The organism is Aquamicrobium lusatiense, assembly GCF_014201615.1.
In the GTDB taxonomy this organism is placed as follows: Bacteria; Pseudomonadota; Alphaproteobacteria; order Rhizobiales; family Rhizobiaceae; genus Mesorhizobium; species Mesorhizobium lusatiense.
Genome location: NZ_JACHEU010000002.1, coordinates 1 through 54,890, shown reverse-complemented (window position 1 = coordinate 54,890; position 54,890 = coordinate 1). Strand labels below are relative to the sequence as shown.

At 58.3% G+C, this 54,890-nt stretch carries 64 protein-coding genes, 1 tRNA gene and 1 pseudogene (1 of these 66 running past the window's edge); 36 read left to right on the top strand and 30 right to left on the bottom strand.

All coding sequences use genetic code 11. The features are described from left to right. From HNR59_RS14280 to HNR59_RS14210, 15 genes and pseudogenes are all read left to right on the top strand, one after another. Nucleotides 1–1,361, top strand: partial view of a phage major capsid protein gene (locus tag HNR59_RS14280; protein WP_183831703.1) — the 3' portion only. It extends 637 nt beyond the left edge of the window; the window shows 1,361 of its 1,998 coding nt (coding positions 638–1,998); its start codon lies off the left edge, out of view; it ends in the stop codon at nt 1,359–1,361. Nucleotides 1,362–1,429: 68 nt separating this feature from the next. After that, nucleotides 1,430–1,600, top strand: a complete 171-nt coding sequence (locus tag HNR59_RS14275) for a hypothetical protein (protein ID WP_183831702.1) — start codon at nt 1,430–1,432, stop codon at nt 1,598–1,600. Next, nucleotides 1,597–2,952, top strand: a complete 1,356-nt coding sequence (locus HNR59_RS14270; protein WP_183831701.1) for a phage portal protein — start codon at nt 1,597–1,599, stop codon at nt 2,950–2,952. Before HNR59_RS14275 ends, HNR59_RS14270 begins: the two co-directional genes overlap by 4 nt. Beyond that, entirely contained in the window at nt 2,945–3,760 is an 816-nt protein-coding gene (locus HNR59_RS14265) for a hypothetical protein (protein WP_210307365.1), read from the top strand. Before HNR59_RS14270 ends, HNR59_RS14265 begins: the two co-directional genes overlap by 8 nt. Then, nucleotides 3,760–4,086: a head-tail connector protein gene (locus tag HNR59_RS14260; protein WP_183831699.1), complete on the top strand. Its 327-nt coding sequence runs from the start codon at nt 3,760–3,762 to the stop codon at nt 4,084–4,086. Before HNR59_RS14265 ends, HNR59_RS14260 begins: the two co-directional genes overlap by 1 nt. Nucleotides 4,087–4,104: 18 nt before the next feature. Next, nucleotides 4,105–5,565 carry a glycosyltransferase family 2 protein gene (locus HNR59_RS14255; protein WP_183831698.1) on the top strand — a complete coding sequence of 487 codons (1,461 nt, stop codon included), beginning with the start codon at nt 4,105–4,107 and terminating at the stop codon, nt 5,563–5,565. Beyond that, nucleotides 5,547–6,227: a class I SAM-dependent methyltransferase gene (locus HNR59_RS14250; protein WP_183831697.1), complete on the top strand. Its 681-nt coding sequence runs from the start codon at nt 5,547–5,549 to the stop codon at nt 6,225–6,227. The genes HNR59_RS14255 and HNR59_RS14250 overlap by 19 nt, the downstream gene beginning before the upstream one ends. Further along, nucleotides 6,224–6,790, top strand: a complete 567-nt coding sequence (locus tag HNR59_RS14245; protein ID WP_183831696.1) for a hypothetical protein — start codon at nt 6,224–6,226, stop codon at nt 6,788–6,790. The genes HNR59_RS14250 and HNR59_RS14245 overlap by 4 nt, the downstream gene beginning before the upstream one ends. Further along, nucleotides 6,790–6,963, top strand: a complete 174-nt coding sequence (locus tag HNR59_RS14240) for a hypothetical protein (RefSeq protein WP_183831695.1) — start codon at nt 6,790–6,792, stop codon at nt 6,961–6,963. The genes HNR59_RS14245 and HNR59_RS14240 overlap by 1 nt, the downstream gene beginning before the upstream one ends. Further along, on the top strand, nt 6,947–7,303 hold the full coding sequence (locus HNR59_RS14235; protein WP_183831694.1) for a phage head closure protein: 357 nt from the start codon (nt 6,947–6,949) through the stop codon (nt 7,301–7,303). The genes HNR59_RS14240 and HNR59_RS14235 overlap by 17 nt, the downstream gene beginning before the upstream one ends. Nucleotides 7,304–7,344: 41 nt before the next feature. Then, nucleotides 7,345–7,785: an HK97 gp10 family phage protein gene (locus tag HNR59_RS14230; protein ID WP_246374717.1), complete on the top strand. Its 441-nt coding sequence runs from the start codon at nt 7,345–7,347 to the stop codon at nt 7,783–7,785. Between the two features lie 31 nt (nt 7,786–7,816). Further along, entirely contained in the window at nt 7,817–8,224 is a 408-nt protein-coding gene (locus HNR59_RS14225) for a DUF3168 domain-containing protein (protein ID WP_183831693.1), read from the top strand. An 89-nt stretch (nt 8,225–8,313) separates the two neighbouring features. Continuing rightward, nucleotides 8,314–8,742 (top strand): phage tail tube protein, encoded by a 429-nt coding sequence (locus HNR59_RS14220; protein WP_183831692.1) that lies wholly within the window; start codon nt 8,314–8,316, stop codon nt 8,740–8,742. Continuing rightward, nucleotides 8,742–9,080, top strand: coding sequence for a hypothetical protein (locus HNR59_RS14215; RefSeq protein ID WP_183831691.1), 339 nt, complete (start codon nt 8,742–8,744; stop codon nt 9,078–9,080). The genes HNR59_RS14220 and HNR59_RS14215 overlap by 1 nt, the downstream gene beginning before the upstream one ends. 14 nt (nt 9,081–9,094) lie before the next feature. Next, nucleotides 9,095–9,271: pseudogene (locus HNR59_RS14210) on the top strand (phage tail assembly chaperone); the annotation flags it as partial. Between the two features lie 96 nt (nt 9,272–9,367). Here the strand turns inward: HNR59_RS14210 and HNR59_RS14205 are convergent. Both HNR59_RS14205 and HNR59_RS14200 read right to left on the bottom strand, forming a co-directional pair. Beyond that, nucleotides 9,368–9,853, bottom strand: a complete 486-nt coding sequence (locus HNR59_RS14205) for a hypothetical protein (RefSeq protein ID WP_183831689.1) — start codon at nt 9,851–9,853, stop codon at nt 9,368–9,370. A gap of 17 nt (nt 9,854–9,870) precedes the next feature. Beyond that, a complete protein-coding gene (locus tag HNR59_RS14200) occupies nt 9,871–10,029 on the bottom strand; it encodes a hypothetical protein (protein ID WP_183831688.1) in 159 nt (52 codons plus the stop codon). A 428-nt stretch (nt 10,030–10,457) separates the two neighbouring features. Here HNR59_RS14200 and HNR59_RS14195 point away from each other — a divergent pair, with 428 nt between their 5' ends. From HNR59_RS14195 to HNR59_RS14170, 6 genes are all read left to right on the top strand, one after another. Then, on the top strand, nt 10,458–12,926 hold the full coding sequence (locus tag HNR59_RS14195; protein ID WP_183831687.1) for a phage tail length tape measure family protein: 2,469 nt from the start codon (nt 10,458–10,460) through the stop codon (nt 12,924–12,926). Between the two features lie 8 nt (nt 12,927–12,934). Beyond that, nucleotides 12,935–13,603, top strand: a complete 669-nt coding sequence (locus HNR59_RS14190) for a hypothetical protein (RefSeq protein WP_183831686.1) — start codon at nt 12,935–12,937, stop codon at nt 13,601–13,603. Next, a complete protein-coding gene (locus HNR59_RS14185; protein ID WP_183831685.1) occupies nt 13,603–14,205 on the top strand; it encodes a hypothetical protein in 603 nt (200 codons plus the stop codon). The genes HNR59_RS14190 and HNR59_RS14185 overlap by 1 nt, the downstream gene beginning before the upstream one ends. A 12-nt stretch (nt 14,206–14,217) precedes the next feature. After that, entirely contained in the window at nt 14,218–14,625 is a 408-nt protein-coding gene (locus HNR59_RS14180) for a hypothetical protein (protein ID WP_183831684.1), read from the top strand. After that, complete coding sequence (locus HNR59_RS14175) at nt 14,622–16,760, top strand: phage tail protein (RefSeq protein ID WP_183831683.1); 2,139 nt, start codon at nt 14,622–14,624, stop codon at nt 16,758–16,760. Before HNR59_RS14180 ends, HNR59_RS14175 begins: the two co-directional genes overlap by 4 nt. A 79-nt stretch (nt 16,761–16,839) precedes the next feature. Next, nucleotides 16,840–19,371, top strand: a complete 2,532-nt coding sequence (locus HNR59_RS14170; RefSeq protein WP_183831682.1) for a hypothetical protein — start codon at nt 16,840–16,842, stop codon at nt 19,369–19,371. 46 nt (nt 19,372–19,417) lie between these two features. On the opposite strand, the gene HNR59_RS14165 is transcribed toward HNR59_RS14170, so the two are convergent. Then, on the bottom strand, nt 19,418–20,209 hold the full coding sequence (locus tag HNR59_RS14165; RefSeq protein WP_183831681.1) for a hypothetical protein: 792 nt from the start codon (nt 20,207–20,209) through the stop codon (nt 19,418–19,420). 789 nt (nt 20,210–20,998) lie between these two features. Here HNR59_RS14165 and HNR59_RS14160 point away from each other — a divergent pair. From HNR59_RS14160 to HNR59_RS14150, 3 genes are all read left to right on the top strand, one after another. Continuing rightward, nucleotides 20,999–21,790, top strand: a complete 792-nt coding sequence (locus HNR59_RS14160) for a hypothetical protein (RefSeq protein ID WP_183831680.1) — start codon at nt 20,999–21,001, stop codon at nt 21,788–21,790. Further along, on the top strand, nt 21,790–22,026 hold the full coding sequence (locus tag HNR59_RS14155) for a hypothetical protein (protein ID WP_183831679.1): 237 nt from the start codon (nt 21,790–21,792) through the stop codon (nt 22,024–22,026). Before HNR59_RS14160 ends, HNR59_RS14155 begins: the two co-directional genes overlap by 1 nt. A gap of 200 nt (nt 22,027–22,226) precedes the next feature. Then, nucleotides 22,227–22,508, top strand: a complete 282-nt coding sequence (locus HNR59_RS14150; RefSeq protein ID WP_183831678.1) for a hypothetical protein — start codon at nt 22,227–22,229, stop codon at nt 22,506–22,508. A 664-nt stretch (nt 22,509–23,172) separates the two neighbouring features. Here the strand turns inward: HNR59_RS14150 and HNR59_RS14145 are convergent. From HNR59_RS14145 to HNR59_RS20935, 3 genes are all read right to left on the bottom strand, one after another. After that, nucleotides 23,173–23,346, bottom strand: a complete 174-nt coding sequence (locus HNR59_RS14145) for a DUF1508 domain-containing protein (protein WP_183831677.1) — start codon at nt 23,344–23,346, stop codon at nt 23,173–23,175. Nucleotides 23,347–23,349: 3 nt separating this feature from the next. Then, nucleotides 23,350–23,637: a hypothetical protein gene (locus tag HNR59_RS14140; protein WP_183831676.1), complete on the bottom strand. Its 288-nt coding sequence runs from the start codon at nt 23,635–23,637 to the stop codon at nt 23,350–23,352. 163 nt (nt 23,638–23,800) lie between these two features. Beyond that, nucleotides 23,801–23,935, bottom strand: coding sequence for a hypothetical protein (locus HNR59_RS20935; protein ID WP_281379475.1), 135 nt, complete (start codon nt 23,933–23,935; stop codon nt 23,801–23,803). A gap of 179 nt (nt 23,936–24,114) precedes the next feature. On the opposite strand from HNR59_RS20935, the gene HNR59_RS14135 reads away from it, so the two are divergent. Continuing rightward, nucleotides 24,115–24,288 (top strand): hypothetical protein, encoded by a 174-nt coding sequence (locus HNR59_RS14135; protein ID WP_183831675.1) that lies wholly within the window; start codon nt 24,115–24,117, stop codon nt 24,286–24,288. Between the two features lie 201 nt (nt 24,289–24,489). Here the strand turns inward: HNR59_RS14135 and HNR59_RS20985 are convergent, their stop codons facing one another. Both HNR59_RS20985 and HNR59_RS14125 read right to left on the bottom strand, forming a co-directional pair. Beyond that, nucleotides 24,490–24,732: a helix-turn-helix domain-containing protein gene (locus tag HNR59_RS20985; protein WP_183831674.1), complete on the bottom strand. Its 243-nt coding sequence runs from the start codon at nt 24,730–24,732 to the stop codon at nt 24,490–24,492. 162 nt (nt 24,733–24,894) lie between these two features. Next, nucleotides 24,895–25,827: a hypothetical protein gene (locus tag HNR59_RS14125; protein WP_183831673.1), complete on the bottom strand. Its 933-nt coding sequence runs from the start codon at nt 25,825–25,827 to the stop codon at nt 24,895–24,897. A 253-nt stretch (nt 25,828–26,080) separates the two neighbouring features. Here HNR59_RS14125 and HNR59_RS14120 point away from each other — a divergent pair, with 253 nt between their 5' ends. Beyond that, a complete protein-coding gene (locus tag HNR59_RS14120; RefSeq protein ID WP_183831672.1) occupies nt 26,081–26,464 on the top strand; it encodes a type 2 periplasmic-binding domain-containing protein in 384 nt (127 codons plus the stop codon). Between the two features lie 94 nt (nt 26,465–26,558). Here HNR59_RS14120 and HNR59_RS14115 read toward each other — a convergent pair whose 3' ends face one another. From HNR59_RS14115 to HNR59_RS14105, 3 genes are all read right to left on the bottom strand, one after another. Beyond that, nucleotides 26,559–27,845 carry a hypothetical protein gene (locus HNR59_RS14115; RefSeq protein WP_183831671.1) on the bottom strand — a complete coding sequence of 429 codons (1,287 nt, stop codon included), beginning with the start codon at nt 27,843–27,845 and terminating at the stop codon, nt 26,559–26,561. 369 nt (nt 27,846–28,214) lie between these two features. Then, complete coding sequence (locus tag HNR59_RS14110) at nt 28,215–28,688, bottom strand: hypothetical protein (protein WP_183831670.1); 474 nt, start codon at nt 28,686–28,688, stop codon at nt 28,215–28,217. 10 nt (nt 28,689–28,698) lie between these two features. Beyond that, nucleotides 28,699–28,902 (bottom strand): helix-turn-helix domain-containing protein, encoded by a 204-nt coding sequence (locus tag HNR59_RS14105; RefSeq protein ID WP_183831960.1) that lies wholly within the window; start codon nt 28,900–28,902, stop codon nt 28,699–28,701. A gap of 114 nt (nt 28,903–29,016) precedes the next feature. Here HNR59_RS14105 and HNR59_RS14100 point away from each other — a divergent pair, with 114 nt between their 5' ends. Genes HNR59_RS14100 through HNR59_RS14090 form a run of 3 tightly spaced genes read left to right on the top strand, consistent with a single transcriptional unit; the run spans nt 29,017 to nt 29,824 of the window. Further along, complete coding sequence (locus HNR59_RS14100) at nt 29,017–29,265, top strand: hypothetical protein (protein ID WP_183831669.1); 249 nt, start codon at nt 29,017–29,019, stop codon at nt 29,263–29,265. Continuing rightward, nucleotides 29,262–29,468, top strand: a complete 207-nt coding sequence (locus HNR59_RS14095) for a hypothetical protein (protein ID WP_183831668.1) — start codon at nt 29,262–29,264, stop codon at nt 29,466–29,468. Before HNR59_RS14100 ends, HNR59_RS14095 begins: the two co-directional genes overlap by 4 nt. After that, entirely contained in the window at nt 29,429–29,824 is a 396-nt protein-coding gene (locus tag HNR59_RS14090) for a DUF551 domain-containing protein (protein ID WP_183831667.1), read from the top strand. Before HNR59_RS14095 ends, HNR59_RS14090 begins: the two co-directional genes overlap by 40 nt. A 348-nt stretch (nt 29,825–30,172) precedes the next feature. On the opposite strand, the gene HNR59_RS14085 is transcribed toward HNR59_RS14090, so the two are convergent. After that, nucleotides 30,173–30,249, bottom strand: a tRNA-Met gene (locus tag HNR59_RS14085). A 226-nt stretch (nt 30,250–30,475) separates the two neighbouring features. Between HNR59_RS14085 and HNR59_RS14080 the strand changes: the two genes are divergently transcribed. Beyond that, the gene (locus HNR59_RS14080) at nt 30,476–31,438 is read left to right on the top strand and encodes a Gfo/Idh/MocA family protein (RefSeq protein WP_183831666.1); all 963 of its coding nucleotides are present in this window, start codon (nt 30,476–30,478) and stop codon (nt 31,436–31,438) included. 79 nt (nt 31,439–31,517) lie between these two features. Here HNR59_RS14080 and mnmA read toward each other — a convergent pair whose 3' ends face one another. After that, nucleotides 31,518–32,705: a tRNA 2-thiouridine(34) synthase MnmA gene (gene mnmA / locus HNR59_RS14075; RefSeq protein ID WP_183831665.1), complete on the bottom strand. Its 1,188-nt coding sequence runs from the start codon at nt 32,703–32,705 to the stop codon at nt 31,518–31,520. A 291-nt stretch (nt 32,706–32,996) separates the two neighbouring features. Between mnmA and sciP the strand changes: the two genes are divergently transcribed. Then, entirely contained in the window at nt 32,997–33,272 is a 276-nt protein-coding gene (gene sciP / locus HNR59_RS14070; RefSeq protein WP_183831664.1) for a CtrA inhibitor SciP, read from the top strand. A 343-nt stretch (nt 33,273–33,615) separates the two neighbouring features. Here the strand turns inward: sciP and HNR59_RS14065 are convergent, their stop codons facing one another. After that, nucleotides 33,616–33,996: a flagellar export protein FliJ gene (locus HNR59_RS14065; RefSeq protein ID WP_183831663.1), complete on the bottom strand. Its 381-nt coding sequence runs from the start codon at nt 33,994–33,996 to the stop codon at nt 33,616–33,618. Between the two features lie 443 nt (nt 33,997–34,439). Between HNR59_RS14065 and ctrA the strand changes: the two genes are divergently transcribed. Further along, nucleotides 34,440–35,135 (top strand): response regulator transcription factor CtrA, encoded by a 696-nt coding sequence (gene ctrA / locus HNR59_RS14060; protein ID WP_183831662.1) that lies wholly within the window; start codon nt 34,440–34,442, stop codon nt 35,133–35,135. Between the two features lie 78 nt (nt 35,136–35,213). Here ctrA and HNR59_RS14055 read toward each other — a convergent pair whose 3' ends face one another. Continuing rightward, a complete protein-coding gene (locus HNR59_RS14055) occupies nt 35,214–35,585 on the bottom strand; it encodes a response regulator (RefSeq protein ID WP_183831661.1) in 372 nt (123 codons plus the stop codon). 182 nt (nt 35,586–35,767) lie between these two features. Beyond that, complete coding sequence (gene chpT, locus HNR59_RS14050; RefSeq protein WP_183831660.1) at nt 35,768–36,397, bottom strand: histidine phosphotransferase ChpT; 630 nt, start codon at nt 36,395–36,397, stop codon at nt 35,768–35,770. 299 nt (nt 36,398–36,696) lie between these two features. On the opposite strand from chpT, the gene HNR59_RS14045 reads away from it, so the two are divergent. Next, entirely contained in the window at nt 36,697–37,278 is a 582-nt protein-coding gene (locus HNR59_RS14045; protein ID WP_425488665.1) for a DUF1134 domain-containing protein, read from the top strand. A 206-nt stretch (nt 37,279–37,484) separates the two neighbouring features. Then, complete coding sequence (locus HNR59_RS14040) at nt 37,485–38,588, top strand: coiled-coil domain-containing protein (protein WP_183831659.1); 1,104 nt, start codon at nt 37,485–37,487, stop codon at nt 38,586–38,588. Nucleotides 38,589–38,631: 43 nt separating this feature from the next. Here the strand turns inward: HNR59_RS14040 and HNR59_RS14035 are convergent, their stop codons facing one another. From HNR59_RS14035 to HNR59_RS14015, 5 genes are all read right to left on the bottom strand, one after another. Next, nucleotides 38,632–39,435 carry a TrmH family RNA methyltransferase gene (locus HNR59_RS14035; RefSeq protein WP_183831658.1) on the bottom strand — a complete coding sequence of 268 codons (804 nt, stop codon included), beginning with the start codon at nt 39,433–39,435 and terminating at the stop codon, nt 38,632–38,634. Nucleotides 39,436–39,574: 139 nt separating this feature from the next. After that, nucleotides 39,575–39,898, bottom strand: a complete 324-nt coding sequence (locus tag HNR59_RS14030; RefSeq protein ID WP_183831657.1) for an ArsR/SmtB family transcription factor — start codon at nt 39,896–39,898, stop codon at nt 39,575–39,577. A 151-nt stretch (nt 39,899–40,049) separates the two neighbouring features. Then, nucleotides 40,050–40,811, bottom strand: a complete 762-nt coding sequence (locus tag HNR59_RS14025; RefSeq protein WP_183831656.1) for a HugZ family pyridoxamine 5'-phosphate oxidase — start codon at nt 40,809–40,811, stop codon at nt 40,050–40,052. Nucleotides 40,812–40,947: 136 nt separating this feature from the next. After that, complete coding sequence (locus tag HNR59_RS14020; protein ID WP_183831655.1) at nt 40,948–41,709, bottom strand: SDR family NAD(P)-dependent oxidoreductase; 762 nt, start codon at nt 41,707–41,709, stop codon at nt 40,948–40,950. A gap of 78 nt (nt 41,710–41,787) precedes the next feature. After that, the gene (locus tag HNR59_RS14015; RefSeq protein ID WP_183831654.1) at nt 41,788–42,300 is read right to left on the bottom strand and encodes a GNAT family N-acetyltransferase; all 513 of its coding nucleotides are present in this window, start codon (nt 42,298–42,300) and stop codon (nt 41,788–41,790) included. A gap of 262 nt (nt 42,301–42,562) precedes the next feature. Here HNR59_RS14015 and HNR59_RS14010 point away from each other — a divergent pair, with 262 nt between their 5' ends. Further along, nucleotides 42,563–43,558 (top strand): glutathione S-transferase family protein, encoded by a 996-nt coding sequence (locus HNR59_RS14010; protein ID WP_183831653.1) that lies wholly within the window; start codon nt 42,563–42,565, stop codon nt 43,556–43,558. Here the strand turns inward: HNR59_RS14010 and HNR59_RS14005 are convergent. Beyond that, nucleotides 43,549–44,049 carry an NUDIX domain-containing protein gene (locus tag HNR59_RS14005; protein WP_246374714.1) on the bottom strand — a complete coding sequence of 167 codons (501 nt, stop codon included), beginning with the start codon at nt 44,047–44,049 and terminating at the stop codon, nt 43,549–43,551. The genes HNR59_RS14010 and HNR59_RS14005 overlap by 10 nt on opposite strands. A 78-nt stretch (nt 44,050–44,127) precedes the next feature. Between HNR59_RS14005 and HNR59_RS14000 the strand changes: the two genes are divergently transcribed. Next, complete coding sequence (locus HNR59_RS14000; protein ID WP_183831650.1) at nt 44,128–45,093, top strand: metallophosphoesterase family protein; 966 nt, start codon at nt 44,128–44,130, stop codon at nt 45,091–45,093. Here the strand turns inward: HNR59_RS14000 and HNR59_RS13995 are convergent. From HNR59_RS13995 to HNR59_RS13960, 8 genes are all read right to left on the bottom strand, one after another. Next, entirely contained in the window at nt 45,068–45,688 is a 621-nt protein-coding gene (locus HNR59_RS13995) for a hypothetical protein (RefSeq protein ID WP_183831648.1), read from the bottom strand. The genes HNR59_RS14000 and HNR59_RS13995 overlap by 26 nt on opposite strands. A 127-nt stretch (nt 45,689–45,815) precedes the next feature. After that, nucleotides 45,816–47,510, bottom strand: coding sequence for a tetratricopeptide repeat protein (locus HNR59_RS13990; protein WP_183831646.1), 1,695 nt, complete (start codon nt 47,508–47,510; stop codon nt 45,816–45,818). 133 nt (nt 47,511–47,643) lie between these two features. Further along, the gene (gene leuA, locus HNR59_RS13985; protein ID WP_425488664.1) at nt 47,644–49,365 is read right to left on the bottom strand and encodes a 2-isopropylmalate synthase; all 1,722 of its coding nucleotides are present in this window, start codon (nt 49,363–49,365) and stop codon (nt 47,644–47,646) included. Nucleotides 49,366–49,737: 372 nt separating this feature from the next. Further along, a complete protein-coding gene (locus HNR59_RS13980; protein ID WP_183831642.1) occupies nt 49,738–50,835 on the bottom strand; it encodes an AbrB family transcriptional regulator in 1,098 nt (365 codons plus the stop codon). A gap of 152 nt (nt 50,836–50,987) precedes the next feature. Further along, entirely contained in the window at nt 50,988–51,281 is a 294-nt protein-coding gene (locus HNR59_RS13975) for a putative quinol monooxygenase (protein ID WP_183831640.1), read from the bottom strand. 121 nt (nt 51,282–51,402) lie between these two features. After that, nucleotides 51,403–52,326, bottom strand: a complete 924-nt coding sequence (locus tag HNR59_RS13970; RefSeq protein ID WP_183831638.1) for a cation diffusion facilitator family transporter — start codon at nt 52,324–52,326, stop codon at nt 51,403–51,405. 20 nt (nt 52,327–52,346) lie between these two features. Next, nucleotides 52,347–54,536 carry an anthranilate synthase gene (locus HNR59_RS13965; RefSeq protein WP_183831636.1) on the bottom strand — a complete coding sequence of 730 codons (2,190 nt, stop codon included), beginning with the start codon at nt 54,534–54,536 and terminating at the stop codon, nt 52,347–52,349. A 262-nt stretch (nt 54,537–54,798) separates the two neighbouring features. Further along, nucleotides 54,799–54,890, bottom strand: a 92-nt coding sequence (locus HNR59_RS13960; RefSeq protein WP_183831634.1) for a formate--tetrahydrofolate ligase, incomplete at its 5' end; no start/stop codon positions are given.

Here is a 54,890-nt window from a genome sequence, read left to right as displayed (position 1 = left end):
CTATTGCGGAGCAGATCGCTGCGCTTGAGGCCAAGCGCGCCGCGAATGCGGCCCGCATGGAAGAAATTCTGGAGAAGGGCATCGAAGAGGGCCGATCCACCGAAGCCGAAGAGCAGGTTGAGTTCGATGAACTCGAATCCGAACTCAAGACCATCGACGGTGACATCGTTCGCCTGAAGAAGGTCGAGGCGCTGAAGCAGGCGACTGCCAAGGCCGTTGGGGAGCCCAAGAACGAAGACGAGGCTGGCAAGGTGCGCGCTGGTGTTCCCGTTCGTTCCTTGAAGGATGAAGAGCCGGGCATTGGTTTTGCCAAGTTCGCTCTTGCCATGTACGCAGGCAAGGGGGACGTTTCGAGCGCCAAGGCGTTTGCTGAGCACGCTTACGGCGACGACACCCGTATTCAGAGCGTGATGAAAGCCGCCGTTGCGGCGGGCACCACGACCAGCCCGACATGGGCTGGAAATCTGGTTGATTACCAGAATATGTCCAGTGAATTTCTGGAGTTTCTGCGGCCGCGTACACTGATTGGTCAGTTCGGCGTTGGTGGCGTTCCGTCGCTTCGTCGCATTCCGTTCAATGTCCGCATTCCGGGCAAGACGACTGCTGGACGCGCTCAGTGGGTGGGTGAAGGTTATCGCAAGCCGGTTACTGCATCCGGTTACGACGCCGCTGAACTTAAATGGGCCAAGATTGCGGCCATCTCGGTTGTGACCGAAGAGCTTGAGCGCTTCTCCGATCCGTCGATTGTTCGACTGGTTCGCGACGATCTGGCTGAGGCTGTCGTTGAGCGGGCCGATGAAGACTTCATTGACCCGACGAAAGCTGCGGGTACTGGCGCGTCCCTGTCGCCGGCTTCGATTCTGAACGGTGTTACGCCCATCCCGGCGACGTCCGATCCGGAGGCCGACATCAATGCCCTATGGGCCGTTGCCGACACGATCAATCTGCCTACCGGTTCGGCAGTTTACATCACCGACACCGCAACGGCCCGTGCGCTCGCTTCCCGTAAGGGACCGCTTGGCGCGCGAGACTTCCCCGGCGTCACTGTTACTGGCGGTAACATCGACGGCGTTCCGCTGCTTGTTTCAAACTACGTTCCGGCTGGTACATTCGTCCTTGCTTTCGCAAGTGAAATCTACCTTGCGGACGACGGGCAGGTTAACATCGCGCTTAGCCGCGAAGCAACGATCATCATGGATGACGACGCGACCGCTACGCCGACAGTTGCCCAGATTGCCAGCATGTTCCAGGAGAACAAACTGGCCATTCGCGCCGAACGTTTCATCAACTGGCAGAAGCGCCGACCGCAGGCCGCCGCTTTCCTCAACGGCGTGAACTGGGGGCCTACTCCCGGTTCGTAATAGCCGCGGCGCGCTGAGCACATAGAGGGCGGGGCTTCGGCCCCGTCCTTGATTTCATTGGAGATGACATGCCGACGTACATGACGCGTGCCCTGCGCGCCAACGACTGGCGGTATGCGGCTGTGCTGCGGCTGCTTGGGTACGCCGCCGAGGCGGAGCCGGAGCCGGAAACAGAAGATGATGAAGCCCCAAAGCCGCGCACGCGCAAGGCTAAAGCGGTAAAAGAGGCGTGTGAATGAAAATATTTGGCCTTCCAGTGCCTTTCACCGGTGAGCGGAAGGCTGCAACGCTGTCGTCGGTTAATGACAACCGTGGCTGGCACAAGATATTTGAAGCCAACACAGGCAACTGGCAGCGCAACATAGTTGTCAAGCGTGACTCCGTTCTGGCTTATCATGCCGTTTACGCCTGCATGACTCTCATTGCGTCCGATATTGCGAAGCTCCGCGTAAAGCTGGTTCAGGAGCACAGCAGCGGTGTGTGGGAAGAGGTTTCTAACCCCGCCTATACCCCAGTCTTACGGAAGCCGAACCATTACCAGACCCGCATTCAATTCTATGAGAATTGGGTGCTGTCCAAGCTTATGCGCGGCAACACCTATGTCCTTAAGGAGAGGGACAATCGCGGTGTTGTGACTGCGCTTTATGTGCTGGATCCGAACCTCGTCACCGTCATGGTGACGGACGATGGCGAGGTTTTCTACCAGCTCGCCGCAGATAATCTGCCGAACGTTCAGGAGGACATTCTTGTCCCCGCGTCGGAAATCATTCACGATCGATTCAACTGCCTGTTTCACCCGCTGGTCGGTACGTCGCCCATCTTTGCGAACGGCGTTGCCGCCATGCAGGGCGTCCACATCCAGAACAATTCAGCGACATTCTTCGGCAACAAGTCGCAGCCGGGCGGCATCCTGACTGCTCCGGGGAATATTAGCGACGAGACGGCGGCGCGTCTTAAGGCTTACTGGGAAACTGAGTTTTCGGGTAAGAACGCTGGCAAGGTCGCGGTTGTTGGTGATGGGCTGCAATATCAGCAACTCATGATCAGCGCGCACGAGTCGCAGTTGATTGAACAGTTGCGCTGGACCGCCGAGGTTATCTGTTCGACGTTCCATGTCCCGCCGTACAAAATCGGCGTGGGGCAGCTTCCTTCGTACAACAATGTGCAGGCGCTGAACGTCGAATACTATTCGCAGTGCCTTCAGCGTCATATCGAGGACATTGAAATTTGCCTCGATGAAGGGCTTAGCTTGATGCAGCCCGGCAAGTCGTCAATGGGTGTCGAGTTTGATTTGGATAACCTGTTGCGCATGGATGCCGTCACGCAGATGGACGTGCTGGAGAAGTCCAAGGGCAAACTGACTGTTAACGAGCAGCGCCTGCGGCTCAACGTCAAACCTGTTGCGGGTGGCGATACCGTTTACCTGCAAGAGCAGGACCATAGCCTTGAAGCTCTGGCGAAGCGTGACGCTGGTCCCGATCCATTTGGGAGGGGCGCGCCAGAACATGCTGAGGCCGCCGAGGAAGAACCGGAAACCGATCTAGATGACGAAGCAAACGAAGATGTCGAGCGGGCGTGGGCCAGTGCTTGACACCAAGCGGTTGGCTGACACGCTGGTTTCCGGCGCGAAGGCGTATATCGACAAGGCTCTTGCTGGCATCACGTCGCGCATTGATGCCCTTGAAAAACGCCTGCCCGAGAAGGGCGAGAAAGGCGATCGAGGCGAACGCGGGGATGCCGGCAAAGACGGCCAGAACGGCGTCGGGCTCGCCGCAGCCCTGATCGACAAGAACGGTGAGCTGGTTGTCACTCTTTCCGACGGCGGCGTCCAGAAGCTGGGCGTAGTCGTAGGTGCTGACGGGAAGGATGGCGAAAAAGGCGAGCGCGGCGAAAAAGGTGAGGCGGGCGAGCGCGGCGCAGATGGTGCCGATGGCCGAGACGGCAAGGACGGCGTTGATGCAGTAGAGTTCTTCAAGAGCGACGCCGGACATCTGATCGTCACCATGTCCAACGGTGCAACTCGCGACCTTGGGCCGATTGTCGGTAAGGATGGGGCGCCCGGCCGGGACGGTTTTTCGTTGAAGGACTTCGACGCGGAATTGATGCCGGATGGCCGTTCCATTCTGCTGAAGTTTGCCGATGAAACCGACACGTCGTTTGCCGTGGAATTAGGCATACCGACGATGATTTACCGCGGAGCCTATAAGCACGATCAGACCTACAGCAGGGGCGACACTGTGACGTGGAACGGCTCGCTGTGGCACTGCAACGTTGACGGCAACGGAGACAGGCCGGGCGACCGTGATTCTGGTTGGTCTCTCGCTGCTAAGGCAGGCCGAGACGGCAAGGATTATTCTCCGCAGGAGCCAAAGGCGCACGAGCCAGTCAGGTTGAAGTAATGGTTCAGCTTGTTGATCTTGCCGAAACCAAGGCGACGCTTCGTATTTTCCACGACGATGACGACAGCGTTCTCACGATGTTCATCGAGGCGGCGTCGGAGGCGGTTATTGCCTATCTGAAGGCCGGAGCCAGCATCTTCGTGGATGGCTCCGGCAACATTGATCCTTCCAAGGTTCCGCAGCGCGTCAAGTGGGCCACGATATTCCTCGTTGGCAACATGAATGAAAATCGCGATGCGGACCTCGATGGCGTCTACGAGCTTGGCTATCTACCAAAGCCGGTGATTTCGTTGCTCTACCAACTGCGCGACCCGGCACTCGCATAATCTTCCCGAGGAGAGCTGATGCGCGTCGTAATCGACGGCGTTGAGTATGCGCCTGCCTGTAAACGGTCGTCGAATATCGGCATTGCCATTACGACGCACGACAGAAACGACATACTCGCCAAAACGCTGGAGCAGCACAAGAAGCACCTGCCTTCGGGGGCATTTGTTGCGGTGATCGATGACGGTTCTTCTGACCCGGTATCGGTGCCCGACTGGGTGCATCTGGTCCGACACGAGAAGTCAAAGGGCATTGTGGCGTCCAAGAACGCCAGTTTGCGCGTACTGATCGATGCCGGATGCACCGAGTTGTTCCTGTGGGATGACGATGCGTATCCGGTAGCGGACGGCTGGCACGAACCTTATATCGACAGCCCTGAGCCACACCTTGCCTATCAGTTTCTGGATTTGATAGGCCCGACGAAGCTGAACGATATATGCGTGATGCACGCTGACAAGCGACATGTGGCTTATTCGGGTCAGCGCGGCGTCATGCTGTACTATAACAAGTCGGCAATTGACGCAGTTGGTGGTTTCGACTGGATATATGGCCGGGGGATGTACGAGCATTCCGATCTGGCCATCCGGATCCACCATACCGGCCTGACGACGTGGCCATTTGCTGACGTCGCGGGCAGCAACAAATTGATTCACAGCCTGGATGAGCACAACGCGGTAAAACGCAGTGTGCCTAAAGCTGACCGTGAAGCGCTGGTTCGGAAGAATGCAGCGGTCCACAACGAGCGCCGAGATAGTGGCTATACCGCATATGTGGACTTCCGGGAGAAAAGAAACGTCGCCTTGACGTTCCTTCTGACTACTGCGTCAGATCCGCAGCGCGGAACGAAGATGAAGCCGGCGGCCAGCCTGCTTGAGGCGTGGTCGGCTTCCGTGAGTGACGCCGATCGCATCGTTCTGGCTGATGAGTTATCCGTAGCGCCGAAAGGGGCCGAGATCGTGCCCGTCGAGGGTCTGGACAGCAATCCTTATTTCCTTCGGTGGATGCACATCTACCAATGGCTGCGGGCCAACAAGGACGTTGGGCTGGTCTGGTGCACGGACGGCACAGATGTCGTCATGTTGCGCGAGCCTTGGGGAGAGATGGACCCTGACAAGCTTTATGTCGGGTCTGAGCCTAAGACGCTGGCTGACGAGTGGATCATCAAGAACCATGACGCGCCGCACCTTCGTGAGTTCGTGAAGGCGAACGCCTCAAAGCCGATGCTGAATGCTGGACTGGTTGGCGGGACACGCGAGACCGTCATGAAGTTCGCACACGACATCGTGTCGGACACCCATTGGCTGGGCGCGCGAAGGTTCTGGAAGGCCGTGCCGCATGGCCGGGAAATAGGTGACATGGCCACGTTTAACTACGTGGCCTACACGAAATGGGCCGATCGCATTGTGACGGGTCCGCAGGTGCACACGGTGTTCCGCAGCAACGGGACCGGCAAGGAGTATGCATGGTGGCAACACAAGTAAGCCTGCGCGATCTAGGACTGCTACACGGCACCGATAAGGCCGGCCATCACGACTATGTCCGATGGTATGCTCAATGGTTCGATGATCTTCGCGACCAACCCGTCACGCTGCTTGAGTTGGGATACGGCGGCCACGAAGACCCGGAGAAGGGCGGCGCGTCCGCCCTTATGTGGCGGGATTATTTCCGCAACGGCAAGATTGTCGTGGTCGACGTCGAAGAAAAGACGCTGACGGAAAAACACACCGGCATCAACTTCCGGCGCGGGTCTCAGGACGATCCCGAATTTTTGTCTGCGCTGCATGCCGAGTTTGGCGATTTCGACATCATCATTGATGACGCGTCACACCTGTCAAGCCTCACCATCCGGTCGTTGGAACTGCTTTGGCCCATGCTGAAGCGAGGCGGCATTTATGCCGTCGAAGACACGCATATGGCCTACCATTCCCATTATTACGGGGCGAATGAGGCCAACGAAAACCCGGACCTTCCGACCGCTACCGGCGCACCTACTGCGATGCAGTATCTGCGCCGAATGGCTGATGATGTGAATTTCAAAGGTCGTGGTCGACTTGATCTGTTCCCGCAGGAGTTCTGGCGCGGTTATGCGCTGGACTGGGTGCATTTCTCGTTCAACCTTGCCGCCATGCGGAAGGCACCGTGAAGATTGTCGTGGTGGCGCACCATAGCCGCTTGGGGCGCGCCAAGAGACTTCCCGCCGATCACATTGTGATAGACGACGCCGACCGTGGTGCATTGTGGGGCCACACGCGGGCGCTGGAGTGGTGCGCGGTGCAGGGTGGCAGATGTGTCGTCATGGAGGACGACGCGCTTCCTGTGCCGGACTTTCGGGCGCGGGCAGCACAATGGCTTGCCCATTGTCCGAACGACTTGGTTTCGCTCTATCTGGGCACGGGCCGACCGCCGCAATATCAGGCGGAAATCAAGCGCCAGTTGGCGAGTGGAAACTACGTCGTTCGCCTGCCTCAACTGATCCACGGCGTTTGCTACAGCGTCCCGGCATGGGGCGTTTGTGACGTTCTGCGGGCCATTCATAAAGGGCCGGCGGACTTTGCAATCGGCAAGGCTTGGCGCTCTGTGACGGGAAGAGACGTGGTTTATCCTGCGGAATCGCTGGTGGACCACGATGACCTTCCGAGCGTCGAGAAGCATCCAGATGGCAGGCCACGGATAGAGCGCCGTAGGGCGTGGAAACTGGCGACCTAATGGCGTGGATCAGAGTTATTTCCGTGTGGAAGTGGAAGCCGACATCGGCCAGTTGCGTGGTTTATCAGCCCGGCGACTACAACGTACCGCGGCGTGCGGCAGAACTGGCCGTGACGGCGGGTAAGGCCGTCATGATCGAGAGGAAAGGCAACCGCGATGGCAAAGCCGCGTAGACAAGGCGCCGGTTCTCTATCGGGAAAAATTGCCTTCCTTGAACCCGACAACATCGACGACGGCTACGGCGGGATTACCACCGGCTACGTTGAGCGCTTTCAGGACGCGGCTCGGTTGCAGCCCCGCATGGGGTCAGAGCCCGTCATAGCTTCCCGCCTAGCGGGCATCCAGCCTTATACCATGACAGTGCGCAGCAGCACCGCAACGCGCTCTGTGACCCCCGCGTGGCGGGTGCGGAATGTGCGGACTGGCCGCGAATACAACATCAAGGCTGTCGTAAATATCGATGAGCGGGATGCGTATCTCGAATTCCTGATCGTAGAAGGGGAGGCGGGGTAGGGGTGGCGCTTAAGGCAAAGATGATGGGCCGAGCCGCACTTATGCGCCGCCTGAACGAGCTTGCGCCGATGGCCGAAGAGTACGCTGCCGAGGCCAAGCTTGAAGTTGTTAAAGAGGCCGCGAACCTGATTTCGGCTGCTGCGCCATTCGATACGGGCGATTACATGTCGGAAATCAAGGGCGAGAGACAGGCAGACAACCCGAACCATGCTCCTGTTGTCGGGCAAAAGTCGAAAGACCCGGACGCGACGGCGGTCTATGCGCCGTTCATATGGCGGTTTCTGGAGTTTGGTACGAAGCCCCACAGCCTGGCAAGAAATGCCCGCCGCGATGCGGGCCGCCGTCAGACACAGGGCGGACAACATCCCGGTACCATGGCGCAGCCCCACGTATTCCCGACGTGGAACGAGTTCAAGCCTCGCGCCAAAAGGACGATTAACGCCGCCATCAATCGGGCTGTGCGGGAAGTGCGGGGCGGGTAGCCACGAACAGGTAGCCTAGACGGGATCCAGAATGGCATCGCCAGACCTTGAGCTTCAGGGAGCGATAGTTGCGCACCTGAAAAACTATGCGCCGCTGACCGCGCTTGTTGGTCAGAAAATATACGACAGGCCGCCCGCCACGGCTCAAGAGCCGTATGTCGACATAGGAGAGGCGCAATGTTTGCGCGCCGATGCTGAGTGCGTCGACGGTCAGGAAGTCTACCTGACCCTTCACGCGTGGTCGACCTATGCGGGCGGATTCATGGAGGTCAAGCAGGTGGCTGACGCTGTTGTCCAGGCACTACACCAATACCCGTTGGTCCTACCTACTAACCGGCTGGTGTCCATCAACCACCGAAACACGATGACGTTCCGTGACCCGGACGGCATCACAAGCCATGCAGCAATTCGCTTCATCGCATTCACCGAACGGCTTTAGCGCGCCTTAGTCGCCCCTGCCGCCAACCACATCACCATAACATCGGGCCGCCGCGAGCGGCCCTTTCTTTGCGCGAAAGGTAACAATCCATGCCGCAGCACAAAGGCCGCCTCCTGCTGATCAAAATCGGCAACGGTCAATCCCCGGAAGTCTTCCAGAACGTTTGCGGGATTCAGACCCGTAGTTTCAATCTGTCCGCATCGGAAATCGACACCACCATTCCCGATTGTGAAAACCCCGGCAATGCCGTTGTCCGCACTGCGGAACCGGGCATCGTCAATCGAACCTTCAATGGCTCCGGCAAGTGGGTGTCGGGGGCGAATTCTTCGCTTCTGCTCGACCACGTAACCAATGCCACGACCTTCAGCGCGCAGGTCGTTGTTCCCGGTCTCGGTGAATATGAAGGCGAGTGGATGGTGTCGGAGTTTGAATTCTCAGGCGAGATGGAAGGCAATATGGACTTCAGCGCCACTTTCGTCGCCGCCGGCCCGCTTGAGTTCACCGCGGAGGGCAGCTAATGGCGCTTGAAGTCAACGGCGCCCGTGGCGAGGTCGCCCTGAGGATTGGCGACGTCGACCTCGTGATCGCCGCCACGATGAAGGGTCTTGCCGCCGTTTCGACGCGCCTTGGCTGCCAGTCCTTGTCGGAATTGTTCCTCCGCCTGTCTGGCACGGAGGTGGCAGCCACTATGGCGGCTATCTCGCTTCTGACCGTCCGCGGAGACGCCGAAAAGGCGCTGGATGTAATCAAGCTCAAGGATTATCCGGCTTGTGCCGATGCGTTCGCGAAGGCGCTGTCTCACCACTTCGAGGGTGAGGAAAAAAACGACGCAGCCGCCAAGGTGACGACGACCTAGAGTTCCCTTGGCGGGATTGGATGAGGGGAGCTTTTGGTTTCCTGAAGTGGACGCCTGACGTGTTTTGGGCCTCCACACTTACCGAATACTTCATGGCGATCGAGGGTCACAACGAGGCCAACGGCGGCAAGAAGAAAGTCGACGGGCCGAGCGACGACGAGATGGCGAAGATGCTGGCGAAGTATGGGTGATGGCGATTAGTCTAGAGAATTTTCGCCGGATTTTTCCGCCCGTCGAACTTGGAGAGGGAAATATTCCTCTTGATGTTGTAATAGCTCGGGCGCAGATCAAATTTCGTCCTGGCTACCGACCATCTGGGCGCGTTCCCCTGATTGCTGAGAGTGCACAGATGGCGAGACAAAGCCCTGCCAATCCTTCTTATATTTTCTCGCGAATTTTCGCAGGCATTCGAAGGTATCTGGTTCCTGTATCGCTCTTTTTACGCATGCGAGCATTTTAGGATTATTTTCCAGCATCCTTAAAATGTCTTTTATAAATGACACCGAGAGCTTTCCTGTTCTGCCGCCAAACTGCCCATCGAAATAAATGGCACAGGAAAGTTCCAATTCATTTAGTAAGTCGCATGTGGCGGCATAAAGGGATCGCTCGTTGATCTGATTGGACACGTCTTCAATACGTGACCTTATATTTGAAAGAATATGGGCAGATGTTGTCGCAGACGCAGCCATGCGCGCCTGTCTGAGTTGATACCCGGCATAGAAAAGGCCGCCTATAGTGGCGACGCTAGCCACTCCGGCAAGGACGTCAAGCATTCCGACGTCAGACATTATTAGCTATTTTTATTATCATCCGGGGGAGGGCTAGTGTCTGCCGTGCCTGGGTTCGGCAGTTTTTCTTCCAGATGAGTGGTTGTGTATTTTTTCTCAATCCGCTCATCATTAAGCGGGCGGTCTACAGTGTCGGATTTGAACTTGTCGAATTCAGTCATTCTGCAACCCTCCAATCTCACTGCCCACTTACACCATGCTTCGGCTAACACGTGCTGGTCAAGGGGTGGCGAGCGGTTGGCTATTGGCGCGGGCAGGCTTTTGACAGCATTGCTCAAATACTTAGAGGGGCGCTGATATGCTGGTATGCGTTAGTGGGCGTACGCCGAACAGCGGTCGAACTTTTCAATTAGCATTCTTCTGGTCTCGGGGCCGAGTTTGGCGCCATCATTTAAGAGGCGAGCGGCTTCGTTGCACTCATCCTCAACGGATCTCTTAAGGTATTCAACCCGCGCTTTGTCGTGAGCCTTAGCCTCAGAGTGCTCATTCCAAAAATAATATCCGACCGCCGCAAGTAGCGCGACGCAAGTTGCTGCAATTAGCGCTTTCATGACGCCTCCCCACTGGCGTTTATCTATCAGGAAATCCCATGGCTGATAAGACCGACGATCTTGTAATCGGCGTAAGCACAGACTTGTCGTCGGTGCAGCGCGCAATCAAGAAACTTGACGGCGACATTGCTCGCGCAGGTAGTCAGATTGAGCAGCGCTTCGCTGCCGTCGGCAAGAGCATCGACAAGGCGATCCCTACCGGGATGCAGGACCGCATCAACAAGATGGTTGGTGTGCAGGTTGCTGCGACCAAGGAATGGACAGGGGCGCTTGCCAATCAGGGCAAGGAGATGGAGAAGCTTCGGGCGAAATTCAGCCCGATGTTCTCAACCATCACGAGCTACAAAACTGCCGTAAATGAGATTCGTGCCGCTCATCGTCTCGGGGCAATAAGTGCCGATGAAATGGCCACGGCTATTCAGCGGGAGCGACAGGCTGCGCTTTCGAGTATTGCGGCAATCAAGCAGAGAAATGCAGCACTGTCGGATACCCCGCTTCGTGGCGGAAACAACCGCTTCAACACGGCAAACATTGCTGCGCAATTCCAGGATATTGGCGTCACTACCGCTATGGGCATGAACCCATTGACGATCGCCCTCCAGCAGGGGACGCAATTGTCTGCCGTCTTTGAATCGATGAAAGGAACCGGCCAGTCAGCAGGCCAAGCTATTGGCGAGGCATTCAAGAGCATCATCAGCCCAATGTCGCTGGTCACCATTGGTGTGATCGCAGCCGGTACTGCAATAGTTCAATACGCTATGAGTGGGGGCAAAGAAGTCGAGAAATTCGACGAAATGCTCAAGCGACATAAGGCCACTATTGATAGCCTTGGGCCGGCGTATAAGGGCGCCCTTGTTAATGCGCGTGAGTATATGGCGGACCCGGCCGTGGCAAATGCGCTGCGAAGCCACAATGAGAAGGAACTCGCTCAGCGCATTGCTAAAGAGACGGCGGCTGCTGCGAAAGCTATAGATGCTGCCGTTCAATCGGCAATCCAGACGTCTCTTGGAACGACGACTGCTCAAACGCTGCAAGAAGCTGAAGCTCAGTCGATGTTTCGCCCCTTTATGGAGGCGATCGAGAGGCTCAAGTCTGGGGCGTCGGATGCTCGCCAGTTTCGGGATGAAATTGTCCTTATTGGAGCCTCGGGGGAGGGGCTGACTGAGGCAGTAACTAAGCTTCGAGGGATGATCGATCCGGTTGTCGAGATGATGCAGGCGCTTGACGATGCGGAAAGAAAATTTGATGCAGTGCAAGTGGCGGTTAATGCTCTAGCAGCAGAGATCAATCAAATCTCCTCCGCCAAGGCCAGAGAAGAGCTAAACGGCCTTCTTGAGAAGGCGCGCGAAGGCGAAATCTCGGTCAAAGACCTGCTGGCCGAACTGTCTCGCATTTCAGGCTATGCGCCGGACGTATCGACGATCATCTCCGCCTTCCGTGCCGTTGCTGAGGCTGCTGCCGCGGCAAGACAGGCGTCTGCCGGTATTGTCGGCAAGGAATCTCAAGGTGGTCGCGTTCGATACAATACGACCGGGTACATGCAGCTTCCGGATAGTGTCGGAATAACGCCAACAAGCCGACCACTGATTGAGTTTGAGGCGCCGCCTAAACCGCGTGGCGGTGGTGGAGCCAGAGCGCCCAAAAAGACCTCTGGCGACCGCTTCTTTGAAGACATTGAGGCAATCAAGCAGCGCACAATTGCGCTGGCAGAAGAGCGCGCGCAGTTGGGTCTGTCGTACGAGGCACAGCAGAAGCGAAAGGTTGCTTTCGACCTTGAGCAGAAAGCCCTGAAGGACGCCCGCGAAGCGGCTCGACAGAAGGGCGATCAGGATTGGCAGAATGCACAGCTAACGCCCAAACAAATACAGCAGATTGACGAGGCATCTGCGGCGTATGCTCGGCAGGCAGAGGAGCTAAGACGGGCGCAAAACGAAATGGCGGTTCAGCGCGACATTGTGCAAGGCATTATGTCGGACGTTCGATCGGCCCTTGAAGACGGAAAGATCACCACTGAAGAATGGGGCAACATCTTTCTGGGCGTTATCGACAAGATAGTCGACAAGCTACAGAATGACCTGCTGGACGCGCTCTTCGAGGCTGGATCTGCGTCGAAGGGAATTGGAGGCGGAGGAGGGAGTATATTAAGCTTCATTCCTAAGCTTTTTGGCTTCGCATCAGGAACCGCAAATACCGGCGGAAGGCGCGGAGAGCCCCGAGGTGTAGTTCATGGACAGGAAGCCGTAATCCCCCTGCCGAGTGGTGGAAAGGTTCCTGTGCAGATTCAAGCGCCGGTTGCGCCATCCTACGTCAATCGTTCAGGCCCCGCCTCCACCGAAACCATCCGCGTCGTGCTTCAGGACGACAGCGGCAGAATGGCCGATATTGCCGACCAGCAAATCAGAACTCGCTCCGGGGCACTTGTGCAACTGTCTGTGCAGCAGAGCGTGAAGTCGGTGCGCGGGCAGATGTCGGGCATGATTGCCGAAACGCAGGCTCGCAAGCTTTAGGGTAACCCATGACAATTCGCTGGCCTGTAGGCGTTCTGCCCCCGCAGAACGTGGCATTTGATATCGCCCCGCGAACGTTAGCGGGGCCGTCGTCTGTGAGTGGCAAGACGCAGGTGGTTTCCAGTGATGCCGGCATCTGGAAGGCGACCTTTTCTAATGTGCTTGTCCGCAATCGCAATAGCATTCTGGCTCATCGATCGATTTCGACACTACTGGAAGGTCGACTAAATCCGATCCTTGTGCCGCTCTGTCGAGGGTATCAGCCGGCCCTCGCAGAGGCTGATGAATACGAACTTTATGATCGCGTTCCGCATAGCGACGAAACTCCCTTCAGCGACACATCGCTGTATCAGGGCGGGGTGATTTCAGTCATCGCCAGAGAGGCGGCACCAGTTCGCGCCGTTTCCATGCTGGTTGATGTGGAAGTCGCCGGCGATATCCAGCCGGGGCAGCATTTCTCAGTCGAGGAACGGCTGTATCGCGTGCGCAGTTTTGACTCGGATAGCGGCGAGCTCACTTTCCGCCCCCCGTTGCGGGAAGCCGTCGAGGATGGTGCCCGTCTCAACTTCGATGATCCAGTGTGCCGCATGCGGCTTGCCAGCGATAGCGAGTTGGATCTGGAGCTTGCCATGCGCAAGTGGGGAAGCCCGACCGTCAATTTCATCGAGGATGTGTGATGGAAGAAGACTTCTTCACGCCCGAGCAGATCGAGCACCTATCGCAGACGGAAGTGCGTTGCGACTTCCTCGTAAAGTTCGATTTCCTCAGCGGCCCGTACTGTGCGTGGAACGGCAACACGGACCTGCCGGCGCTGGACGGCAACACCTATCGCCCAATGTATGGGTTCGGCCAGATCGACGGATTGGGGCTTGCTGGGCCGGGAACGACTTCTGAAGCCATCACCCTCGGGCTCGACGGTCTTCCCGACATGCCTCTCGATTTCCTCGGGAAGGCATTGGCAGAAACCAAGGAAGTTGATCAGCGCATGGTGACCGTCTCGCTGCAACTGTTCGATCCAGATTGGCAGTGTGTTTCGGTGCCGATCCCCTTGTTTTTCGGATTCATGCAGCCGCCAAAGGTTTCCCGCTCGGAAATGCAGGGGGTAGAGGGCGCGGTGCAGAGCGTGTCGCTGACTGCCGAGAACGTCTTCTTCGGTCGCTCTCGGCCGCCCCATGGCCGCAATACGGATCGCGACCAGCAGGCCAGATCGCCCGGCGATAAGTTCTTTGGCTTCGTGGCCAGCCTGCTCAACAAGAAGATCACGTATCCTTCCTACTGAGGAAAACGCCTCGTGGATATCGAAATTGCACTGGCGGATTTCCTTCGCCGGGAAGCCTCCTTGCGGCCCTATCCCGGCGCGTGTGGGCGCATGGCAGATAAGTGGGTTGCTCTCGTGCGTGGCTTTTCGCCCATCGCTCGCTATGGCCGGGACTTTGAGACAGATGACGATGTGCAGGCGTGGCTCACAGAGCCGGGCGGCATCGCAGTGGCCGTGAACCGCATTATGCGGTCTGTCGGTCTGGAGAAGACCGCGGACCCGCAATTCGGTGATGTTGGCCTGGTCATCCACGGGGATCGGATCAACGAAAAAATCCCGATCAGTGTTGCGATACGCGGCCGCCATGGATGGCATTCGCGCAATTCATCGGGGCTGATGCTGTTCCCGGCTGACACATATTGGAAGGCTTGGGCGATATGAAGTGGGGGCGCATCAATTTTGCGGGCGATAATTCGCTCGGCTTGCATGGAGTCGTGCGAACCGGCTTTATTGAGGGCGCAATCTTTGCTGCCCTTATATCGAGTTCGGCTACAATCGGCCTTGCTGGCTCCGCGGCGTTTATCGCCGGACTGACCACCGCAGCGACAATTGGCCTTTCGGTGGGTTTATCCTATCTGTCATCGCGCCTGTTTGCGCCGAGGCAGCCGAAACCGGAGGATGTCCAAACTTCCATCAAAAATCCGACCGCAGCTCGTCAGCGGCATTATGGACGCGTAAAGACCTCTGGGCCGTGGGCTTTTGGTGAAAGCAAAGAAGGAAGCTTTCACAAAGTCATCGTCACGGGAACAGGCGAACTCGACGCGATAGAAGAAATCTGGGTCGATGACGCGCCAGTGACGCTGGATATCAATGGTTACGTGCAGGAACACCCTTGGAACTATGATGGCAAGTGGAAGCACCTGCGTATTCAGTACCGCATGGGCCTGCCGACAGAAACCCACTATAGCGATCTCGGCGCTGTCTTCCCTGAATGGGATGCATCGCACCGCGGCGACGGTGTTTCATCACTCTACGCGTTTCAGGGGGCGTCAGGCGCCGAAACCTTTGCGCAGATCTTCCCCAACGTCACCAACACGCTCTATCGCGTCGTCGCGCGGGGGTCGAAGGTCTGGAATCCGGTCACCGAGACAGTTGCCTGGTCCGACAATGCTGCTGCGATTGTCCGAGATTACATGGGGCACGCCGATGGCATGCGACTGCCGGATTCTCTGTTCAGTACTCCTATCGCAGCAGAGGGCTGGAAGCGTGCGTTCAACCGCGCGGCGGCTCCTGTAGCCCTAAAGGCAGGCGGAACAGAGCCGGCGTGGCGGCTGTGGGGCAGCTACCGTTTTGACGAACGGCCAGCCGATGTGCTGGGCCGCATGCTGCCGTGCTGCGATGGCTGGCTGGTGCCGACTCCTGATGGCGGTGTGACGCTCGACATCAACGAGTGGCAGGAGCCAACCGTCATCCTCGATGACGATGCGATCGTCGGGTTCTCGGATGTCTCTCGTGGTCGGGATATCATGACCACGGCCAACATTATTGCAGCGACCTTCTTGTCGCCGGATCACGACTACCAGGCGACGGATGCGGAAGCATGGGTTGATTCCGATGATGTGGATGAGCGCGGGGAGATCATATCTCCGGCTGAATTCAACATGGCACCGTCTCACGGCCAGTGCCGGCGGCTGATGAAGCGGGCCTATTACCGCGCAAACCCGAAATGGGTTGGGCAGTTCCGGTGCAATCTTCGCGGTCTGGCGGCGTTCGGTAAACGGCGGGTGCGCATCCGTTATCCGCTGTTCGGAATTGATGACGCGTTCGAGGTGCAGGATTTCCGGTTCAACCTCGGGGAGGGCGGCATACTTCTGGGTTGCACTCTTCAGGTGGCATCCATGCCGGCCGAGGCTTTTTCGTGGGATGCAGCGGCAGAGGAGGGCGAGGCTCCTATTGCCGAGGAAACGAATGTCGAAAGCACCATTCCGGTGCCCGCGGACCTGTCTTTTGGCGTTACCCGAATCACTGTCGGAAATCAGCAGGTGCCGCTTGGTGTCATCACGTTCGCGCGGCCAGCAAATAGATCTCTGAAGGTAGATGGGCGCTACAAGCAGGTGTCTGCTTCGGACTGGACCGTCATCCCTATAGGCGACGATGCAACAGAAGCCCAAACCGGTGCTCTTTCCGATGGCGTCCAGTATGAAGCGCAGATCCGATATTCGCAGGCGAACGGTCGGCAGGGCGAATGGTCAGCGTCGGAATACGTGACACCGGTTGCCGATCCGACTGCGCCTGCCATTGTCGAAGGTGTCGATGCCGTTGGCGGGACTGGAGCCGTCAGTGTGTCGTGGACGGCGCCTAACAGCCCGAACTATGTCGCGGCGCATATCAGGCGCAACACGAGCAACGTCGAATCCGGGGCTCCTGTCCGCGTAGAATATGGTCCGCCGTCTCTGGCTGATAGCTGGAGCGATACCGGCCTTGCCGCTGGCGATTACTACTACTGGATCCGCGCGGCCAACGCATCAGGCGTCGAAAGTGTCCCTGTGGCCGTAGGTCCGATCACCGTCACCTGACCCGCCCCGACAACTGATCACTTCGAAAATTTGAGTCTCAGACCCTGCCGCGGCGGGGCGCTTTCGTATGGAGAAAAGCATGGCTTTCCCCGATTTCGATCCCGTTCAGGTTTTCCGGGATTTTGTCACTGACAAGGTTCCATCCAGCGGTAAGTGGAATCCGCGCAAGCCTGAAATCCGTCGCCTGCTCAAGAGCTACGAGAGCGCCATTCTCGCTCTGATCGCGGGGCAGGGCGGCGATATCGAGCTCGCGCGCGGAGTAATCTCGTTTGCGGTTACCGGCGGCACGGCTAACGACATTGTAGCTGAGCCCGATTCTGAACTGCCCGACAATCCCGGATCTGCGGTCTATATTCTTGGTGGCGTACTCGAGCCCAACACCGGCAACGTCACCATCAATGGCAAGCCTCTCCTGACCAACAGCGGCAATCAGATTGCATCTGGCGGTCTGGTTGCCGATGGCATCTATCTGTTTCTGGATGACGGCGCGAATTACCGACTGCTATCCGATTATGCCAGCGCGGCGATTGTTGCGGCGGCAGAAGCGCAGGCTGAAAGGGCTGAGACTGCCGCCACCGAGGCCGCCCTCTATGATCCGACGTTTCGATACAAATCTATTCCAGATCTACTTTCCAGCATGCGGGCTCCGGGCGGAGCAGGCACAGTATGGCAGGCCGGTGAATTCCTGTACGAGGAGGCATCCACGGGCGCTACCGATCATCACGTCGAGACGGCGGCCGGCGTCAAGCTGTATGTGCTGCCAGATCAGCAAGGCGCTTACGCAGCGACTGCATTTGGTGTGTCGTCGGCTGTCGCTGACAACACCACGATCTACAACAGGATCATCGCAGGCCTGCCGGCCAATTCCAAAATCGTATGGCCAGACAAGCAGACGCTTCTGGGTCATTTCCTTTCCCCCGGCAAGGTGTTCGACCTCGATCTAAACGGATCGACGCTCGTAAACACGTTGGACAATCAGTCAATCGTCCAGATGGGCCACAGCCCGCGAACCGCCTATGATGTGACTGAAGTGGTGCTTCAGCGCGGAGCGCGCTCATTCACCGTTGTCGGCGCATCGTCCCTTTTTGCCAGTGGTCACATTGGCTACTTGTGGGATAGCGCGGTGCGGCCCGGTGGCACTCAGGGGGTCAACTACGAGGTGATCAAAATCGATCGCGTCGAGGGGAATACCGTCTACCTGCAATGGCCCCTCTACTCATACAAAGGCGCTGGTGCGCTCAAGTTCTACTACTCTCCGGTGCAGCATAAAAATGCATCAATTCGCAACGGCAAAGCCCATCCTACCAACACGCATATCGGCATGGGCTTTTCCGTCTGGAATTGTGATGGGGTGGACTTTGATCGCCATCGCTCGGAAAACACGTCTGGCAGGGCATTTGATTGCCGTTACTCCATCAATTTTTCCAGCAATGACACCATCTGTGATCGGCCGCGCTCTAGCGGATCGGGGGAAGGCTACGGCCTTGCCCTGTATGCCGTGACCGGCGTTCGGGTGCGGAAGGCTCACGGCTACCGATGCCGCCATGCGTATGATCAGGACAGCGTTTATGACTTCGATGTGAGTGACGTTTACGACCCCGAGGACCAATCTTCGTGCTGCGCGCTGGCGCACAACGGCTTTGCCAGTGATGGGTATCTGGAAAATGTCAGGTCCGAAACCAGCGTCACCAGTGGTGTGTATGCAGTGGTGCTGTCAGCTCAGGGATATGGGCGTGGAGCAAATGAGGCCAAGGCCGAAAATCATTGCTTTTACAATGTGTACATCGACGGCGTGCAGTACGACGCCAGGCTGCCATTGCTCGCGACCGCTGCCAGAATGGGCGTTTACGCTCAAAACTCCATATCCGGCAGGATCGCGAATGTCAGGCTGGATCATGAGGACACCACCAATCCCACCAGCGTCAACGCCAATGGCGTTCGCATCAACGGTGTGCCTTGTGGCGATCTGGAGCTTTCTCAGATTGGAGGCAAAAGGCTGGGCGCTCCGATCTTCCTCGAAGAGGTCGAGTATGGCCCGGCCGGGAAGTACGTCGCTCGAATTCGGGGGATTACAGTCGATGAGGCTTGCTGGGTTGCAATCTTCAGTCGTGGCTCTTGGTCTTGGTCGGTAGACGGGATCAACCTCAACGCTGTTCTCGGACCCGGCGTAATCCAGTCCGGCACGCACTTCAGTCACCTTCCGGTCCGGTATGATATCGGTTCGAGCCTGTCTTATTCGGGTGCTGATGTACCCATTATCAGCCATGGCGGCGGCGCGGCGCGGCCCACTGGGTCAAAGGCTCTTTCCCCTCGGTCAATTTCTTCTGCTGTAGCCGTTGTTGACGGGGCAAGCATCTCTACCGCGCAGCTCGAAAACAGGGATATGCGGCTGGTCTTGTCGTCTCCCTCAGGGGCTGGCTCGATAACTCTGTCTGCGACAACCGCGCTTCCTCAGCCCGCCGTCAATGGCGCGCAGGCTTATGTCAGCGTGCCTGCCGGTCTCAATGACGTGGTGTTCCCGGCCGGCAACAATATCCATGCAGGGTTTACGATCGCAGCTGGATCAGCGGTGCGGCTGGTATCGTACAGCAACAAGTGGGCGTTGGCGTAGTGGTGGCAAACTGGGCTCTTAAGTCAAGTAATCCTGTCTTGTTACCTTACTCAGAAGAATCACCTTGCAGCTCGATTGCCTTGATTTTAAGAGCCTTTGTGAATTGTTCGGACTTTTCCGCAAAAGCGTGAAAGGCGGCGGTGACGGGTACATTCCGAAGAGGCCCGGCCTCATCAAGAGCTACCTGGAATGCAATCTCGTAGTTGTTCTTGAATCTCCAATCGCCCTGATACCGGGCTATAATCAACTCGTTTTTTTCCGAATTCCACTGAGGGAACGGCAGCGAGAATGGTCCCCCACCGAGAGGGCCACTTCTGGCATCAGGGTATCTGACGCCGCTAACCATTCCGACCACCTTGAGGCCGATAGTGTGTTTCCCATTCGCTATCTTGGCAAGTTCTCGAATAATGTCATCGCCTCCGGGGTACCGTTCACTAGCGGGGTATGGATGCTCCCCGCGTATGATATCCCAAAATTCGGAGGGGATTACATCGTTGTGTCTGGAGAGCTTCCCCTCAAGGTCGGAGGGAGTAGTAGACCAAGGGAAATGGATATCCTTCTTGGGTCGCCGCTTGACTGCAACACAGCCCGCATAAAGCCCTTGGTCGAAGGAATGCCTAATATTGTTAAGGGCTTCAGTCGCCTTTCTGGCCAAGCCAGTCGGGAGGTCGCGGATGAGTTTAAATTTGAGGACACTGTCGCCCGTCTCTGCATCGAGATCTGTGACTTCGCCATAAGGCTTACTGTCAAAGAACTCGCGCAATGTCGACTCGAACTCATTGATTGCTTCCCTTGCCCATTGGATAGTTTCAAAGGGTCTATAAAACGGGTCAGACATGTAAATCTCCAATGAGGTTTTTTTGGATAAGTTCTTTATACCGCCTTATTGATTAATTCCCCATCCTGGATGATCAGCGCCCGCTATTCTTCCTTATAGCGCGGGCGGGTAGCAGTTGACGCCACCCCAGCGGCCTTAAAACCGTAGCACCGGCCCTTTCCGGCCCGATCTTGCTCGCTCGCACATCAAAAAAGAGCCGGCGCTCCGTATGGTCCTTGGGGGAGAGAGCACCGGCTCTGCGACCCGGGCGGGGGCCGCGAAAAACATCTGAGCGGCAAACGCCCTAATGTCAATCTTAATGGATGACGCTGATCGTTAGAGGGTGAGCCGGCGCTCCGCGATAGTTGATTGGGGCAACAAGGGGTGCGCCGGCTCTGCGACCTGTTGGGAGGCCGCAAGTCGAATATAGCCAAGGTCTTTGGTGGCGCAAGGTACGCTGGCGCACCGTCAAGTTCCCTGCCGGATAGCGCACCAGCCCTGCGGCTAATGGAAGAAAGCCGCAGGCGACCATAGTCCGGCAATTATTTCTGACAACCCGAAAGCCCAAATCCATGCCTCATCCCCGAGCGCGACTTGTCCGCGCCCTCGGCAACCTTTCGCGCGCCATTAATTCTGCGTTCCATGGCCAGCCCGGCGAAACGCTGTGTGGGCGCATGGCTCGCTCGCGCGGCCATGACTGCCTGTTCTGCCGTGTGGTCGGCGCGGTGCTACGGGACCGAGATCATTGCTGGCGCATGCGCATGGCGGAACTTTGCCGCAGGTAGCCAGCCGAAAAAATAGGACATCGCTATGAAAAACATTGACCGCTGGAACGCGGCCAAATTCACGCGCTCGACTCAAATAGAGGCGCGGGCCGCGAAGATACGCGCCAATAAAGCGCGCTATGAAGCCGTTGCCTCGAAGACCGGCGTTCCGTGGGACGTCATCGCGGTGATCCATTACCGCGAGTCTTCGGGCTCGTTTGCGGGGGTGCTGCACAACGGCCAGAAGATCATCGGCACAGGCAGAAAGACGACGCTAGTGCCGAAAGGGCGCGGCCCGTTTGCGTCGTGGGAGCATGCGGCAATCGACGCCCTGATGAACTGCCACCCCTATGCAGGCAAGAATAAGGACTGGTCGCTCGCTGCGACGCTGGACTTGCTGGAGCGCTACAACGGCCTCGGCTACCGAAACAAGGGCCTGCCGTCGCCGTACCTCTGGGCCGGCACCAACCAGTATGTTAAAGGCAAGTACGTCGCGGACGGCAAGTACGATCCGAACCACGTCGACCAACAGTTGGGAGTTGCGGCGCTGCTGATTGCGCTGCGGGGGCAGGGGGCAGAGAAGCCGCTCGACCCTGTGACCGTCCCGGAACCCAAACCAGACCCAGCCGCAACTCCAGCAGAACCCAAAGACGAAAGCCTCCTGACCAGCAAGCGCCTTTGGACGTGGCTGACAACGGGTGGCATCGGCACGGTGTTCGCTGGCATCGGCGCGCTTGATCCGATGTTGCAACTACTGCTGGGCGCGGCTCTGGTCGGTCTGTCCATTTATGCAATCGTTGCCATGCCGCAGGTGCGGCGCAAGCTGGGGTTGGGGTGATGCTGGCCGGGTTATGGACCGCCCTGACCAGCCGCATAGGCCGCTATCTGGCGGCCATTGGCGCAGCGCTGGCCATCCTGTTCGCGGCGTATGCCAAGGGCCGCAAGGACAATGCTGCCCGCGCCACAGAGACCAGACTCAACGAAATCAACAAAGCAAGGAAAGTCGAGCATGAAGTCGACGGCCTGGATAGCGGCGCTGTGTCTGAGCGCCTTGGTCGCTGGATGCGCGACTAGCGGGGGATCATATTGCGACATAGCAAAACCCATTCGGCCCAGTGTGACGGACACACTGACGGAAGGCACGGCTCGGCAGATACTGGCCGAGAACGAAAAGCTGGCGCGCCTATGTGGCTTGCGCCCGTAGTGGCGGGGGTGTCGGCGTGGGCCTATGTGCAGGCGCTGTCGCTGGTCGTAGGGTTGCGGGGGCTGGCTGGATGACTATCGAAATCGGCGTAGCCTTCCTCGTCCTTGGCGCGATCACGGGTGCATTCTGGCGCATGTGGGCGCTCATTGATAAGGCAGGCGAAGAGGGGCGGATTGCGCAGCGCGAGCTTGCAAAGTTCCAAACTCACGTTGCCGAGAACTTTGCCACGAAAGACGGCATGCAGCGGCAGACTGACCAATTGCTGCGGGCGATGGAATCCATCGGCACGCGAATCGATGCCCTGACCAGCCGCATTGACAACATGATCAAGCCGCGCACGACCCGGCAGTAGCAGCCATTAGATCGCGGATAGTACCGTTTGGCTTCTGCTACAGATGTTGAGCATGAAGCGTGATGTCCTAGCGGCATGTTGCTTGACGGCCAGTAGGTGCATCCAAGAACGTGAACCTCATGGTCCTCGTTCGGCTGAACGGCGTGGTTGACGCAGTAGTAGCTTATGATCCTCCCATAAACCCAATGTTGATGTTGGCATGGACGGGAGGGGAGTCAAGAACCACACGTAAGGTGAACTTCACATTTGCTGTGATCTAAATTTTGCGGCGTTGCCTGCCGCGCAAAGGTTTGTAATATAATTTTGGCGTCCGAACGGGAGGTGGCTGCTACCACCTCCCGAACGCGGGTGCGCCAGCTAACGTCGGGAGCGCAGCACTTAGGTCTTTGTCAGAGACACTGCGCTTCCGATCAGCACTATTTTTGATATACATACGACCAATTGACGCAATATCTGGTGATCTCTTTCCCCAGTTGGTTTTGGCTGGCCGGCTTGCAGCCACATTAAGCAAGTAGCCAAGAGATAGCTTTCAAGGAAAAGGCCTACTCTTTCTTTTCCTTCCGCTTCTCCCCCACCCGCTTCTTTTTCTCCTGCTCCGCTTCCCACTGCTCGAACGGGTCCAACTCCGGTCTATCGTTCGGCCCAGCGCCGAGCTCTTCTTGAATCAGCTATTATCCTCAACCGGTGCGGCTGGCCCGTTCTTCTTGATCGAGTCAATGGCATTCTGCGCACTGGCTTTGGAAGAGTAGCCTTCGGTCGAGAACATGATCTCGCTGTTGTATTTGAAGCGGACGCGGAACTCGCCAGCTTTGTCGCGATAGATTTCGAATTTATGCACGGATCAAGCCTTCTTGATAACCTTGTTGATGATCAACCCGATAACGATCTGCACAACGGCACCCGCCACGCCGCCGCCGACAAGCTGACCAGCAATAGCTGCGATATCCAGCCCGCCCGCCGCTGCGCCCCCAGCACCAAGCAGTGAACCAAGTAGCGAGCCGCCTCCGACGCCGCCTATGGCTCCAGCGATCAGGTTGCCGATGTTGCCCAGGTCAGAGTCTTTGACAACCTTGCCACCAGCAGCGCCACCAGCGAGGCCTCCTACGAGTTGTGCGAGAATAGCTTCCATGATTGTCCCCGGTAAGCTGTTGTGTACCGGGAGCACTATATGGATGCTTCAATGAACGCTAAGGGGCAAACCGCAAACTTCAACAACTTTTGGTTGGGCTGACGCACCGTCTGGTTCCCTGCCGGATAGCGCAATCATGAAGAAGGTTAATCGAGGGCAGCAATCAGCGCTTGTGCCGGTCGAACCAGCTATCGTCGAGATCGGCAGTTTCCTCGGAAGGCAGACGAAACAAAGCTATGCACGCCCAGATAGCCAGAGCGATAGGAATGAGCGGCAGGGCGATATCAATGATAAGCATGGATCAAACCGGCAGAAACGCGGCGACGAGCAGGATAATCCCGATTCCTATCAAGCTGCCGGTTATACTTCGCTTAAAGAATCGAGCTCGTGCGGTCTCATCTCCAGTCCAGTCGATCCGGCGTTTAGGTGTGTCTTCCTGCATGGTACCCTCTCGCCCTTACGATGCGTAAAGGCGAGGTGAAGTCAAGTTTTGTCGGCTTTGCGATTGGCCTGAAACCCCGTGAAGTCGACCAGATGACCCCGTGGGAGTTCGCGCAGTGTGTCAAAGGCTGGGCCATGCTGCATGGCGAGCAGAAGGACGAGGCGCCGGGGCAGGATGAGTTGGCCGAGCTGATGGCGAGGTATGGTTAGGGGTATGGGTGGTATCTTCCTTGATCGCGCAGGGGGTGCCCAAAACTGGGCACCCCCCTTTCGCCCGCCGGCGGGAGGGGATTCAATGGGATGTCCCTTGTTCCTAAATTTTTAGGAGCTACGACTGACTAGAAGCGGATAGTCATTCGCTGAAAGCAAAATCGTATTAGCCCCTCCAGACATTGGCTATACCATTTAAAATTAACTCGCATGGGCTTTCCTCAGCCATCTCTCAAATGGATCTTCCTCCTGCGTTGAGATAGGCCGCGACAACCCGGAAGCCTTATCCAAGCAGTCGTCTATCGCCTTCTTGTCCCATCGGCGCGAACCAAATAGTGGCCGCGGAATGTGGCCCGCGGCCACCCACCCTGAGAATGTGGAAACGCTCACTCCACAATAGGCGGCTGCCTCCTGCCGTGACAGAAGGCGTTGGTTGTCGCTCATGTCGGATCCATCAACTGCACACCCGGCCCGTTTTGATTGCTGTTTATGAACATGACGCATGCGGCCTCTTGCAAGCCATCAAGGGCTCGTCCTACGCAGTGAGTTTGTCAGGAAGCACTGATACTGAAGCGCGGCGGTCTCTTGTCGTGGTATTCCTCTCAACTACAAGCGGCCGCCTGGTTTTCGGGAAAATCGCTCTTTAGGTGGATCAGTCACTGTCCAATCTGTAATTGCGTCTAACAACGTACCTTGTGGGTTTGGTGTCCTGAGTCGGCGCATGAATTCTAGGAGCGACTTTTCAAGAAGTTTGGGATTTCCTGCATTCAATGTAATGATCGCATTCATAAAGTCCCGCAAACTTACTCCCGCTGCCTCGGTGCGAAGTTTTTGCAGCGTCTGTTTTAGCGTTGGCGGATCAATCGGCTTTTCCGGAACACCATCATCATCTATCGATGGTGGGTTTATCTCCGTGATGAGCAACCGCAATAGAAATAGAAGCTCTTTCTCAGATAGGTCTATCAATGCGATGTTTTCGTCAACGACCTTGCCAAGAGGTCGCGTGATTACTGGAGGCTTTTCAGGCTTTTCACCTCGCTCAACTGATGGTGGCGGTGGCCCATGCATGTCGCCAGAGGTTGGAGCGGGCGTTTGTGTTGGCTTGGATCGAGCGGTTCGATCTGTCCTCCCTTGCAGCGAGTCTATGACTGCATGAGTTCGGATATCAAATGCGGTCCCATATTCTGTATTGGTGTACGCAGGACGTCCACGTTGTCGATCGTTGCCACCTGGTTTTCGAAACATATCGGCTACCAATCCCAACTTCTCATCGAGAGTTCCATCCTGGAGGCCGATTTCAAATCCTACATTGTTGTTATGAATGTCGTTCAGTCGGCTATCAAGCGTTCGGTTCGGCTGATGCCTCTCTAATAAGTTGACCAACCCGACAATTGCCCTTCCTCCGACCCCGAAATAGTGACCAACGATGACCCCGCCCAGTATGTGACGGTATGCATCCTGGGGGCCTTCTGCGCTCCCGGGCAACCCGGATTCTCTAGCTGCGACGCTTATATCGTTAGTGCTGGTAGGTAACGCCATAGCGGGTCCATTACTCCCTGTGCAGCAGCCTAACACCCGGACCATTCACGCTGCTTGCAATGAACAGGACGGCAGCAGATTCAAACGTCCGGCGCAACACGTCAAGTGTGGGTGTTGCGGTGTCGACTTATCACGCTCGAAGTCGCGAATTGTCGCGTTGCCAATTTGGATTGTTCGGCAGGTCGATGCAGCGATATGAGCGGCTACGCGAAATCCCGATCGATGGTGTTATTGACAGCGTTCAGATGTCGGAGTGCCGCAACTTCATTGGTTCACGACGTGCGGATTCGAGGGCTACGATCCGCTCGTTCTCTATGATGTCGGTAAGGAATGGGCCGGCGCACCGGGTCCGAGCCCCGAAATGATGGCCGAGTACGGCTTGCCGGAGAGAATGGCGACGGAGACTCTGGCAGAGGCCAGCGCCGGTCTGTTCGAGGCATTCCGCCGGACGAAGATGGTTTACCTTGCTCATCCAGAGCAGCCAGTGCTCTACGCCGTCGGCGGACATGTCGACCTGACTACCGTGCGCGCTGAAGGCGTGAGCGTCGAACGGTTGCGGAACTGGCCCGATGTGGTCGGAGAGAAGAACAGGCCGGAGCTGGACGGCAAGGCTGCGGCGTGGATGGAGGCGGCTTAGCCATACCAATCCCGGCGCCGGCTATTGTGGTCGGCGCCGGGGGGGGTACAAACTTATTAATCATTTATCTTTTGCGCGCTGAAAATTCAACTATCTATGACAATTGATCCTTTTTTAGCTTCCCAATATCTTTACCTGTCAATGAAATTTCGCCCCCGGGTACCTTGAGATTTACGTTGGATGCTCGCCCTAATATTGCGGAAGCGAGATAGTCTGCGGGATGGATGTCTGCACTTTCGTCCTTCTCACTTTTCGAGAACAGGTTTCTTGATATTGTTTCAAGAAGGTGTTCAGGCATAGGCCTGTCTTGGGATAATTTCCATTCGAGTGCAGTCTCAACGACCCAACTCGCCCGGTCAATATCCAGATCGAACTGCTTGAGTTGGAACTCTGCGTCGGCGTAGCGCTCAAACCAGCGGTTCATCCAGCGCAGATACCAAGCAATAAGTCCCAAAAGTGCTATTGTGAGCGTTAGCGGCTTGGCTCCTGCAATGATGGATAGTGTTGCCCCAGATCCCTGTGATGATAAATCTGCTTGGCTCGTAAAGAAGAATATTAGCGCTACCAGTCCAGAACTGGCGGCCATTACGGCTAAGTGGATTGGTCTACGATTTGCTATCGTTTCTGGTGTAACTCGTAGGCTGTCAGCCCGCTGCGCTATTTTGTTTTTGAGATCTCGATGAAGTTCGCGTCTGGCATGGGTGTTGCTTCGATCGTCCAACTCCTTCTCACGGGCAGTGAGCGCATTCTCCTTCTCGCTTAGGGTTGCAAGTTTGGCTTTAAGCGCATCTTCTCTAGCTGCGTCTTCTCGACGTTGTTCGTCGTCCAACGTAGCTCGCCTACGACTGAACTCTTGCTCAAGAGCAACTCTTGCGGCGGCTGCCTGCTCTCCGACCGTTAGAACAGTCTTCTGAAGTTGTACATTTTGTCGATGATGCGACGCAAGAAGATCTCGAAAAAGTTTCGGATTTCTGAAAAGTCCGCTAACCTTTTCATCATCTTTGCCGAAGGTAGAAGCAACTAAGTCTTGGATGTCACGTATGGCTTTGGGTTCAACCCCTTGCCTTGGCTGGGATCCCTCGGCCGCGGTATTTTCTATTATAAGCGTATCGAAAAGTGCGGCGTCCCCCTGATCTGTAGATTGCCGGTCTAAGACAATCCGAAATCTCAAATGGTAGACCTCTGCTTTCGCAATTCGAAGGACAGCAGTTTCACCGTAATCGTCTGGGATGTCTCCGGTTTCTACCTGAAATGGGGAGGCTCCTCCGAATTCTAAAACTGAGAAGCTCGGGGCACCGATGCTTGACGCTGCGTTACTGAAGAATGACAATAGTTCTACGTCAGTGACCCGCGGCACAAGGCGCCTAGTTTCAGGCATCATTCCCCTCCCAAATAACCCGCAGGCATCATGGCGCGGGCTGGAGGGGAGTCAATAAAGAAAAAGCCCGGCGCGAAGCCGGGCTCTTCCTTTAGAACAGTCGACTGAAGAATATCAGAACTGCCGCCATGTTGACCCTAAGGTCAAGCGCCAGCCGGAGACTTCCGGTCGACTGGCTGGCTTCGAGAACAAAAAGAGCGTTCAATGCTCTCTCCATCTCTATGACGACAGGCTCTTGATGTAGCCGCTTGTCGTCGCCCAGCCATGTTTTGAGGGATTTTTTTGCAAGCCGATTAGGTGATTCCCTCAAACACACGCGGCTATTTCGAAGTTATAAGATAAGGTGGGGGCGCCACCGTTACCGCGCAATACCTACTCATTTTTTTCTTGTGCTTTTTCCCCAGCGCTCATCGCGGCCACGCGGGCTTCGCGTTCTTGGCGGAGCAGTTCCTTCCGCTCAAACGTCCAATAGGCGGGATCGCGGTTCGAGCGGTCGAGTTTTTCGGGGGAGATCCAACCTCCTTTCCATTGATTAGGATCTTCATCTTGGAGCTCGTTGAAAAATTTTGTGTCCTCGACCCACTGCCTTCCCAATTCAGCTAAATCAGGCGCCTTCGCAACTCGCTCGACCAGTAGTGCCCATCCCCGATCAAAGAAGCCGTCGGTGATGAAGTATCGGTCGATGACCCTGTAGGACACGAGAGCGACGGACCCGGGGCAGGTCACTATCGTGTCGCCCGGAATGGGAATATTACCGTCGAAATACTTTGCGGTGTAGGCAATAAGAGTCTCAAAGCCGCCATCTTCATGGCGCCCGTAGAGCCGAACCTCAAGTTCCGGGTCCATTTATCAGGGATTATTGACGACGCAACCGCACAACGCCATCACCGCGCTCGTCGTTGATGAACTCGACGCTGGACGATTCGAGGGCGGCGCGGATGGCTTGGACGGTGCGGGGCATTAGCTCCTCGCCGCGTTCGAGGCGTGAGACCGTATCGACGGACACCGCGGCCAGTTTCGCTAGGTCTCTTACGCCTAACCCCAGAGCGGCGCGTGCCATTTTGCATTGAATCGCATTCATCGTGACAGTGTACCGATTTCGTATTGACGTCCTGATTTTGTCTTGTTATCAGTACCACATACTGATTTCATAACACAACAGGAGCCCGCCGACATGCTTAACAATGTCTCACCACCCACCCCAAAACATCCTTACGAGACTCCCCGGTTCGTCACCGCCTGCAATGACGCCTATCACCTTGCCGGCCTTCTGAAGCTTATGATGCTCGATGGCGAGAGCGCCAACGACTGGCGCTTGCCGGTCCTCCATCTAGCCTACGATATTGCCGAGCGGCTTTCCGGGGAAATGACGGAACTCAACCTTGAGGCGGTCGGGCCGTCGGAAGAGGAGATGGCGGCATGAGCAGGCCCAACGACATGCACCTGACCGTTCCTACGAATTTCGAGGATCAGATGTGGCGCGTCAAAGTGATGGCGCAAATCGCATGGGACCTTCTGTGCGAATCGACATCGGAAGACGACGATCGGGTTCGACACGCAGTGCGGGCTACCGCGGAACTGTCCGAATGCCTCACGAAGATGTTTTTGGAAGGGGCAACGGCATGACTTGGCAGCCTATCGAGACAGCGCCGCGCGACGGGCGGCCGTTTATGGTCTACATCACTGAGAGCGACACGGGACCACATTGCTTAGCGCCAGTCAGTAAAGATTCAGGCGACGATTGGTGGGATGAAAGCACAGGCGACTGTATCAAGCCGATAAAAGGCGCAACCCACTGGATGCCGCTTCCCGCTCCTCCGGTTGTAGAGGATGACGCCATCGCGTCAGAAGAAGACGAGCCCATCAAGAACGCGATTGCTTGGGCATGGTCGGCCCCGGAGGATATGGAGGATGTGGGCGGCCCCGAACATCAAGAAGCGTATCGCGGCCTTCTGGCAGCGCTCGACAGCAGCAAGCCCTAACCCAGCCACCGGCACCACCTAACAGTGTCTCGCACCTGCGTTCAATGGGACGAACCAGGGTGCGGTCCCGCCCGATAACAAGGGATGGGGGCTGGATGTGTCGTGTCCCTATGCCGGCGACACATCCATCTACGCAATCCGCCACCGGCCACCACCCTGTAGCGGCTACCACTGAGGAAAGCACATGGCGCCCCGTCATTCGCAAGGGTGGCGGGGCGTTTTGCGTGTTGCAGTTATGTTGCATGGAATTAATTGCAACACGTTGCAAGCCTTGAAAACATTACGTTTTCTCCGGAACGTGTTGCGATGGGTTTCTTAGCGATTTTTGACCTAAGTCATTGAAAAGATTGGTAGCGGAGGACGGATTTGAACCGCCGACACAAGGATTATGATTCCTCTGCTCTAACCAACTGAGCTACTCCGCCCCGGTGCAAAGGTTCGTTACCGCAACTCGCCGCTGCGATGCCCTCTGCCAAGGTCGCGCGGATATAAGGTGGCCATGGCAATTGTGTCAAGCAGGCAAAAGCACTTGCCTGGGGATTTGACGCTGTTTTCTGCCGCAGTGAAATTTGCCGGCGTGAACGGGTGGGGTTGAGTTCGATCCGGGCCGCCGCTATGTGTCAGCCACCTGAATCTTCGAGTTTATGATTGATGAAACCGCGTATTGCCGTCCTTGGATGCGGATATTGGGGCAGCAACCATGTCCGTACCCTGAAGGGGCTTGGTGCCCTTTACGCGGTCTCCGATGCCAATCGTGACCGTGCCGAAGGTTTTGCCAGCGAACAGAATTGTCTGGCGCTCACTCCCGACGAGCTTTTCGAACGTGAAGATGTCGATGCCATCGTGATGGCACTTCCGCCGCAGTTCCACGCCGAGGCGGCCATCCGCGCTGTCGGGGCGGGCAAGGATGTGCTTGTGGAAAAGCCGGTTGCGCTCACCGTAGAGGACGCGGAGCGGGCCGTGGCGGCGGCGAGGGACAAGGGCCGTGTTTATATGGTCGGTCATGTGCTGCGCTTCCACCCGGCCTTCGAGAAGCTCAAGGCGCTGGTCGATGCCGGCGAGCTGGGCGAAATCCGCTATATCCATTCGCATCGTCTGGGCCTCGGAAAATTCCATACCGAAAATGATGCGCTGTGGGACCTTGCCCCGCACGATCTTTCCATGATCCTGGCCATCACCGGCGCGGCGCCGGTAGAGGTCCATGGGGAAGGGGCGGCAGCGCTCGATCATCTCAGCGATTTCGCGCATCTGCATATGCGTTTTCCCGGCAATCTGCGCGGGCACCTGTTTGCGTCGCGGCTCAATCCGTATCGCGAGCGGCGGTTGACGGTTGTCGGCACGAAGGGAATGGCAGTTTTCGACGATGTCGAGCCGTGGGAGCGCAAGCTGGCGGTCTATCACCACTCCATCTGGCAGGACAGCGGTCAGTGGGCCTTCACAGCAGACGAGCCGCACTACGTTCCGGTGGAGCAGGGCATGCCGCTGACGCGGGAGCTTGAGCACTTTATCCAGTGCATCGAGACCCGCGCAGAGCCGCGAACCAATGGCGAGGAAGCCATCCGCGTTCTGCAGGTGCTGACGGCCGGAACCGTACGCCACCAACGGATTGTCTAAGGCTCCGAACGGGATGTTCAGCCAATAAAAAAAGGGCGGCACGGGCTGCCCTTTTTTATTGGCTTCTTTGTTTCAAAGGTCAGCCGGCTACCTGTGCAGACCGCGCGCCGAGACGCGACAGCATGGCTTCGGCTTCTGCTCCGCGCTCGGAGCGGCCGATGAAGCCGCCCCCCAGAACGCGGGCGTCGTTGCCGTCATCGGAATAGAGAACGCAGGCCTGTCCCGGCGCGACGCCGGATTCGCCATCGACCAGTTCAACGACCGCAGTGTCATTTTCGTGGCGCAGGATGGCAGGGCGGGGCGGGCGTGTGGAGCGAACCTTGGCAAAGAGTTCCATGCCTGCAGGCGGAATTTCGCAGAGGGCTTCATCTCCCAGCCAGTTCATGTCGCGCAGATAGACCTTGTGGGTTTCCAGTGCCTCACGCGGGCCGACGATTACACATGCATGCTCGGAATCGAGGTGCACGACATAAAGCGGCTCGCCGGAAGCGACGCCGATACCCCGTCGCTGGCCGATCGTGTACCGCAGAATGCCGTCATGGCGACCAAGAACACGCCCGTCGATATGGACGATGTCGCCGGGAGTGGAAGCGCCGGGCTTCAGCTTTGCGATGATGTCGGAATATTTGCCCTGCGGCACGAAACAGATGTCCTGACTGTCCTGCTTGGTCGCGACGGACAGTCCCATCTCCTCGGCCATGGCGCGAACAGCCGGCTTGGGCAAATCGCCCAGGGGAAAACGCAGGTAATCGAGCTGGTCCTGTGTCGTGGCGAAAAGAAAATAGCTTTGATCCCGGTCGGCATCGAGCGGGCGATACAATGCACGGTGCGCACCGTTCGCGCGCGAGCGGATGTAGTGGCCGGTGGCCAGAGCGTCGGCGCCCAGTTCCTTCGCCGTGGCGAGAAGATCGGCGAACTTGACCGTCTGGTTGCAGGAAACGCAGGGGATCGGCGTTTCGCCATGCACATAGCTTTCGGCGAAGGGATTGATCACCGCCTCGCGAAAACGCCTCTCGTAGTCGAGCACATAATGGGGAATGCCGAGCGTTTCGGAAACGCGGCGTGCATCGTCTATGTCCTGCCCGGCACAGCAGGAGCCCGGCCGGTGCGTTGCCGCACCGTGGTCATAGAGCTGGAGCGTGACGCCGACGACATCGTAGCCTTCACGTTTGAGCAGCCCGGCCACAACGGAGGAATCGACGCCGCCGGACATGGCGACGACGACACGCGTGTCCTGCGGGCGTGCGGGAAGGTCAAGGCTGTTCATGTCATTGTTCCAAAAGGATGCGACCGCATTTCGGTCCGGTATGCCGGAAACAGGCCAGTCAGGCAAATATAGGTCAGGCTTCGATCGCTTGCCAGACCCGTTTTTCCTTCAACTCAGGCCCTCGGGAACGTTCGGTAGCCTTTGAATCGCATTTGAATCAAAGGCCCGACCATTCCCTAACGTGACGTTCATGTTCGTTACTTATCCATTAGGAACCGCTTAGGCAATTTTTAAAGCTGTGGCGGTAGTGTGGCAGCGATTGGTTCTTGCGTTTTTTTAGTAGAGAGTATGATGACCGATCTTGTTAGACCGCGAGTCAAATACGTAATCGGGCCGGACGGCAGCCCGCTTACAATTGCCGACCTGCCGCCAACGAATACGAGACGCTGGGTCATCCGGCGCAAGGCTGAAGTTGTGGCAGCCGTCAGGGGAGGTCTTCTAAGCCTTGAAGAAGCCTGTCAGCGCTATGCCCTGACGACCGAGGAATTTCTTTCCTGGCAGGCGTCGATCGATGAATACGGGCTTGCGGGCCTTCGCACCACGCGAATTCAGCAATATCGGCACTGAAGCCTTTTCTGATCTTTTGGATCCGTTTCCGTCGCTTCAGACTTTTGTTCTGAGAAAAATCTCAATCCCGGGACCACGTGATGGTTTAGGGACAGAACATGCTCCGGCACAATGATCTGAAGCCGTCCCGCCATATTTTCATGGCTGTTTGCGAACCATCAGCGGAAGGTCCCGGCCCGACAGGGCCGGGCCTTTTTGCTTGTTTGCAAGCAGCTGTTCCCGATTTTCATCCGAAAATTTCAGGTTTCTTGCATCTGTCGGTGAATTTTTCCGGCCGGATATGAAAACGGCCCCGCGGCGAAGCCGGCGAGGCCGTTTGAAATCTGACAGTCTGAATTAAGGATCAGCCGATCATTGCGCTGCGCGGTGGGGCAGGTTCCGGCTCGCGCGCCTTGCCGTCGCGCATTTCGAGCATCTCAGCTTTGGCAAGCTCGGCTTCAGCTTCATGAAGCAATGTTTCGGCGGTGCTTCGCTGCCTGGCCAGATCGGATTGGGAATCCCTGAGATTATCGCGCCGCTGGCGCGCGGCTTTCGCGAAGGTGGGATAGGCGAAATGGGTGATATCTGTGATGCCGGCTTTCTTTTCCTCGGCGGTGATCTGCATCTCCAGCTCGTTCGCCATCCGGTCGAATTCGGCGATCATCGCGTCGAGCTGCGCCAGCTGCCGCCGTTTCTCGTTCACCTGAAATTGCTTCAGACGAACGAGGCCCTCACGTGACTTCATGACCCTCAACTCCGCACATACTCTTTACGCTCACACTGATCCGGCGGAACGAAAAACGGCCTCCCACCGGTGTTTTCCACTGAAAGAGCCAATGGAAAACAAATTCCTAAGATTCTTTGCGCCCGGTAACCATTCGTTTACGGGCATTGTTAATCATAAGGGGCAGGACTTAAGAGCCGGTAAAAATTCTGATGCGAATTGATACCGGCGAATGAGCCTGCTGAATCACTTACGTCGGTTTTTTGACGTACGGGACGGTTTGGGGCTTCCCTCGAATCATCTTTGGATTCAACAGAGTATGGAAAGAGGTTAAAAGTTCTGGTATCGTCCGAAGCACGAAATTAGGATTTGTTAACCATTCGGTGGCAGTTTCGATTCAGGCAATCGCTGCCGCGGGCCAGGACGGGTCGTACACGGGTTCGGCGGCAGAAAAGGGGAATGAGATGCGCGTTCTGCTGATAGAAGATGACAGTGCAACCGCACAGAGCATCGAGCTTATGCTGAAGTCTGAGAGCTTCAATGTCTACACCACCGACCTCGGCGAGGAAGGTGTCGATCTGGGCAAGCTCTATGACTACGATATTATTCTCCTCGACCTGAATCTGCCCGACATGTCGGGCTATGAGGTTCTGAGGACACTGCGCCTTTCCAAGGTCAAGACACCCATCCTGATCCTGTCCGGCATGGCCGGCATCGAGGACAAGGTGCGCGGCCTCGGTTTCGGCGCCGACGATTACATGACCAAGCCGTTCCACAAGGATGAGCTTGTTGCCCGCATTCATGCCATTGTGCGCCGCTCCAAGGGCCACGCGCAGTCGGTCATCACCACCGGCGATCTGGTGGTCAACCTCGATGCCAAGACCGTCGAAGTGGGTGGTCAGCGGGTGCATCTGACCGGCAAGGAATACCAGATGCTGGAGCTGCTCTCGCTGCGCAAGGGCACCACGCTCACCAAGGAAATGTTCCTCAACCACCTTTATGGCGGCATGGACGAGCCGGAGCTGAAGATCATCGACGTCTTCATCTGCAAGCTGCGCAAGAAGCTCGATGCCTGTTCCGGTGGCCAGAATTACATCGAAACGGTCTGGGGACGCGGTTATGTGCTGCGCGAACCGGAAGAAATCCGCGAAAGCGCCTGATCGCTGCATTTGCGACGAGACCAGAAAAGACCCGGCTTTGCCGGGTTTTTTATTTTCAGGTGATGTTGCAGCGGCGAATCAGGCAGCGATCTCTATGGTGCGAAAGCTGCCGAGAAGCTGCTCGCGCACGAAGGGCTTCAGCAGATAGCTGTCGGCCCCCGCACGTCTGGCGCGCATGATCGCCGCCACGTCCATTTCGACAAGCGAAAGCAGAATCCGGGGCGTGACTGCCCCCTGGATGGACCTTATCGCGCGAATGAGATCCGGGGTACTCATGTCCGGCAGGTTGTTTGAAACAACAATGATATGCGGCATCGACCGGCGGCACATTTCCAGTGTCTGGGCGGCAGTGCTGCTTTCAAAAACAGTCATCTCAGGGGTGGCGAGAATTCGCTTTGCAACCCTGCAGATCACATTTGACCCGTCAGCAAAGATGCACAGTTGTTTCATCTGTTTTTCCCCCGGCTTGCTCCGCGGGTGCAGAAGTGCCGCGAAGCTTCAGCCATGGTAGCGCCAACGGGTAAAGAACCGGGAAATTTGACGGATAAAAATTCTGTCAAATGCAATTTGGCTGGTTGCCGATACGATCGGCAAATGGTGCTGATTGCGCCTTTGCCTCATCGGCGCAACCCTTATGCGGCGGTCAGGGTGATCTCTTCGGCGGTGGCGTGAATGGAGATCGTCATGCCGGCTTCGCGCGCCAGAAGAAGCGTATAGTAAGGCTGCACGGCATGGGCATCGATCGGCTCTTCGGGCTTGCCGCCCGAATGCAGTTCGAGGAATTTCGGCGGCACCCGCAACATGGGACCGCTGGAGGAAATGACGAAGCGTGGCGCGGTCTCGAGATCTTCCAGTTTGACCGAGATCTTGCCGCCGCGCGGGATCGCGGCATTCGCGATCAGGATGAGGTTGAGCAGCAGCTTGACCTTGTTCTTGGGCAGCAGCGCACGGCCGCCTTCCCAGACCAGTTCCGGCTTTTCATTATTGAGAAATGCGATGGCGACAGCCTGCGCATCTCCGGTGTCGATCTGCATTCCGGCCGAACCGGCTGCACCAAAGGCAATGCGGGCGAATTGCAGGCGAGCCGAGGCGTTGCGCGCGCTCTGGCGGATGAGGTTCATGGCGTCTTCGTCGGCGCCGCCTTCATCGAGCAGTTCGAGGCCGTTGTTGATAGCCCCAACCGGAGAAATGATGTCGTGACAGACCCGGCTGCACAGAAGGGCGGCGAGATCAGGCGCGGAAAGCGTGAAAAGGTCTGTCATGAGCGGCGGTCCCTGCAAGAATCGATCTGTCGACGTGAATACGCCAGCTTGCGCCGCGACCCTATAGTCTGCGATGTCGAATCCGGCGAAGGCGCCGGCCGAAATGCAGGGTATGGAGTGTTGCGCAGGCGGACGTCCCAACGGCAGTTTCGGCCTTCGAACTGCCATCTTCATGTGAAAGCTTAATGGTTGAAAAAGAATTACGGCATAGGTTGCCGTGACTGGTATGATAAGCGATCGATTCAGAATCGCGGATGCCCGAGGCGCAGACGGAGTGCTCCGTTACGGAGATGTACTGCATGATTTCCCGATATCTCAGGCCGGATTTCGTCCGCGCTATGGCTACGACCATCATTCTCGCGAGCGCGCTCGCCTTTTCGGTGTCGGCCTCGCGGGCCCAGGAATACACGGCTCAGGAGATTGTCGATTCCGGCCATCGCTTTTTCGGCTCCACCTCGGGTGGGCTGGCAAGTGTCGTCGAAAAGGTTTTTTCCTCCTACGGCCTTCCTAACGGCTACATTCTGGGAGAAGAGGGGTCGGGCGCGCTGATTGGGGGCCTCACCTATGGCGAAGGCACGCTCTATACCAAGAACGCCGGAGACCACCGGGTGTTCTGGCAGGGGCCCTCGCTCGGCTGGGATTTTGGCGGACAGGGCTCCCGCGTCATGGTTCTGGTCTACAATCTGGACGATATCAGCAATCTTTATACGCGTTACGGCGGTGTTGCGGGCTCTGCCTATGTGATCGCAGGCGTCGGCTTCAACGTGCTCAAGAACAATCAGATGCTGCTGGTCCCGATCCGCACCGGCGTGGGCGCCAGACTGGGTATCAATATGGGCTATCTGAAGCTGACCCAGTCTCCGACCTGGAACCCATTCTGACGCTTCCGCGTCCGGCAAAGCCTGAGTGCTCTTGCCGGTTTTGCGCGATCGGTTCAGCCCGTGGCGCAGTGGCCCTGATTTGAAACACATTTTCCTAGGGCCGGACGCGTTTGCGGAGCGGGCCTTTCGCAGGCATTCTTGAGAAGCGCCGGGCAGGACTTTGAGATAAGGTTCTGCTCTGCGACATTTGGAACGGATAGCGCATCTTGGTCCAGTCGATCCTTTTCTTCCTGCTTGGCTTCTTGTGCGCAGGCTTTATCGCGCTTCTGCTGGGGCCTCCGATCTGGCGGCGCGCGGTCACGCTCACGCGCAGGCGTCTGGAGGCGGCGCTGCCGTTGAGCCGCACCGAATTGCAGGCCGAAAAAGACAGGGTGCGTGCCGAATTTGCCATGCAGGCGCGGCGACTGGAGATGACGATCTCTTCTCTTGAGGCCAGACAGGCCGAGCAGAAAGTCGAAATCGCGCGGCTCGAACAGAAAGCCGCCGCGCTGGACGTGGACAAGGCACAACTGGTGCACACCATTTCCGGACTGGAGGAGCGTAACGGGTCGCTTGCGGCGCAGCTCGAAGAAGCTGAACAGAATGTGACCAGATTGCAGGCGGCGCTGGACGAAGGCAGCAAGACGCTTAAGGAGCGGGATGAACAAATCCGGCAAGTTTCGCATCAATATGAGGAGGCGTCCTATCTGGCCAGCAGCCGGCAGATAGAGCTCGTCGGCCGCGAATCCGAGGTCGACAAACTGGCTGCGGAAATTTCGCGTTTGCGTGTCGAAATCAGACAAGCCGAGCAGAAGGACAAGGAGCTTCTGGCACAGGCAAACGCGGCGCGTGAAGCGCTCAGGGTGGAACAGCAGCGGGCAGGGGATCTCGGTGCCCGAATCGAGCGTCTGCTGGCAACGGTCGCCGACCGTGACGAAACGCTGGAACGGCGCGAGCGTGAACTGGCGCGTCTGCGTGAGGCATCCAAACCCTCCACCCCGGAACGGGCTTCGAAGAAAGCAGGTTCAGGTAAACGCGGTTCTGCCAGGGCAATCTCGGGGGCTGATGTGACACTTGCGCGGATCAAAGCCGACCGGGACAGGCTTGAGCGGCGACTGGCGCAAGCCAGGGGCAAGGAAGCCGAGAGCGGTGCGGAACTGCGGGACCAGATGGCGGCGCTGGCTGCCGAGGTTGTTCAGATGACCGCACAGCGAGAGGGACCGGATTCTCCCATCACCCGGCTGCTGGCAGAAAAGGGAAGCGAAAACTCCGACCGGGCAAGCCTTGCAGCACGGATTACTTCACTGCAAAAGGCGGATGCCGAAAACTGAGTGCCAACTCCGAAAGGAGGACGGAAGGCTGTGACGGTGTTGCTTATCCCGCATTTCTGGTGAAGGCGTGCAACGCAATCGCCGAGGCTGCGGCGACGTTCAGGCTGTCGAAGCCCGGCGCCATGGTGATGCGCGCTGTGTGAAGGCGGGACATGAGGTGTTCGGGCAATCCCTCGCCTTCGGTGCCGAGGTAGAGGGCAACAGGTCCGCGGGGCTGTACGTCGCGTATATCCGTCTCACCGCGCGGAGACAGGGCAAACTGCGTAAACCCCTTTTTCTCAAGCAAATCTGCGATGATGGCTGCATCGTCAGCCACGGCGAACGGCACTTTCAGGGCTGCTCCGACTGAAACGCGGATTGCCTTGCGATAGAGCGGGTCGCAACTGGCCTTGTCGAGCAGGACCGCATCTGCGCCGAAGGCGGCGGCGTTGCGGAAGATCGAACCCACATTGTCATGGTTCGAAATGCCGACCAGGACGGCGACAAGCGCATTTTGCCCGACAGTGCCAAGAAGCTGGTCGGGAGACGCCAGTTCGCCGCGAAGGCCGATGGCCAGAATGCCCCTGTGCATGTGAAAGCCCGCAATGCGATCCATCACCGCCGCGCCGACCACATAGACCGGAACGTCGGCAGGCAGGCGCGCCAGCACATGCTGCATGCCTGCCAGACGGTTTTCCAGTACCAGAACGGATTCGACCCCGAAGCGCCGCGTTGCGGTCAGAACGTCCACAACCACTTTGCCTTCGGCTACGAAGCGTCCTTGCCTGCCGACGAGATCGCGCTCGCGGATGTCAACATAGGCTGCTACCCGCTCGTCCAGCGGGTCGTCGATGCGGACAGGTTCCATGCCACCACCGTTCTGTTTCGATGGTGCGAGATAAAGCATTCAGCACCAAAATAAAAACCGCCTGAAGCGACACCGTTGGCTTCAGGCGGTCCAGCGGGAGGCGTGGCTTCGGAAAAGTGTGCTTCCGGCTGCTGACCTGTCAGGTTCCGGTATCAAGGCTGCGAACGGCTTTCCGGTCTGCGAACAGATCTTCCATCAGGCACAGCAGACGTTCCACCGAACGGCAATTGCAGGAATAATAGATTGTCTGGCGCTCGCGTCGCGTTTCGACCAGCCCGCCACAGCGCAACTTTGCCAGATGCTGGGAAAGCGCCGACTGGCTCAGTCCCACCAGTGAAGCGAGGGTATTCACGGAGAGTTCCTCGCGCATCAGAAGCGAGAGGATCTCAAGGCGCTTGCTGTTTGCCGTCAACGCCAGAAAAGCAGCGGCCTGTTCAGTGAGGATATTTTTCATCGCCCGCATGCACCCTCCTTCACGCCGATCCTGCACTATGGGTGCGGTGGAGCAAAGGTATAGCCTGCAACTTTTCCGTTATCAGGCATCAAATGTCTCAACCGATACAAAGCCTAAGCTATGTGCACCAGATCACGAGACTGGTTCGACGAACGGCCCGCTACCCGGCAGCACGGCCGGTTTTCGCCATTTCAGCCAGTACCCGGCGCAAATCATGCGCGGATGACAGCTGTTCGGGGAAGAATATGCGCAGGCACTGATCGCCCGCGGCCAGATCCATGCCCTCGGAATCGAAACCGGTCACCACCCAGCCGTCGCCCTTCGCCTTCGCAAAATGCTGCGCATAAACTGCAATGGCGTCGCGGTGATCTTCGTTCATATGCTCGATGGCGGATTGCTCGCGTGCCCCGAATTCCTCATTCGCCGCGTTTTCAGTGACGATGTCGGATCGTTCCAGCAGATAAGCCTTGCCGAAGCCTCCATTCATGCTGGCCCGCTCGACTTCCAGCCGGAAGAACGCAAAGTCGCCGAGCCCCACATATAGCTTCGCCTTGGGATTGCGGTTGAGATAACGGCGCGCGATCCGCTCATTCTCAGCGGATTCCCGCTCGATGCGCCGGGCGTGGCAGACAATGCTGATGCGGGGGTGAGCCATGGCATCGCCCTTGCCAGGTTCGCCCACGAGCAGAGCGCAGCGCGGATCGGCACCAAGGCCCTGCGTGTGGCCGGACAGGCTGGAAATCAGGGTGATCGGCGTTCCGTCGATGTCGGTGGCTATGCCGATGCGGCTGATCATCGGCACACCCGTGGGCTTTTCGTTGAAGGCAAGCGCACCGAAGCGGGCGCTCCGCAACAGCGTTTTGGCAAGCCGGATCGCCTCTGCATCCGTTTCGCGAATAACGTCTTTTTTGATCTCGTTCAAAACAAGTCTCCTGTTGCGCGCGCAAAGCGCGCTCCGACATTTTGACCGGAAACCGCGACAGTCTGAAAACGTCCGGGTGTTTTTGGTCCGGTGCTTCGGAACACCGCATCACAGGATACGGATGTTCCCGGCGGTCCTATTTCGGCGCCATGCGGATGGCGCCGTCAAGACGGATTGTTTCGCCATTCAGCATCTGGTTGTCGATGATGTGGAGCGCGAGGGCCGCATATTCGGCAGGCTCGCCCAGACGCGAGGGGAACGGCACGGCGGCACCGAGCGAATCCTGCACTTCCTGTGGCATGGCCGCCATCATCGGCGTCTTGAAGATGCCGGGAGCGATGGTGCAGACGCGGATGCCGGAGCGGGCGAGATCGCGGGCAATGGGCAGCGTCATACCCACCACGCCGCCCTTGGAGGCTGAGTAGGCAGCCTGTCCGACCTGTCCGTCATAAGCAGCGACGGATGCAGTGTTGACGATGACGCCACGCTCGCCGCCAGCCAGCGGTTCCAGCTTTGCGGCTGCGTCGGCAAACAGGCGGATCATGTTGAAAGAGCCGATGAGATTGATCTCGATGACCCGGCGGTACTGGTCGAGCGGATGCGGCCCGTCCTTGCCGATGGTCTTCACTCCGATGGCGATGCCGGCGCAGTTGACCAGTATACGGGCGGTGCCCAGCTTCCCGGTGACCTCGGCCATGGCTGCCACGCCGCTTGCGGCATCGCTGACATCGCATTTGACGGCAATGCCGCCAATGTCGGCAGCCACAGCCTGAGCGCGCTCGATGCCGACATCGAATATGGCGACACGGGCGCCTCTGGCAGCCAGCGCGCGGGCGGTTGCCTCGCCAAGGCCGGAACCTGCACCGGTAACGATCGCAATTTGTCCTTCGGCGTTCATGGGCGGGGCTCTCCGTGAAAACTGAGCTTGCTTTACGAGGTCCTCCGCATGCCTGCAACCATATCGAGCATTATGCTACTAAGGTCGGGCAAGAGCGGCGTGGGTTACCTCTCCCGCAAGGCTTGTCACTGCCCCGGGGACGATCTCGTGGATCAGCAGCCGGTTGCGGTCGACAGGGCGGGGCATGGAGATCTGACCATAAGGAATGCGGGTGAAACCCAGCGGGCCGTAATATGGCTCATCACCGACAAGAAGAACCGATTGCCAGCCAGCGTTTCTTGCTGCTTCCAGCGCCATGGCGACAAGATGCCTGCCGATCCCCAGATTCTTGTGGGCCGGGCGAACCGCGAGCGGCCCGAGCATGAGCGAGCGGCCCTTTCCCGCGGCGATCGGTGTCATGCGGACAGACGCAATGACCATGCCATTCCTGATGCCGACAAAGGACAGATCACGCTCATGTGGCCCACCCTCGCGGATCTTGTAAGCGGCACGCGCGAAACGGCCGGGCCCGAAAGCCTCTTCGTTCAGGGTATCGATTTCAGGGTCATGCGCCGGGGTTTCCGGCATGTATGTGACGTCGGCAAGGCTCATGTCTTTGCAGTCCGGTATGCGAGAAAAGGGTGCCGCCACAGGCAGCGTTCGCCAATGCGCTCAGGCGCGGGCGTCCTTTCGTCGTCGGTCGAACCGGATGGCTGCAAAGAAATCCAACATGAAAGTCCCGCTAGCATCAAACGCGGGCGGCTGCAATCGGCCTTGTGCCGGTGTACATCGGTTGACGCTGTGTTTCCCGTTCACAATGGTGCCTTCAACCGACGGCCGCCCTATATGCGAACCTGACCGGAAAGGAATTGCGATGGGTTTGCTTGTCGACGGAAAATGGGAAGACAACTGGTACGATACCAGCGCGAGCGGCGGGCGGTTCGTGCGCTCGCAGTCGCAATGGCGCGACTGGATCACAGCCGATGGGCTGCCCGCTCCGGGACGGGAGCGTGGCTTCAGGGCTGAACCCGGCCGCTATCATCTCTATGTGTCGCTGGCCTGCCCGTGGGCGCACCGCACACTGATATTCCGGGCGCTGAAGAAGCTTGAGAAGGTGATCTCGGTTTCGGTGGTCGACCATTTCATGGGCGAGGATGGCTGGACCTTCCGCAAGCGTGATGGCGCGACCGGCGACACGCTTTACGGGCTGGAATTTCTCCACCAGATCTACACCCGCGCCGATCCTGCTTACTCCGGCCGGGTAACAGTGCCGGTTCTGTGGGACAAGCAGGAGCAGACCATTGTCAGCAATGAATCTGCGGAAATCATTCGCATGCTCAATTCCGCTTTTGACGAATGGGGCGATGCGGGCGTGGATTTTTATCCCAAGGCTTTGCGGAAAGAGATCGACGCTCTCAACGATCCCATCTACCCGGCAGTAAACAACGGCGTTTATCGTGCAGGTTTCGCCACCACGCAGGAGGCGTACGAGGAAGCTTATGGCGAATTGTTCGCCATGCTGGACACCCTGGACGACAGGCTGTCGCGACAGCGGTACCTGACGGGGGCGGGCATTACCGAAGCCGACTGGCGACTTTTCACCACGCTTGTGCGCTTCGATCCGGTCTATGTCGGCCATTTCAAATGTAACCGGCAGTGCATCGCCGATTATCCCAACCTGTCAAATTATGTGCGCGACCTGTTTCAGGTTGCGGGTGTGGCAGGCACCGTCGATCTGCATCACATCAAGTGGCACTATTACGGAAGCCACAAGACGATAAATCCGACTGGCATCGTGCCGCTGGGGCCGGACGTGGATTTTGCGGCCCCGCATGATCGGGACCGCTTTGAGACAAGGGCTCACCAATAGGGTGAAGCTGTCTCACCAGCGAACACTTCGGAAAGCCGCTTGCGGGTGGCCGGCGTCGTTTCTTCCGGCAGGGCGTCGAGCGCGAAGAAGCCAGCCTCGGCTATTTCCCGGTCGGGCAGCTTTGGCGACGGCTGGCTGAAGTGCTGGATGAGATAGAGGCCGACATGGTCGCGCCGGCTGGACCGGCGGTTGAAGTGCATCGAGATCAGGGCCGGCGGCCCCGACATGACGATGTTGGCTTCTTCGGAAAGTTCGCGTTCCAGCGCTTCCAGCATCGTCTCGCCCACTTCCACGCCGCCGCCCGGCAGTTGCCAGCCGGGAACGTAGGTGTGGCGCACCAGCAGAACGGTGTGCGCCTGAGGGTCATGGACGAGACCGCGCACACCCAGCGTCATCGGACGCCGCAGCAGAAAATAGAAATGAAACATCCGCGCCGTCAGGCCGGGACGTTTGTTTTCATGCGAAATGGCGGGCGGATCGGAACTGTTCATTTCACTTTCCGTTTCCTGTGAGTTTTTTTGACGGGCGGCGAGTGGAAAGAGCCGCTCACCTCGCTTATGAAGATGGCCATGTTCAGGCTTGCGCATCTGTCCGACGCTCATCTCGGTCCGCTCCCCGATGTAACCTATCGCGAACTCGCCTCCAAGCGGGCGGTCGGCTACATCAACTGGCAGAGAAATCGCCGGCGTCACATGCATGACTCGGTTATCGGCACGATTGTCGCAGATGTCAGGGCGAGTGGAACTGATCACATCGCGGTCACCGGTGATCTGGTCAATCTGGCGCTGGATGGCGAAATCAGGATGGCCCGCCAATGGCTTGAAACGCTGGGCGAACCCCGCCACGTCTCGGTGGTGCCCGGCAACCATGACGCCTATGTGCCGGGAGCCTTCGCCAAGGTCTGCCGCGAATGGGCGCCATGGATGAGCGGGGATGGGATCAGCGGGGATCATCATGCCGGGCCGGGAGATCACCGCGGCTTTCCCTATCTGCGGATACGCGGAAATATCGCGCTGATCGGTGTGTCTTCTGCCCGTGCCACAGCGCCCTTCATGGCCAACGGTTATCTGCGGGAAGGGCAGGGGCGGCGTCTGGCCGCTCTTCTGGATGAAACGGCGGCCAGAGGTCTGTGCCGGGTGGTGATGATCCACCATCCGCCAGTGCGCAACGCCGTGCCTCAGCATAAACGGCTGTTCGGCATCGGGCGGTTTGGCAGGATCATGAAGCGTCATGGGGCAGAACTCGTCCTGCACGGCCACTCCCACGATCCGTCGCTGAACTTCCTCGATGGCGCCAATGGCCCGGTTCCCGTTGTGGGTGTGGCCGCGGCGGGACAGGCGCCCGGCGGCAAGCATGCGCCGGCGCAGTACAATCTGATCGACATCGCCGCTGATGGCGCCGGCTGGAACCTGAAGCTGACGCGGCGCGGTCTGGAAGGGGCGACTTTGCCTCCTGCCGATCTCGAAGTTCGTGATCTTGTGGCCAGATCGGGTGAAAAGGTTATCTCGGTTAAAAGCGCAGAGCGATCTGCCTGATGTGATCCCAGAACAGCACCAGCGATAAAAGCATACCTGTGAGCGCGCCGGCAGCAATGAAGGCGAGGGCGGAACGGAAGGCTTCCCTGCGCTGGCTTCGGTGTCCGGCCTTTGCCTGCGGTTCATCTGCCGGGGTTTCGGGCTGGGAAGGGGTGGCGTGTAGCTGACCGCCAGCGTCCAGCATGCGTTGCCGCTCGACGATGCGTTCGGCGATATAGCGCGTCACCTGATCGGCGACCGGTTTTATCTCGGTGGATTCAGCCAGAACCACCCGTCCGAGGCGGGTGTCGCGCAGGAAACGATAGGTGCGCCGGTCGCGACCCATGGCGATGTGGGCCACGGCGTCGATCCACAGCCGGGGCTGCAAGCCGGACGAAAGGGCGAAATCGAAAATTTCGATGTCGTTCGGAACTTCAGCGAATATTGGAGCCAGTTCGGTGGCGAGGAGTTCGAGGCGCGAATGCTGTGCATCGCGCATGTCGATCACCACGTCATCGCGGTCGGCAAGATTGTTCTTCACCTCGCGGATGGCAGATGCCAGCGCCGAGGGGGCGCCATCCCGTGATGACGCGATTTCTTCGCTGTTGCCCGCCATCGTCTGCCCGCCCGCATCCGGTTGCAGCACTGGAAACCGAAACTGTTTCCGGACATCCAGTACCCGATCAGCGTATCAGCAATATCAATTGTGGCGAAAGAGCGGAATGCGTCTTTTCAGATGAGCATCAGCGGGCGTCGCCGAGACCGGCGGCCTGCAGCGCGCCAAGCAGCTTGTCCACCATATCCGGCGGATATTTCCTCTCTTCCAGCACACGCCTCGGTTTGGCAGAGAAGTAGGGGAACCTGTCCTTCAGCGTGGTAAGCAACTGATCGCGTGTCCTGACGTCTCCTGTGTGATCGGCGGCGATCAGTCGTGCCACGAGATAATGCGAACGTTCGGACGCGGGGTTCAGCCCCGTGGCAGCATTGGCCGCCTTATCCATGTCGCCCTGCATGAAATAGGAGAGGAACAGTCCAAAGTCCCACCAGGCCGGCCGGGCGCTCGACCCGTCGACGGCACGCGCCATAATCGGGGTCGCGGCCGCATATTCGCCTGCGAAGATCAGGACATATGCATAGGCGGCCGCCATCGACAGATCATAGGTGTTCAGCTCATAGGCCTTGCGCATCCAGTGTATGGATTCCTCGGTGTTTCCGAGGCGCGAGTTGAGATAGCCATAGGCGCGGTGTGCATAGGAGCTGGTGGCGCCCATCTGCACCGCTTTTCGACCCATGGACAAAGCCCGTTCCCGCGATGCATCTGCGGGGTAGCTGTATCCGCTGGTAACTGTCTGGAGATCAAGGACCGCCATTTCCGAATAGATCAGCGGCGACTTGCCTCCCTGCTCGATGAGTTTCTCAAAGCAGCTGTAGGCGGCCCGGTGCGTCTGCTCTCTCGGATCCTGATAGTAGTCGTCATTGAGAAGCAGGCATTTTGTGAGGCCTGCCTGAACGCCGGCCTGTTCGATATAGGCGTATATGATTCCGGAGGCGGTGTTGGTGGTGCTGAGCAACGCGGCAACGCTGTCTTCGATGCGTTCGGGCGAAAGCTCCTGCGGAGAGAAAGTGCGCGAGTGAAGCACGCGGCCGTTGCCGATGTTCTGCAGCTCGACCGTCACGCTGCCCTGCTGGTGCCCCGAGGTTATCTTGAAAGCAAAACTCGTGGCATTGGCGACGGGGTCCGGCGTTCCCTGAAAGTCGCGGCCGATGAAATCGAGCGTATCGAAACCTGAAAGACCGCTGCGAAGTGTCGCCAGCATGGAAACCTGCTCGGGAGTGTCCGCGCTGGCTTCAATGTAAATCACGGGCAGAGCGTCCGGGCCCTGTTCCGCGATGCTGCCTGTGCGGGAGTTTTCGATAAAGCCCGACAGGTCGGTCTGGCGCAGAAACAGCATTGCCATCATGAGCGTCACGACGCCGATGGCGGCCCACATCAATGCGATATGCAGGGAGAAGGAGCGGGTTGCAGCAACCGCCGGAAGTTCCACCTCATGTGGTGGTTCCGATACACTGGGCGCGTCTCCGGAGCCTTTCCCCGATTGATTTTCGACGTAGCTGGGAATGTAGCTTCCGCGCGGAATGACTATCTGAAGCGGATCGGATGCTCCTTCGGTGGCGAAGTATTGCTGGAGAAGATCGCGAAGCCGTCCGGCCTGGACACGCACCACCGCATCGGTGGAAGGGTCGAATTCCGTATCCTTGCCGAAGACATCCACGGCAATGGCATAGCCCTTCAGGCGGTCGGCCTGACCCGCCTGTTCGCGTTCAACAAGATATCTGAGGAGGTCGCGGGCGCGCTCGGACCGGCTGAACGTGTTGCTGGCGAGAACGCGTTCCAGTGTCGTGCGCACTGCGGGGGCAGCAGGCGTGGTGGGCTGCAAATGTCGAACCTCTCCTCGGATCGGCAGGAAGGTCGATCATATAGAGTTCCGCTCCCGGGGGACAAGCGCCGGCGCGGAAAGCCAACAGGCTGAAGGGCCGGTTGCGCGAGGCAACCGGCCCGGTGGTTAACAATTACTTACCGGCTACGATTCGATTTGCTGCCGATACGATCGCTTCGAGTGACGCGGCAACGATATTGGTGTTGATGCCCACGCCGAACAGCCGTCCGCCCGGATGCTCGATCTCTACATAGGAGATGGCGGAAGCATTGGAACCGCTCTGGAGCGAGTGCTCTGAATAGTCGAGCACCGACATCGGTACGCCGATATGGCGCGAGAGGGCATCGACAAAGCCGTCGATCGGACCGGTGCCGACGCCTTCGATCTTCGTCTCCCTGCCGTTATCGATGATCGTGGCTTCGAGAATACGGCGACCCTTCACGCTGCTGTCGGGGAAGGTGTGATGGTCGACAAACTTCATCCGGCCTGCCGGCTGCTCGACATAAATGCGCTGGAATTCGTCGTGGATACGGCGCGAGGGGAGTTCCTTGCCTTCCTCGTCGGTGATTTCCTGAATCACCTCGCGGAACTCCACCTGCAGGTTGCGCGGCAGGTTGATGCCGTAGTCGGTCTGCATGATGTAGGCGATGCCGCCCTTGCCCGACTGCGAGTTGATGCGGATGATGGCCTCGTATGAGCGGCCGACATCCTGCGGGTCGATCGGCAGATAGGGCACTTCCCACACAGGCGAATTGGCCTTCTTCAGGGCAATCATGCCCTTGTTGATGGCGTCCTGATGCGAGCCGGAGAAGGCCGTGTAAACCAGCTCGCCGACATAGGGGTGGCGCTCGGCGATCCTGAGCTGGTTGGAGTATTCGTAGACGTCCTTCATCCGGTTGATGTCGGTGCAGTCGAGCTGCGGATCCACGCCCTGCGTGTACATGTTGAGCGCCAGAGTCACCACATCGACATTGCCGGTGCGCTCGCCATTGCCGAACAAGGTGCCTTCCACGCGGTCCGCGCCTGCCATCAGGCCGAGCTCGGTGGCGGCGATGCCGGTGCCACGATCATTGTGCGGATGCAGCGAGATGATCAGGCTGTCGCGCCGATCGAGGTTGCGGCACATCCATTCGATCTGGTCCGCGTAGACATTGGGCGTGTTCATCTCGACGGTCGAAGGCAGGTTGAGGATCAGCTTGTTGTCCGGGGTCGGATTGACGATTTCCGTGACCGCATTGCAGATCTCCAGCGCCACTTCGAGCTCGGTGCCGGTGAAGCTCTCCGGCGAATACTGGAAACGATAGCCGCCACCGGCCTTTGCGGCCATGTCCATGATCATCTTTGCGGCATCGGTGGCAATCTGCTTGATGCCGCCGACATCCTTTGCGAAGACGACGCGACGCTGCAATTCGCTGGTTGAATTGTAGAAGTGGATGATCGGCGTATTGGCGCCTTCGAGTGCCTCGAAGGTACGGGTGATCAGTTCCGGCCGGCACTGCACCAGCACCTGCAGATCGACATCATCCGGCACATTGCCTTCTTCGATCGCCCAGCGGCAGAAGTCGAAATCGGTCTGCGAGGCGGAAGGGAAGCCGATCTCGATTTCCGGGAAGCCCATGTCGAGCAGCAGCTGGAACATGCGGGCCTTGCGGTCCTGCCCCATCGGGTCGACCAGCGCCTGATTGCCGTCGCGCAAATCCACCGAGCACCAGATCGGCGCCTTCTCGATGCGCTTCGAGGGCCAGGTTCGGGCTGACATGTCCGGTGCGGGGAAAGGATGGTATTTCTGTGCCGCGTCCGGCATGCCCTTGCGGCTGGAACTGGTGGCAACGGGTTGCTTTGCGTTCATCGTCATCTTCTCCGGTTTCCACCGACCTGCCACAGGAATGGCTGTCATCGGATCGGCGGTGCCTTAATAAAAATCGGTCGTAGGGTACAGGTTTGCCAAGGAGCATCATGCCGGGCGGCGGTATCGACCGCCGGGCGCTCCTTCAGCGAACCCGGCGATCGCCGATAAGGCCGAGAAGAAGGAGAGTGGAGGCAAGCGCGCGCAACGTCTCGCCGGAGAAGCCGGTCGAGCGGTTGGAAGCGGATGCAGGGCGCTTGATCATGGAGGCTCTCTTACAGGAGCCGTCACTCAGAGGCAAGACACGGGCGGAATTTTCCGTCCATTCCAGCCTGCCGTGCAATGGCTGAGCGCCTGATTGCCGTAACATGAGCAGAGGCGTCAGTTGACCATCCTGCGTGCAAACAGCCTCGCTATGGGCGGCCCGATCAGCAGCACGATCATAAAGCGGGATGTTTGCATGGCCATCACGAATGACAGATCAACCTTGGCGGTGGCAGCTGCGATGATGGCAATCGTTTCCATGGCTCCGGGGCTGGTTGCGAGATAGGCCGTCATCGGGTCGATACCCAGCATCCGGCTCATGAGCCAGCCGAGCCCGGCGCAGAATATCAGCAAGGCAGCGATCGAGCCGAGAATCTGGGGCAGGGCGCGCATGGCATGGTGAAGGGCAGGTCGGGTAAAACCCAGTCCGACGTGCCAGCCGATCATCGCGTAGCTCATGCCCAGCAGCCATGGCGGCAGATCGAATTCCAGACCGGTGCCGAGATGCAGCGCCATGCCGATGAACATCGCCCCAAGAAAAAACGGCGAGGGCAGCCGCAGCACCTTGCCGAGGCTGGCTCCACCGATCGCCACGGCCAGAGTGACCAGCAAGCCGGTTTGCAGCGGCGGAAACCAGATGATGTCCGGTACGTCGACCCGGGTCGTATCGATCCACAGGCCGGCAATCAGAGAAGCGGATAGGGAAATGATGATGACCCGCAAATACTGCATGACAGCGACAAGACGCTGATCAGCACCGAAGGAGCCCGCCATCAGCACCATCACCGCTGCCGCACCGGGGGCCGATCCCCACAGGGCAGTGGTTCCCGGCAGTATGCGCAGGCGGCTGATGAGCCATCCGAGAAAGCCTGACGCGGCAAGCGTAGCCATAACCGCGCCGAGAATTGGAGGCCAGCTTGCATAGAAAAGGCCAAGAATGTCAGCGGACACGGAGTTGGCGATGAGACAGCCAATCACACCCTGCGCGAGGCCGAAGGCAGGTGTTGGTACGCGCACCGCGCCGCCGCTCACGCCGATCACGATGCCGGCCAGCATCGGCCCGATCAGCAGCGGAGCGGGAACACTGGCGAGTTCGAGCAGCACCACCACCAAGGCGGAAAGGACGAAGAGGAGAGCCCACTGGAGAGGCGGCGAAGCATGTGACAGTCGTGATGCGGTCTTTTGCTCCTGAGGCTTTTGGCTTGTCTGGTCCATGGACTGGCTTTGCAGAAAGGATTGAGGACGCAGCCATCGGCCGGTGCCTGCGCAAATCACCGACCCGATCGGATCAGCACATCCCTGATAGAACCAAATTCAGCGAAAGCGAACCTGCAAAACACGAAATGCCGCGCGGGCGCAAAGGTTGATCAGGGCAGGCCGATGCCTCCGGCCGGTTCTGTCTCGACCTGAAACTCAAAGCCCGAAACCAGAGGGCGGGCCCTGGCGATGGTTTCCTGAACATGGGGAAGCTGCAGCGAGGCCTGATGGCTCTCGGCGTCGGCCCACACCTCTGTTACCCAAAGAGCCGAAGAGTCGGCCGGGTCGCGGGAAACCACATAGCTGAGGCAGCCCGGCAGAGCGGTGGCGGTTTTCAGGATGAGCTCCAGAAGCTCGTCGCGCTTGCCCGGCGCTGCGCGCAATTTTCCGATCAGCCCATACATGAGCAACCTCCCTGTCTGCCTGCTTGCAAGCCACCGCCACCTATGCAGGGTGATTCAGATCGCGCGAATGCGCAACCATGAATCTTTACAAGGGTCTGCGGGTTCCGGCTGAGGAAGTGATTCAGGCGAAGGGAACCGCCACGCTGCCTTTCGGCAGCTTGGCTTCATCATCCGGTTCGACGTGAATTGTCACACGCACGGAAGGGTTGTCGGCTTTCAGCGCGTCTTCGATCCGGTCACAGATGATGTGCGCTTCGCCGACAGGCATGTCGGAATCCACCACCATGTGAAACTCGATGAAGGTGGCGCGCCCGGCAATGCGGGTCTTGAGATCGTGGACTTCCAGCGCACCCCTGGAGTTGACGGAGATGATATCCCGGATGCGCATCTGATCTTCGATGTCGACGCTGCGGTCCATGAGGCCGTTCAGGGATTCGCCCATCACCTTCCAGCCCTGATAGAGGATGTTCACGGCGACAATCAGCGCCAGCAGCGGGTCCAGCACATGCCAGCCGGTAAACACGGCGGCGACAAGGCCGATGATGACCCCCGCCGAGGTTACGACGTCGGTCATGATGTGCTGGCCATCGGCAACCAAAGCGGGCGATCTGGCGCGGCGGCCCGAGCGGATCAGGACCGTCGCCCATATGCAGTTGATGAGAGCGGCAAAGCCATTGATGGCCATGCCTTCCCATGGCTGTTCCATGGCCTGCGGAGCCTGGATCGTGTCCCACACCTGAGCCATGATCAGCAGCGCCGCCACCACGATCAGTACACCTTCGAGCACGGCCGAGAAATATTCGGCCTTGTGATGCCCGAAGGGATGGTCGCTGTCTGCCGGCTTGTGGCTGACGCGGATGGCCCACAGGGCCGCGCCTGCGGTGATGAGATTGACGATGGACTCCAGCGCATCGGAATAGAGCGCCACGGAGCCGGTCATGCGCCAGGCGAGGAATTTCAGCCCCATGACACCGAGGGCGATCAGGATCGACCAGACGGCAAGGATCTGCACCCTGCGCTTCGACGCGTTCCGATCCTGATGCATCTGGTCCATTTCCATCAAAGTCAGGCCAGCTTTTCCCGTGCCCTTCGGGGCAGGTGAACGACGATGTTCTCGATGATGCGCATGCCGGCGTCGCCGCCCAGCGTCATGATCGATTCGGGATGGAACTGGACGGCCGCCACCGGTTCCTTCTGATGCTCGAAAGCCATGATGGTGCCGTCCTCGCTGGTGGCCGTTACCTCGAATTCGCGGGGAAGGCGGGCGGGATCGGCAAAGATGGAGTGGTACCGGCCGACTGTGACTTCCCTTGGCAGGCCGGAGAAGATGATGCCTTGCTTCGACACGCGAATGCGCGACGGCTTGCCGTGCATCGGAACGGCAAGCTGGCGCAACTCTCCGCCATAGGCTTCGGCAAGCGCCTGCAGCCCGAGGCAGACACCGAAGATCGGCAGCTTACGCTGGCGCGCCTTGCCGATGGTGGCTGCGCAGTCGAAGTCCCTGGGTGTGCCCGGACCGGGTGACAGCACCACCAGATGCGGCTTCAGTTCGTCGAACACCGAATCGGCTACCGGCGTGCGCACGGTGGAGACGTTCGCGCCGGTTTGGCGGAAGTAGTTTGCCAGCGTGTGGACGAAGCTGTCTTCATGGTCGACCAGCAATATGTTCAGCCCCTCCCCGACGCGGGCGGTGGCCCGTTCGACGGCGGCGCTGTTGCCGGCCTTGGCGTCGCGGATGGCGGAAAGCATGGCGGAGGCCTTCAATTCGGTTTCGGCTTCTTCGTCCTCAGGGACGGAATCGAACAGAAGTGTCGCGCCGGCGCGCACTTCGGCAATGCCGTCATTGATGCGGATGGTGCGCAGCGTCAAGCCGGTATTGAGATCGCCGTTGAAATGCACCATGCCGATGGCCCCGCCATACCAGGCGCGGGGGCTTTTCTCGTTGTTCTCGATGAAACGCATAGCCCACAATTTCGGCGCCCCGGTGACAGTGACGGCCCAGGCGTGGCTGAGAAAGGCATCAAAGGCATCCATGCCCTCGCGCAGGCGGCCCTCGATATGGTCGACGGTGTGGATAAGGCGCGAATACATCTCGATCTGGCGCCGCCCGATCACGCGTACCGAACCCGGCTCGCACACCCGGCTCTTGTCGTTGCGGTCGACATCCGAGCACATGGTGAGTTCGCTCTCGTCCTTCTTGGAGTTGAGCAGTTTCAGGATCTGCTCCGAATCGGAGATCGCGTCCTCACCGCGTTTTATGGTGCCGGAGATCGGGCATGTCTCGACCCGGCGGCCGTTGACCCGCACGAACATTTCCGGCGATGCGCCGATCAGATATTCACCTTCGCCGAGATTGATGAAGAAGGAGTAGGGCGAGGGATTGGTCGTCTTCAGGCGGCGGGCGATGTCGGAAGGCGCACTTTCGCAGCGCTCGTAGAAAGTCTGGCCGGGCACGACCTCGAACAGGTCGCCGCGCTTGAAGCTCGCCATGGCGCTGCGCACCAGCGCCGCATATTCGCCGGGCTTGTGGTCGCCGCGAGGCGGTGTGCGGTCCGACGGTGTGAAGGGGGCGGCCGGAGTCGCGCGCGTCAGGCCCTCGGTGGAAAAATCCTTGCCCGCATAGTCATAGCGATCGGTCCACGCCTTCGCCGAATAGTGGTCGACGACGAGGATCTCGTCGGGCAGGAACAGCACGAGGTCGCGCTGGCTGTCCGCGCGCTTCAGCTTGTAGTCCACCGGATCGAACTGGAAGGCGAGATCGTAGCCGAAGGCGCCGTAAAGGCCGAGATTGCTGTCGTCCGTGGTGTGGAAGAGGGCGGTGATGGCGCGCAGAACGGTGAAGACCGAGGGCGCGCGGCTGCGCTCTTCCTCGGTGAATATGCGGTCCGGCTTGTTTACCTCAAGCAGGATGAGTGCACCGGTCACTTCCGTGATGTGAACTTCGGCCAGACCGGCAAGAGCGGCGTGGAGCGTCGGCAGCAGGGCTGTGCCGCGCTCGTTGAGCGCCTCGATGCGCATGGAACGGTCGCGGGCGGAAATGACCACTGGCGGATCGATTATCGCGGTGTCCCAGCGTGTATAGCGACCGGGATATTCATAGTTGGAGGAGAAGACGGCGCCGCGACGTGAATCCAGCCCGTCGATGTAGGTTTCGATCGCCCCGGCATAGGGCCGGTCATGGCGCTGGCGGGTGATCTCAATCCCCCCCGAGGTGATAAAGCGTTCCGCTCCGTTATCGAGAATTTCCACCGTCATTGCCGTCTCCGTTTTTGACTTCTGGCAACGGACCTGGAGGCTGAAATGTAAAATGGCCGCCCGGACATCCGTTGCGGCCACCATTCATTTTCGCGCGCACGCGTTCAGAAGGCCGCTGTCAGCAGGCCCACCACCACGCAAAGCTCGAGGAACGCATATTCATGGGCCCTTCAATAGCCGCCTTCGGCAAGGCCGGCAAGCTGTTTTGATGTTGTCCGGAACATGAACCTGCGAGGGCGGAATCGGGGAATCTTCTCCACTCTCAGCTTAGCCCTTCGATATCGCCATTTTCGTTGAGATAGATGTTCTCGGATGATGGCTTGGAGGGGAGGCCGGGCATGGTCATGATCTCGC

Coding starts and splice junctions, on each gene's coding strand:
- HNR59_RS14020 (WP_183831655.1), bottom strand. CDS start 41,709: ATGAACGCCGAAGGACAAATTGCGATCGTTACCGGTGCAGGTTCCGGC.
- chpT (WP_183831660.1), bottom strand. CDS start 36,397: ATGACAGACCTTTTCACGCTTTCCGCGCCTGATCTCGCCGCCCTTCTG.
- HNR59_RS13995 (WP_183831648.1), bottom strand. CDS start 45,688: ATGGCGGGCAACAGCGAAGAAATCGCGTCATCACGGGATGGCGCCCCC.
- HNR59_RS14220 (WP_183831692.1), top strand. CDS start 8,314: ATGCCGCAGCACAAAGGCCGCCTCCTGCTGATCAAAATCGGCAACGGT.
- HNR59_RS14160 (WP_183831680.1), top strand. CDS start 20,999: ATGAAAAACATTGACCGCTGGAACGCGGCCAAATTCACGCGCTCGACT.
- leuA (WP_425488664.1), bottom strand. CDS start 49,365: ATGACGATGAACGCAAAGCAACCCGTTGCCACCAGTTCCAGCCGCAAG.
- HNR59_RS14250 (WP_183831697.1), top strand. CDS start 5,547: ATGGTGGCAACACAAGTAAGCCTGCGCGATCTAGGACTGCTACACGGC.
- HNR59_RS14195 (WP_183831687.1), top strand. CDS start 10,458: ATGGCTGATAAGACCGACGATCTTGTAATCGGCGTAAGCACAGACTTG.
- HNR59_RS13980 (WP_183831642.1), bottom strand. CDS start 50,835: ATGGACCAGACAAGCCAAAAGCCTCAGGAGCAAAAGACCGCATCACGA.
- HNR59_RS14045 (WP_425488665.1), top strand. CDS start 36,697: ATGATTTCCCGATATCTCAGGCCGGATTTCGTCCGCGCTATGGCTACG.
- HNR59_RS13965 (WP_183831636.1), bottom strand. CDS start 54,536: ATGACGGTGGAAATTCTCGATAACGGAGCGGAACGCTTTATCACCTCG.
- HNR59_RS14275 (WP_183831702.1), top strand. CDS start 1,430: ATGCCGACGTACATGACGCGTGCCCTGCGCGCCAACGACTGGCGGTAT.
- HNR59_RS14200 (WP_183831688.1), bottom strand. CDS start 10,029: ATGACTGAATTCGACAAGTTCAAATCCGACACTGTAGACCGCCCGCTT.
- HNR59_RS14000 (WP_183831650.1), top strand. CDS start 44,128: ATGTTCAGGCTTGCGCATCTGTCCGACGCTCATCTCGGTCCGCTCCCC.
- HNR59_RS14165 (WP_183831681.1), bottom strand. CDS start 20,209: ATGTCTGACCCGTTTTATAGACCCTTTGAAACTATCCAATGGGCAAGG.
- HNR59_RS14270 (WP_183831701.1), top strand. CDS start 1,597: ATGAAAATATTTGGCCTTCCAGTGCCTTTCACCGGTGAGCGGAAGGCT.
- HNR59_RS14255 (WP_183831698.1), top strand. CDS start 4,105: ATGCGCGTCGTAATCGACGGCGTTGAGTATGCGCCTGCCTGTAAACGG.
- HNR59_RS14205 (WP_183831689.1), bottom strand. CDS start 9,853: ATGCTTGACGTCCTTGCCGGAGTGGCTAGCGTCGCCACTATAGGCGGC.
- HNR59_RS14185 (WP_183831685.1), top strand. CDS start 13,603: ATGGAAGAAGACTTCTTCACGCCCGAGCAGATCGAGCACCTATCGCAG.
- HNR59_RS20985 (WP_183831674.1), bottom strand. CDS start 24,732: ATGAGCGACAACCAACGCCTTCTGTCACGGCAGGAGGCAGCCGCCTAT.
- HNR59_RS14125 (WP_183831673.1), bottom strand. CDS start 25,827: ATGGCGTTACCTACCAGCACTAACGATATAAGCGTCGCAGCTAGAGAA.
- HNR59_RS14170 (WP_183831682.1), top strand. CDS start 16,840: ATGGCTTTCCCCGATTTCGATCCCGTTCAGGTTTTCCGGGATTTTGTC.
- HNR59_RS14230 (WP_246374717.1), top strand. CDS start 7,345: ATGCGCCGCCTGAACGAGCTTGCGCCGATGGCCGAAGAGTACGCTGCC.
- HNR59_RS14035 (WP_183831658.1), bottom strand. CDS start 39,435: ATGGAACCTGTCCGCATCGACGACCCGCTGGACGAGCGGGTAGCAGCC.
- ctrA (WP_183831662.1), top strand. CDS start 34,440: ATGCGCGTTCTGCTGATAGAAGATGACAGTGCAACCGCACAGAGCATC.
- HNR59_RS14015 (WP_183831654.1), bottom strand. CDS start 42,300: ATGAGCCTTGCCGACGTCACATACATGCCGGAAACCCCGGCGCATGAC.
- HNR59_RS14240 (WP_183831695.1), top strand. CDS start 6,790: ATGGCGTGGATCAGAGTTATTTCCGTGTGGAAGTGGAAGCCGACATCG.
- HNR59_RS14055 (WP_183831661.1), bottom strand. CDS start 35,585: ATGAAACAACTGTGCATCTTTGCTGACGGGTCAAATGTGATCTGCAGG.
- HNR59_RS14235 (WP_183831694.1), top strand. CDS start 6,947: ATGGCAAAGCCGCGTAGACAAGGCGCCGGTTCTCTATCGGGAAAAATT.
- HNR59_RS14155 (WP_183831679.1), top strand. CDS start 21,790: ATGCTGGCCGGGTTATGGACCGCCCTGACCAGCCGCATAGGCCGCTAT.
- HNR59_RS13975 (WP_183831640.1), bottom strand. CDS start 51,281: ATGTATGGGCTGATCGGAAAATTGCGCGCAGCGCCGGGCAAGCGCGAC.
- HNR59_RS14140 (WP_183831676.1), bottom strand. CDS start 23,637: ATGGAAGCTATTCTCGCACAACTCGTAGGAGGCCTCGCTGGTGGCGCT.
- HNR59_RS20935 (WP_281379475.1), bottom strand. CDS start 23,935: ATGCTTATCATTGATATCGCCCTGCCGCTCATTCCTATCGCTCTGGCT.
- HNR59_RS14260 (WP_183831699.1), top strand. CDS start 3,760: ATGGTTCAGCTTGTTGATCTTGCCGAAACCAAGGCGACGCTTCGTATT.
- HNR59_RS14010 (WP_183831653.1), top strand. CDS start 42,563: ATGGGTTTGCTTGTCGACGGAAAATGGGAAGACAACTGGTACGATACC.
- HNR59_RS14005 (WP_246374714.1), bottom strand. CDS start 44,049: ATGAACAGTTCCGATCCGCCCGCCATTTCGCATGAAAACAAACGTCCC.
- sciP (WP_183831664.1), top strand. CDS start 32,997: ATGACCGATCTTGTTAGACCGCGAGTCAAATACGTAATCGGGCCGGAC.
- HNR59_RS14100 (WP_183831669.1), top strand. CDS start 29,017: ATGCTTAACAATGTCTCACCACCCACCCCAAAACATCCTTACGAGACT.
- mnmA (WP_183831665.1), bottom strand. CDS start 32,705: ATGAACAGCCTTGACCTTCCCGCACGCCCGCAGGACACGCGTGTCGTC.
- HNR59_RS14225 (WP_183831693.1), top strand. CDS start 7,817: ATGGCATCGCCAGACCTTGAGCTTCAGGGAGCGATAGTTGCGCACCTG.
- HNR59_RS13970 (WP_183831638.1), bottom strand. CDS start 52,326: ATGCATCAGGATCGGAACGCGTCGAAGCGCAGGGTGCAGATCCTTGCC.
- HNR59_RS14080 (WP_183831666.1), top strand. CDS start 30,476: ATGAAACCGCGTATTGCCGTCCTTGGATGCGGATATTGGGGCAGCAAC.
- HNR59_RS14110 (WP_183831670.1), bottom strand. CDS start 28,688: ATGGACCCGGAACTTGAGGTTCGGCTCTACGGGCGCCATGAAGATGGC.
- HNR59_RS14150 (WP_183831678.1), top strand. CDS start 22,227: ATGACTATCGAAATCGGCGTAGCCTTCCTCGTCCTTGGCGCGATCACG.
- HNR59_RS14215 (WP_183831691.1), top strand. CDS start 8,742: ATGGCGCTTGAAGTCAACGGCGCCCGTGGCGAGGTCGCCCTGAGGATT.
- HNR59_RS14175 (WP_183831683.1), top strand. CDS start 14,622: ATGAAGTGGGGGCGCATCAATTTTGCGGGCGATAATTCGCTCGGCTTG.
- HNR59_RS14065 (WP_183831663.1), bottom strand. CDS start 33,996: ATGAAGTCACGTGAGGGCCTCGTTCGTCTGAAGCAATTTCAGGTGAAC.
- HNR59_RS14105 (WP_183831960.1), bottom strand. CDS start 28,902: ATGGCACGCGCCGCTCTGGGGTTAGGCGTAAGAGACCTAGCGAAACTG.
- HNR59_RS14190 (WP_183831686.1), top strand. CDS start 12,935: ATGACAATTCGCTGGCCTGTAGGCGTTCTGCCCCCGCAGAACGTGGCA.
- HNR59_RS14090 (WP_183831667.1), top strand. CDS start 29,429: ATGCCTCACGAAGATGTTTTTGGAAGGGGCAACGGCATGACTTGGCAG.
- HNR59_RS14115 (WP_183831671.1), bottom strand. CDS start 27,845: ATGATGCCTGAAACTAGGCGCCTTGTGCCGCGGGTCACTGACGTAGAA.
- HNR59_RS14030 (WP_183831657.1), bottom strand. CDS start 39,898: ATGCGGGCGATGAAAAATATCCTCACTGAACAGGCCGCTGCTTTTCTG.
- HNR59_RS14095 (WP_183831668.1), top strand. CDS start 29,262: ATGAGCAGGCCCAACGACATGCACCTGACCGTTCCTACGAATTTCGAG.